At 29.9% G+C, this 44,470-nt stretch carries 32 protein-coding genes, 1 pseudogene and 1 CRISPR repeat array; of the genes and pseudogenes, 28 read left to right on the forward strand and 5 right to left on the reverse strand.

The window, feature by feature from the left end; translation table 11 throughout:
• The first annotated feature begins 56 nt into the window (after positions 1-56).
• Genes LF845_RS09695 through LF845_RS09710 form a run of 4 tightly spaced genes read left to right on the forward strand, consistent with a single transcriptional unit; the run spans position 57 to position 3,599 of the window.
• A complete protein-coding gene (locus tag LF845_RS09695) occupies positions 57-608 on the forward strand; it encodes a hypothetical protein (protein ID WP_242820817.1) in 552 nt (183 codons plus the stop codon).
• Complete coding sequence (locus LF845_RS09700; protein WP_242820818.1) at positions 601-1,239, forward strand: hypothetical protein; 639 nt, start codon at positions 601-603, stop codon at positions 1,237-1,239. The genes LF845_RS09695 and LF845_RS09700 overlap by 8 nt, the downstream gene beginning before the upstream one ends.
• On the forward strand, positions 1,232-2,098 hold the full coding sequence (locus tag LF845_RS09705; RefSeq protein WP_242820819.1) for a hypothetical protein: 867 nt from the start codon (positions 1,232-1,234) through the stop codon (positions 2,096-2,098). The genes LF845_RS09700 and LF845_RS09705 overlap by 8 nt, the downstream gene beginning before the upstream one ends.
• Positions 2,091-3,599, forward strand: coding sequence for an SAVED domain-containing protein (locus tag LF845_RS09710; protein ID WP_242820820.1), 1,509 nt, complete (start codon positions 2,091-2,093; stop codon positions 3,597-3,599). The genes LF845_RS09705 and LF845_RS09710 overlap by 8 nt, the downstream gene beginning before the upstream one ends.
• A 19-nt stretch (positions 3,600-3,618) precedes the next feature.
• Here LF845_RS09710 and LF845_RS09715 read toward each other — a convergent pair whose 3' ends face one another.
• Complete coding sequence (locus LF845_RS09715; RefSeq protein WP_242820821.1) at positions 3,619-4,194, reverse strand: outer membrane beta-barrel protein; 576 nt, start codon at positions 4,192-4,194, stop codon at positions 3,619-3,621.
• Between the two features lie 138 nt (positions 4,195-4,332).
• On the opposite strand from LF845_RS09715, the gene cas6 reads away from it, so the two are divergent.
• Genes cas6 through csx20 form a run of 11 tightly spaced genes read left to right on the forward strand, consistent with a single transcriptional unit; the run spans position 4,333 to position 16,409 of the window.
• Positions 4,333-5,247, forward strand: coding sequence for a CRISPR system precrRNA processing endoribonuclease RAMP protein Cas6 (cas6, locus tag LF845_RS09720; protein WP_242820822.1), 915 nt, complete (start codon positions 4,333-4,335; stop codon positions 5,245-5,247).
• Positions 5,247-6,416 carry a Card1-like endonuclease domain-containing protein gene (locus LF845_RS09725; protein ID WP_242820823.1) on the forward strand — a complete coding sequence of 390 codons (1,170 nt, stop codon included), beginning with the start codon at positions 5,247-5,249 and terminating at the stop codon, positions 6,414-6,416. The genes cas6 and LF845_RS09725 overlap by 1 nt, the downstream gene beginning before the upstream one ends.
• Positions 6,417-7,325 carry a type III-B CRISPR module RAMP protein Cmr1 gene (cmr1, locus tag LF845_RS09730; RefSeq protein WP_242820824.1) on the forward strand — a complete coding sequence of 303 codons (909 nt, stop codon included), beginning with the start codon at positions 6,417-6,419 and terminating at the stop codon, positions 7,323-7,325.
• Positions 7,326-10,013, forward strand: coding sequence for a type III-B CRISPR-associated protein Cas10/Cmr2 (gene cas10, locus LF845_RS09735; protein WP_242820825.1), 2,688 nt, complete (start codon positions 7,326-7,328; stop codon positions 10,011-10,013).
• Complete coding sequence (locus LF845_RS09740) at positions 10,006-10,920, forward strand: type III-B CRISPR module-associated Cmr3 family protein (RefSeq protein ID WP_242820826.1); 915 nt, start codon at positions 10,006-10,008, stop codon at positions 10,918-10,920. Before cas10 ends, LF845_RS09740 begins: the two co-directional genes overlap by 8 nt.
• A 12-nt stretch (positions 10,921-10,932) precedes the next feature.
• Positions 10,933-11,799: a type III-B CRISPR module RAMP protein Cmr4 gene (gene cmr4, locus LF845_RS09745; protein WP_242820827.1), complete on the forward strand. Its 867-nt coding sequence runs from the start codon at positions 10,933-10,935 to the stop codon at positions 11,797-11,799.
• Positions 11,799-12,170 carry a type III-B CRISPR module-associated protein Cmr5 gene (gene cmr5 / locus LF845_RS09750; RefSeq protein ID WP_242820828.1) on the forward strand — a complete coding sequence of 124 codons (372 nt, stop codon included), beginning with the start codon at positions 11,799-11,801 and terminating at the stop codon, positions 12,168-12,170. Before cmr4 ends, cmr5 begins: the two co-directional genes overlap by 1 nt.
• A 12-nt stretch (positions 12,171-12,182) precedes the next feature.
• Entirely contained in the window at positions 12,183-13,346 is a 1,164-nt protein-coding gene (gene cmr6 / locus LF845_RS09755; protein ID WP_242820829.1) for a type III-B CRISPR module RAMP protein Cmr6, read from the forward strand.
• A gap of 18 nt (positions 13,347-13,364) precedes the next feature.
• Complete coding sequence (locus LF845_RS09760; protein ID WP_242820830.1) at positions 13,365-15,443, forward strand: hypothetical protein; 2,079 nt, start codon at positions 13,365-13,367, stop codon at positions 15,441-15,443.
• Complete coding sequence (locus tag LF845_RS09765; protein WP_242820831.1) at positions 15,424-16,011, forward strand: hypothetical protein; 588 nt, start codon at positions 15,424-15,426, stop codon at positions 16,009-16,011. The genes LF845_RS09760 and LF845_RS09765 overlap by 20 nt, the downstream gene beginning before the upstream one ends.
• Entirely contained in the window at positions 16,011-16,409 is a 399-nt protein-coding gene (gene csx20, locus LF845_RS09770; protein ID WP_242820832.1) for a CRISPR-associated protein Csx20, read from the forward strand. Before LF845_RS09765 ends, csx20 begins: the two co-directional genes overlap by 1 nt.
• Before the next feature lie 300 nt (positions 16,410-16,709).
• A CRISPR array of direct repeats spans positions 16,710-19,942; the repeat unit is 36 nt; unit sequence ATTGGAATCATTGACCTGACTTGAAGGGATTACGAC.
• Between the two features lie 857 nt (positions 19,943-20,799).
• Here csx20 and LF845_RS09775 read toward each other — a convergent pair.
• The 4 genes from LF845_RS09775 to LF845_RS09790 form a co-directional block, all read right to left on the reverse strand.
• Positions 20,800-22,074 carry a tetratricopeptide repeat protein gene (locus LF845_RS09775; RefSeq protein WP_242820833.1) on the reverse strand — a complete coding sequence of 425 codons (1,275 nt, stop codon included), beginning with the start codon at positions 22,072-22,074 and terminating at the stop codon, positions 20,800-20,802.
• 303 nt (positions 22,075-22,377) lie between these two features.
• Positions 22,378-23,514 carry an ADP-ribosylglycohydrolase family protein gene (locus LF845_RS09780; RefSeq protein ID WP_242820834.1) on the reverse strand — a complete coding sequence of 379 codons (1,137 nt, stop codon included), beginning with the start codon at positions 23,512-23,514 and terminating at the stop codon, positions 22,378-22,380.
• Entirely contained in the window at positions 23,492-23,644 is a 153-nt protein-coding gene (locus LF845_RS09785) for a hypothetical protein (protein ID WP_242820835.1), read from the reverse strand. Before LF845_RS09785 ends, LF845_RS09780 begins: the two co-directional genes overlap by 23 nt.
• 381 nt (positions 23,645-24,025) lie before the next feature.
• On the reverse strand, positions 24,026-24,337 hold the full coding sequence (locus LF845_RS09790) for a hypothetical protein (protein WP_242820836.1): 312 nt from the start codon (positions 24,335-24,337) through the stop codon (positions 24,026-24,028).
• 297 nt (positions 24,338-24,634) lie between these two features.
• Here LF845_RS09790 and LF845_RS12035 point away from each other — a divergent pair, with 297 nt between their 5' ends.
• The 13 genes and pseudogenes from LF845_RS12035 to LF845_RS09855 form a co-directional block, all read left to right on the forward strand.
• The gene (locus LF845_RS12035; RefSeq protein WP_242820837.1) at positions 24,635-26,926 is read left to right on the forward strand and encodes an AAA family ATPase; all 2,292 of its coding nucleotides are present in this window, start codon (positions 24,635-24,637) and stop codon (positions 26,924-26,926) included.
• 11 nt (positions 26,927-26,937) lie between these two features.
• A complete protein-coding gene (locus LF845_RS09800; RefSeq protein WP_242820838.1) occupies positions 26,938-28,254 on the forward strand; it encodes an McrC family protein in 1,317 nt (438 codons plus the stop codon).
• 445 nt (positions 28,255-28,699) lie between these two features.
• Positions 28,700-29,269: a BrxA family protein gene (locus LF845_RS09805; RefSeq protein WP_242820839.1), complete on the forward strand. Its 570-nt coding sequence runs from the start codon at positions 28,700-28,702 to the stop codon at positions 29,267-29,269.
• A gap of 4 nt (positions 29,270-29,273) precedes the next feature.
• Positions 29,274-29,864 (forward strand): DUF1788 domain-containing protein, encoded by a 591-nt coding sequence (locus LF845_RS09810; protein ID WP_242820840.1) that lies wholly within the window; start codon positions 29,274-29,276, stop codon positions 29,862-29,864.
• Positions 29,861-33,367: a BREX system P-loop protein BrxC gene (gene brxC / locus LF845_RS09815; protein ID WP_242820841.1), complete on the forward strand. Its 3,507-nt coding sequence runs from the start codon at positions 29,861-29,863 to the stop codon at positions 33,365-33,367. Before LF845_RS09810 ends, brxC begins: the two co-directional genes overlap by 4 nt.
• Positions 33,368-33,369: 2 nt before the next feature.
• A complete protein-coding gene (pglX, locus tag LF845_RS09820) occupies positions 33,370-35,100 on the forward strand; it encodes a BREX-1 system adenine-specific DNA-methyltransferase PglX (protein WP_242820842.1) in 1,731 nt (576 codons plus the stop codon).
• Entirely contained in the window at positions 35,093-35,587 is a 495-nt protein-coding gene (locus LF845_RS09825; RefSeq protein ID WP_242820843.1) for a hypothetical protein, read from the forward strand. Before pglX (LF845_RS09820) ends, LF845_RS09825 begins: the two co-directional genes overlap by 8 nt.
• 3 nt (positions 35,588-35,590) lie before the next feature.
• Positions 35,591-37,399: a BREX-1 system adenine-specific DNA-methyltransferase PglX gene (gene pglX / locus LF845_RS09830; protein ID WP_242820844.1), complete on the forward strand. Its 1,809-nt coding sequence runs from the start codon at positions 35,591-35,593 to the stop codon at positions 37,397-37,399.
• 22 nt (positions 37,400-37,421) lie between these two features.
• Complete coding sequence (gene pglZ / locus LF845_RS09835; protein WP_242820845.1) at positions 37,422-39,923, forward strand: BREX-1 system phosphatase PglZ type A; 2,502 nt, start codon at positions 37,422-37,424, stop codon at positions 39,921-39,923.
• Between the two features lie 11 nt (positions 39,924-39,934).
• On the forward strand, positions 39,935-41,548 hold the full coding sequence (gene brxL, locus LF845_RS09840) for a BREX system Lon protease-like protein BrxL (protein ID WP_242820846.1): 1,614 nt from the start codon (positions 39,935-39,937) through the stop codon (positions 41,546-41,548).
• On the forward strand, positions 41,511-41,993 hold the full coding sequence (locus tag LF845_RS09845; RefSeq protein WP_242820847.1) for a hypothetical protein: 483 nt from the start codon (positions 41,511-41,513) through the stop codon (positions 41,991-41,993). The genes brxL and LF845_RS09845 overlap by 38 nt, the downstream gene beginning before the upstream one ends.
• A 42-nt stretch (positions 41,994-42,035) precedes the next feature.
• Positions 42,036-44,180: a DEAD/DEAH box helicase gene (locus LF845_RS09850; RefSeq protein WP_242820848.1), complete on the forward strand. Its 2,145-nt coding sequence runs from the start codon at positions 42,036-42,038 to the stop codon at positions 44,178-44,180.
• 52 nt (positions 44,181-44,232) lie between these two features.
• A pseudogene (locus tag LF845_RS09855) lies at positions 44,233-44,439 on the forward strand (integrase core domain-containing protein); the annotation flags it as partial.
• Positions 44,440-44,470 lie beyond the last annotated feature (31 nt).

Genomic DNA, 44,470 nt, shown 5'->3' on the forward strand with positions numbered 1-44,470 from the left:
CTTATTAAAAGAACATTTTTTGTGGCAATTTTCTGACAAATTTAATATAAATTGATATGCAGTTAGGAAAACTTGTTAATTTTAAAAATATTTCGAGGGAACATTTTTTAAAAAAAGGTGATTTTGTTTTAATTAATGTCTGTGTTTGGAAAGAAATATCAGGTGAGTTTTTAGCCAACGATTCCGCTTTACTTATTAACAATAAGAATAAAAGAAGGCCATTAGTAATACTGGAAGTAAAGGGAGATAGTGCGTATTATATTGCATTATCAACTGATAAAAAAGTAGATAGAAAAATTAACTTAGTTTTTGATTTAAGCAAGTGCAAGATTAATGAAAGATGCGAAGACTTTAAGTTTAAGAAAAAAGCGTATATTTTTACAAAGGAAAAAACTCTTAGAAGAAAAAAGAACACATCTGCTGTAAAAATTAAACTTACAGCTGATTTACACAAAATATTTTACCTCATTGATGATGAGGAAACCCAAAAAAGGGTATTAAGACTCTGTGGTCAAGAAATTAAGACTTGCTATGATGTATTTACCTTTTGTTCAAACTGTGACAAAACATATATGGAAGAGATTAGTATAAGGGTTAATAATGGATAGTATTATAAATTTTTTAAAATATCCTGAACAGAATAATGAGGAAGGGTATAACAAACTTTATGGATTTTTTTGTAAAGTAGCTTCAAAATTTGAGATTCAAGATATTTTGGATGAATATCATACTTTTTTATCTAAAAAAATTTTTAGCAACAACGCCTTAAAGAGGTTTATCGATAAAAATGAAAAAGAGCAAGTGGTTTATGGTTACATTAAAAGAATGATTAATAACTATTTCTATAATGAGTATCGTAACGACTTAGCAACTATACCTATAGATAACCCTATTTCTGAAGATGGCGAGCTTACAATAGGGGATACTATAAAAGATGAATTTTTGGCAGATGAAATTATTTTTGAAGCTTACAGTTTACTAAAGTTAATTGATAATGATTTTTCAGAAAAAAAGAAGAAAATATTGTGTCAGTATTTATATGCAGGTGAGTATATTTTTATTAATGATATGAAGCAAGATGCTTTTTATAAATCGGTCGAAAGGCTCAAAAAAGAGCTGACAGAGATATGTATTTCAAATAAATTTTCAGAAGAGGCTGTTACTTTTTTTATTCAAAATATTTATTTGTCAGAAATATGTGAAAAATATCGTCTAATAGGTAGAGGTCAAAATGAGTAAAAGGTTAGAGGCGCTATACACAAGGTATTTGGAAATAAAAAAAATGACAAAAAGTGATTTTGTTGAAAAGAAAGGTGATTATAAAATGTTTTTAGAAAATTTAGAAAATATTAAAAATGAACCAGATATAGTTCAGCCTGAGTATGAAATAGGCGAGTTGTTCTTGGTGGACGACTTTTTATTCTTGCTCGTAGGCGAAGTAGATGATTTTTATACAGGTTATAAAGTATCTGAGTGGGTAGATTTTGCTACCCATAAAGATTTTATTTTTGAGTATGAAGGGGATAAATACTTCGCAATATTGGAGCATGAATTATATATCCCTAAAGATAAGGTTGTGCATCATGTCGGCACAATTTCGGACAAATATATTGACGTACTTTACGAATACGAAAGCACCGGTGAGCCAATCCCTGACAGTTATACGGGGCTAACCATCCCTTATGACCCCTCATACCCTCAAATCAAATTTAGGCAAGAAGAAATGAAAGAAGTGAGACATTACATAGCTAATCAATTTTTAATCTTTGAGGAAGAATCAAATATATTGGACTTAAAAAGTTTTAAACAAAAATTTGTTGATAAGCTTAAAAAATTAAATTATCCAAAAGCGGCGTCTTCAGCCACATCCACAGCTCAAGGTGAAAATTTTATTTTAAAGTACGATAAAGCAAAAGGTATTTTAACAATATTATTGCCTATTGAAAGTAAAGATACTGGCATTATAAAGGTAATTATTGAAGACGATGAATTTTTATGTAAGGTTGAAGAAGATGTCATCAATTTTGATATTCTCGAAGATTTTATAAATATTGACTATTTAGTGGGTAGAATCAAGATAATCCTTTTAAATGACTAAGCTGGCAAAATATATTACTGATAGTGAAAAATATGATATTTTATTAAGTGCTATCAATGATGGAAATTTCTTGCCTGGCAGCAGTTTAAAAGATTATTATAACATATTTATTGATAGTAATTTTACTGAAAAGGAAGAATTAAAAGCTGCTTTATTTTTTGCAATAAAAAGGTATGAAAAGTTTCAGGATTTTTCTTTACTTTCCTCTTTACTTAACATTAGTGAAGATTCGTTAACTAATCTATTGAAATCAAATTATAAAAAAGCGACATTTCCTATTTCAGATAACAATGAAGCGGAATTAGTAAGCCTTTATTTGATAGAAGTTGAAGATGAAATACCTGTAAGCTTTCCAAATACGGAAGCTTTGAGATTAAATAGCATTCAAAATATAAAGAAAACTTTAAACAAAAACTTTTTTGTATTCTTTGATAAATGTTTTAGTGGCAGGTCATTTGGACTGGCTGTCGCTTCTTGTTTTTATGTCTCTGATGAAATAAGAGAAAGATTTATTTTTACAGGTGAAGTAAGGGCTGATGGCGGAGTATATGATGTTGATGGGTTAGAGTTAAAATTCAAAGTAGCACATCAAAATAATAAATATTTGGTGAGTAGCAGATGTATTACTCATATTTCTGAACTGAAGCATATTAATAGTAACGAGCTTAATGTACCATTTGTACAGCTTTTTGGCAAAAGTAAGAGTGAGCTTGATAAAAACTTTAAAAAATTAAAAGGGTATATTCCTGAGAGTGCTGTTCTACTTAATATTTTTGGGTTTAGTCAAGAGGATTTATCAGTTTTTACCGAAGATTATTTAAATAATGAAATTAATGATTATGCCATATTTTTGAATGAGTTTTATAAGAAGGTAAAAAAACTTTACGATACTAATATAGGTATAAATCTTCATATTACGGGCAGTCTTTCTTCGTTTGCATTTTTAATGGGGCTTGTTTTAGGTGCAAAGAAAAAATTTGCAATTTATCATTATCAGGATGGAGAGATTTACAAAATATATGATTTTATTAATCAAAGTGCTAGAAAACTTAAAGGCAAAAAAAATAACTTTTCACATATTCAGTACAAAACTAAAGTTATTAACGCAAACTCTACTGATTTGTTGGTTTCAATATATTTGGCAAGTCACAGTCCTAAAAATGATGCATCTAAATTTGCTTCTCAAACTTTAAAATGTAATATTGTTGAGATTGAGCTAAAAAATCATCAAGGCAATTTGCCCATAGATAATCAAGAATTGTGGATAGAAATTGTTAGAGAGATTTATAGTGCTTTAGATAATTTTTCCGAAGAGTTAGGCAACAATGTAGAGAGATACCATATTATTCTTAGCACTCCTGTCCCTATTGCTATTGCTTTGGGAATGGCTATAGGTGATTATAAAAAGGTATCAGTTTATAATTTTGATAAGAAAATCATTGGCTATAAAAAAGTTTTTGATTCAGATTTTGCTGAAGGTACTTTTTTAAATAGCTTTTAAAGGGAGGTTGCCCTCCCCGTTAAAATTTAAATCCAGCTTCTATATTAGTTTTATACCCCCCTAATTGAAGAGTTTCTGAAGTATATTCAATTTCTTGATTGTTCGTAAAAATTTTAAAGTTTCCACCAATATAAAAATTATTTGTAATATCAAATAATAAGCCCGCTTGTATGACTACTCCAAGAGCAGTTCCTGTATCGCTATAGACCTCATCCCCATCAAGTGATATTTTTATTTCATTAACATAAGAACCAAAACCCAACCCTACATAAGGAGTAAATCTTTGATAGGTATTTTGTAAAATAACAGATGTTTCAAAAGCTGTAGTATTTATTTCATCTTTGGCATCATATCCATAAACAGAGTAATTATATTCAGTATTATGCCCTGAAATTTCGAATCTTAATCCAAGAAAATCAGAAAACTTTCTTTGGTAATAAATGCCAAAATTAGTACCGGTATCATATTCTGATATATCACCGGCAGGGTTAAAGATTCCTAAATTGGCTCCAATATAGTTTTTTTTCAAATCGGCGCCAGATGCTGCAATAACCATTAGAAAAAGGATTAGTGTAACTAAATTCAGTTTTTTCATATTACCTCCAATTTAAATTTATTAGCTTTGCGCAAAGCATACAACAAAAAACAATAAAATTTTTAATTTCTGACATTTTTTTTAACTTTATTTGAAATTTCAAAAAAACATGATAAAATTTATACGTGCGGGGGTAGTATGGGTATGATAATTAATTATGATTCTTTTAACTTTCTTCTAAAACTTGAAAAAAATATTTTTACAAGTACTTATCCGGCTTTTGTTTTAAGGTCTATCTTAGGTAAAGAATTAAAAAGATTTGCTTGTATTTTGAGGCATAAGAAATGTGAAGAGTGCCCATTAAAGTTTCAGTGTGCATATTCTTATATTTTTGAAACACCGATTAAAAAAGATACAGAATTTTTAGTAGGAAGAGATAAAGCTTCTCATCCTTTTACATTGTATTCAAATATAGATGAAAATCAGCACACTGATAAAATAGATTTTACTATTTCATTATTTGGTAAGGGTATAGAATATTTTCCATACATATTTTTTGGATTTTTAAAAGGTGGAGAAAACGGTATATATAGAGAAAGAACAAAATATACTATCGAAAAAGTTACTTGTAATGACTTTTTAGTAAATGATGGCACTAATGATTCGATTGAATTATCTGAACCTAAAACATTTCAGTTAGATGAAGATAAAACAACTCTTATTGAAAAATCTTACAGTATAAAATTTATTACTCCTGTAAGATTAAAGGTTGGTGGCAACTACACGGCCAATATCTCATACTCAGATATAATTTTTTCTGCATTTAGAAGGTTAGAAGTACTTGGTAATATGTATGGCAAGATTAGTCCAGAGTTAAAAAATATAAATTCATTGTCAGAAAAAGAAGAGAAGAAGTGTCTAAGGTGGAAAGAGTATAACAGATATTCCGCCAGACAAAAATCAGCAATGAAGCTTGGTGGAGCTGTTGGAGTGATAGACGTCAAAGGGAAGTTTACTCCTTTTGAAATATCACTTTTGGAATTTGCGTCTATATTTGGACTTGGCAAAAACACAGGCTTTGGTTTTGGAAAAGTAGAAGTGGAGGAAGTTTGATGGGAAGAAGGGTGCTGATGTCGTTAGTGAGTGCACAGACCGTACCAAATATATTATTTATTAATGAGTTTAAAGAAAAATACGAGTTTAACTATTTTATCTTTGTGACAACAGATAAGATGGAAAAAGAGCGTAGAAGTGATGCTATTATTAATACTTGCGACTTGAATATAAAAGAATGTGAAAAACTTATCGTTAGTGAAGACCATTTTCAAGATATTATCAGTAAATTGCTTAAAATATATAATGAAAGTGATGAGTATTACTTTAATTTGACCGGTGGCACTAAAATAATGTCTTTGGGGTTGTACGAGTTTGCCAAAGAGATAAAACAAACCGATAACCTATTTTATATCCCTAATGGTAAAAATTCTGTTGCAAATATTATATTTGATAATACAGAAGAGATAAAGTATCGTCTAAACATCAAAGAGTATTTTTCTTCTTACAATGTAAACATTAAAAATTTAAATAAGCTGCCGGGGGCATTGGAATGTGCAAAAAAGAGAGAGCAATATACTTATAAGCTTTGGGAATACTTTAATGAAAATATGGACTCTTTTAAGCAGACGTCTGAAGATATAAGGGCTTACTGGAATTCTGAAAAAGTTAATACCAATGAAAAGAAAATAGAAGTGACTGAGCTAATAAACATAGGGAAAGCTTTTTTTGAAAGGCTAAATTTAGATATTAGCGGTGAATCAAAAAAACGCTTAAAGCATTGGATTAAATACTTAACGGGCGGGTGGTTTGAAGAGTTAATTTATTTTGAGACAAAGAAATTTTTATGTCTTGATGATGAATATATCTCATTGGGTATTGAAATTGACAAAGGTGGGGATAATGAGCTGGATGTTGTTTTAACTTATGATAACAGACTTTATTATTTTGAATGTAAAACAGGGCTTGGGGCTAAGGAAAGCGACGTACTAAAAGAAACCTTTTATAAATTATCCCATTTAAAAAGTCAGGAAAGTTTTGGTCTTGGGATGAATAATATCCTAATTTCTTTAGATGACCGAGTCTTATATGATAATAAAACCGGTGAACTGAAAGATAGGTATAAGTTAGCTAAAGATTATTACAGATTAATATTTTATGGTCTGAAAGATTTTAAAGAAAAAGGGATAGATGGCATTTTGAGAGAAATATTTAGAAAGGGGGCATAGATGGCGTTTTATGTAGGTAGGTATAAAAATATTGAGAAAGTAACTTATAATATTGAAGTTGTGACTCCAATGTTTATCGGCGGGGCTGATCCAAAAAGTGCTGAGTTAAGAGTACCGCCAATAAAAGGGATGTTAAGATATTGGTGGAGAGCGATAAATTATAGTAAAGTAATAAATAATGATTTTTCAACACTTTTTAAGGATGAAAGCAAACTTTTTGGAGATAGTGATAAGTTTGGCCGTAGTAAAACAATTATAGAAATTATAAGTGATAAATATGGTATAATCAGTGTTAATCCATTACCTCATAAAAATAGTAATTTTAGGTTCAATGCTGTCTCTCCTAAACACAATTTTATGGTTAAACTATGTGCACCAAAGGTTGTTCATAATTTATTTAAATTTTCATCAATTGTTGGTGGAGTTGGCAAAAGAGCAAGGAGAGGGTTTGGCGCATTTAATATTTTAAACTTACAGGAATATAATGATGATATATCAGTTTTTCTGCTAAACTTGTTAGAATCTATAGTTCCAGGCAGTTACGATATTAGCAACAGAAATATCCTTGCGAAAAACTTCACTAATGCTGAATATCCTTATCTAAAAAAAATTATTTTTGGGAAAAAGGATAAAAATGTTGATAATTTACTCGCTGAGATAGGTAAATCATCCCATAAAAATAATTCAGATGGTACTGGCTATGCGAAAAAAGTTGGCAATAAAACGTATAGATTAGCTTCACCTGTTTATACTAGTATAACAAAGTCTAGTGAAGAATACTGTATAATTGTTTCCAAATTAAATTTGGTTTCTAATATCAGAGTTGAAAATGATAATAGTAAGGAATTTATCAATGACTTGATAGATATAAAGTCTGAAGCCAATAGAACTAACTCAAGGGGGAAATAAATGGCAATAAAACTACCTAAAAACTATTGGAATAATAAATTTTGGGCTTATATGCACGACCCTTTTGATAAGGCTCTTGATGTCAAAACACATATATCAAGGGCTAATCAATTAGTTGAAATATATACAGGTCTTTCTCAGCCAAATGAAGAGTTTTGGAAAAAAGCTGATGCTATTGCGTCAGGTTTTGAGAGGGGGCAGATTACAAGTTATGATAAAAATGAAGAAAAGAGCGGTGCAGTTGATTTTCTGAAAGAGCCGATTATTACTCACCCTACCGGTGAAAGTTCACCTTTAAGAATAAATTTACCTCAGAAAATTGAAGCATCTGCGGTTTGGGAAGATTTGAAAGAGTTCATAAAAAAGGAGATAGGTACAAAAGCTGGTTCTGGTGGGTATTCAGACAATTTTAAAGGGGATGAAGATAAATTTTCTATAGCAAGGTTTTTATACACTCACCTTGTTTTAAGGTTTAGGCTTGCTGAAGAAAATGTTGGTGGGCTTGGAGCTTTATGGCATAGATTGCCTGCCGACACAAGATTTCCTGATCATTCTATATGGCAACATAACGCTCTTGTGTCAGCAATCCAATCTTGTTTTGATATTGGGGGTAAAGATGATTTAGGAATGCTTGTTTTTAGTATTACTCCTGTACAAGGTTTTATAGCAAAAGCAAGAAAATTGAGGGATTATTGGACTGGCTCTATTTTACTTTCATGGTTAGCTTTTGAAGGTATAAAATGGGTAGTAGAAAATCTCGGACCTGACCATATTTTGTATCCTTCCCTTATTGACCAATATCTGGTAAATGAATATCTGGATAAAAATTGGAGTGTTAATAAAAGTTATTTTTTAAATAATCAAGCAACTATTGCATCTTTTCCAAATAAGTTTTTACTTCTCATTCCATTTAGCAAATCAACAGAAATCGCTAACGAAATTCAAAAACATATTTTAAATGAATGGAACAATATTATTAATTTAACTCAAAGTCAAATTGCCAAAGTTTTGAACTTGGATGAGAATAAGAGTGAGTATATAAAAGAGCTTTTTAATAGGCAGACTAAAAATTTTTGGGAATTTCAATGGGCTTCGGTTAGCATGCTAAAAAAGGAAAATGAAGAAGAAATTAAAAATCTTCTAAATGGAAAAAATTACAAAAGTCAATTTGAGTTACTTAATAGTTTTATTAAAATGGTAGAAGGCAAAGGTTTTGATGAGTCTGGAATTGGAACACTATATTCAGTATCTCATGCTCTTTGTCAATCTTCTTTAGCTGCTACAAAGGCTAAAAAACAAATATTACGTCAGGAAGAACCCGGAGAAAAATGTCATCTTTGTGGGGAGTTCGAGGTGTTGCATACTGAAAAATATGATAACAATATGTCTGCTAATGAATATAATGAAAAAATTAAAAAATTTTGGAATGACTTTATATCATCTTGGAATCCAGATTCAGATTTTAAAGAAAATGAAAAGCTTTGCTCGATTTGCACAACAAAAAGAATTGCCTATAGAGTATTAAAAAATGAAAAAAAGCATATTTTAAATTCTACATTTAAGCAGTCTGAAAACTTCCCATCTACCACTTATATGGCACTTTATAACTATTATTTAAGAGAAAATATAGTTGATGAAGACAATAAAATTGAGTGTGCCAATAGAATTCATGAAAAAACAGATGATACAAAAGTAAAGGATAGATACTATGCAATATTAATGATGGATGGGGATAAAATGGGTGATTTGGTAAATGGTATTTCTATGGCTTCTACCTGGCAATCTATAATGCATCCTTCAATTTATAAAAAGCTTAATGGCGGGACTATAGAAGAAAAATATTCTAAAAATTGGCAAAATATTTTTAAAAATTTGCCTAAAAGAAATCTCACTCCTGCTATTCATGCGGCTATTTCAGAGTCATTGGGAGATTTTGCAGTGTATGGTGTTTCAAGTATAATTAAAAATTATGGAGGTAGACTGATATATGCAGGTGGGGATGATGTTTGTGCTGTGATGCCAGTAAGCACTGCGTTAGATGCAGCTGAAGAGATAAGTGAATATTATAAGTCCTATTACAAGCTTATTTATAAAGGAAGCTCTAATGATATAAAAGTAATAGATATTGAAAACAGTTTTGATATTGAAATAGGCAAGCTGTCCATTAATCTTGGTAAGGGTGAGAAAATTTCAATTTCTGCAGGTATTTTAATTTGTCACCATAAGGCGGACTTATCTTTTATGATCAAAGAAGCCCATACACTTTTGGATAAGAAAGCTAAAATTGATGGTGGCAGAGATGCTGTTGCAATTCAATTAAAAAAGAGGAGTGGTGGTGATAGATTTTTTATAAGTAAGTTTAATGATGAAAGATTGCAAGCATTTAAATATTTGTCTGCATGTATGGGAGAAGAGATGTCACGATCTCTAGCTTATAGATTAGCTAGTTTTAAAGATGGTATAGAGGCAATTTTAAATAATAAAGATATTCAAGAAGCAGAAAGATTAGAATATTTAAGAACATTTATAAAATCTCAATTGGCGAAGTCAGGAAAAAGTGGAATCAGCCATGATGATATGTCAGAAAATATAACAAAAGTTGTTTTAGATAACAAAGGATGTTTTACCAATGAAGCATTAATTATTGCTGGCTTTTTAAAACAGTATAAGGAGGTGAAAGGTGAATAGTTGGTACACATTTGAGCCTGTTGATACATTATTTTTTAGAGGATCAGAGCCTATGATTATGGGTGAAAATCACACGTCAAATTTCAATTTTCCACCACCTGCACACACTATTGAAGGGGCAATAAGGACATATTTTTATCATCTGGATAAAAAAGGGTATTCTGAAATAATTAGGTTGGGAGAAAAAAAGGGGTCTTTTAATGTAATAGGTCCTTTTTTCAAAGAGGATGGCAAGATATTTGTTCCTGCACCTTACAGCTGGTTTATAGAAAAGCAAGAAGAAAAAACAGATACTGAAAATGAAAGTAAAGTTACAAAAGTTATAAAATCTTATAAGGTTTCGACTAATCTTATTCAGACATCAAATAATGAAACTTATTGGGTTAAACCATCTGAAAAAGACGTAGAGACATTAGGAGGGAGATGGCTTTTATTGAGCGACTTAATTAGTAATAAAGAAAAAGTTGAAGTAAGAAATAGCTCTGATTTTTTTGTACAGGAGTATAGGACTGGAATTGCTCTTGAAAAAAATAGAAAGGTTAGAGAAGGCCACATATATGCGTTTGTACATGCAAGGTTAAAAGAGAAAGTTTCTATAGTATTTGGTATCGATAAAGATTTGCCGCTGGAACATAGCGTTACAATTACACTTGGTGCTGAACAGAGATTTGGGAAATTAAAAAGAATAGCTAATAATATCAATTTTGAGAATGATGGCTCTATGTACATGAATTTGTCTATTTTTGAGGCTAATGATGAGGCAAACAAACACATAGTGGCAACAGGAAAGCCTTTATACCTTGGCGGATGGGACTTAGCTAAAGGATTTCATAAGCCAATGAGAGGTTTTTTTCCGGCCGGTTCAGTTTTTACCAAAAAGTTAGATAATAATTTTATAAATATTTAAATGGAGGCTATGATGATCAAGAGAGAATTGAGTTCTATTCTTACTTTTTATGCTGTTTCACCTATCCATGCAGGTAGCGGAGCATCAGTGGCTACTGTGGACTTACCTATACAAAGGGAGCGACACACAGGTTATCCACATATTCAGGCTTCAGGGGTAAAAGGTAGCTTGAGGGATCATTTTAGAAAATTTAATGAGACGAATGATGAAAAGTTGATAAATTTTATTTTTGGATCTGACACACAGGATGGATGGAGTAAATATGATGATTCTCAACCTGGTGCGATTTCTGTTTCAGATGCCAAATTATTATTCTTTCCGATGAGGTCAAATGTAGCACCATTTGTGTGGGTTACCTGCCCTACTGTTATGAATAGGCTCAAAAGAGATCTGGAGTATGCGGGTATATCAATGGAAGAAACATTTGAGGTTAAAGATGATGGGGCACAAGTATTGAAAGGTGATTTTAAAGGAGTTGCAAAAATAGTATTGGAGGATGCATTAGTAGTTGTTTCTAAAGAAGAACCCATTGAAGTAGATTTCATAAATAATAATTTTTCTGAAGTAGATAAATTATTACTAATTTCGGATAAGATGTTTGATTATTGTGTTTCTTCCTGCACAGAAATCCAAACAAACATAAAAATTGATTCCAAAACAGGGACAGCCGAAGATGGATCTTTAAGGTATCAAGAATTTTTACCAGCTGACTCTATTTTGTATTCTATAATATATTACAGTGCATCATCTCAAGAACTTCAGGCTGTAAATATAAAAAATTATCTCCAAACAACTATAAATAGTTTTTTACAAATAGGTGGTGATGTTACTCTCGGTAAAGGTGTTTGTAAAATTAAATGGATTGACGGGGGTAAATAATGAGAACTCTTGGACAAAAAAGGGCAGAATATGCTTTAGATAAAATTCTTAAACTGGAATGTGATAGAAAAGAGTTTAAATCTTTTTCAGCTGGCGTGCCTACAATGATTTTACAAAATGGATTTGGTCAGACAATGGCTTTTTTTATAGCTAAAGGAACAGACAAAGACTTAAAAATAAACCAAAAAGACAAACATATTATTCTCTTAAATATAATAAGGGAATGGGTTAAAGATATTATTCCTTCTATAGATGAAAAAACGTTTATAAATAATTTAAACATAGCTACTCAAGAGCAATATCTTGAGGCTCAAAAAGAGGCATTAAAACTATTAGAATGGATTAAAAGATATGCAAATGCAGGTTTCTAAAAAGGGGAAGCTATGATACCTATATATAAAGAAATAAGTGATATTGTAGGAAAAAATTATAATAAAGGTAATTTCGGACTTTGGTTTAATAAGTTTGTTGATATTGATGTTACTAAATTCAAGCCTGATGATAAAAGCGTAAATAAATACAAAACAAAATATGATAATATTAAAGATGAGACTGAATCTTTTTTAGGAAAAAAACATTTACAGCAATATTGGTTTTGCAAAGCATATGAAAAAAAATACGACATATTGACAGTCCATGCTCATTTGTCTTCTCCAATGATTACTGGTATTGGTCAAACTCATCCAGGTGAGATCGGAATGACTTTTGATCATACTATTGGTGTCCCTTATATCCCTGCTTCTTCAGTAAAAGGAATTGTAAGGTTTGCACATATTCTTAATATGATAGAAGATCCAGAAAATGAAAATAGAATATTGAATAAAGAAGAAATTGATGATGAAGAAGATTGGACATTTGTGAAACATCTTTTTGGTAAAGGAGGGGATAAGGGAAATGTTGGTGATGTTATTTTTTTGGATGCCTATCCGGTCAAATCACCTGAGTTAGCCATAGATATTATTAATCCGCATTACCAAAAATATTATGATGAAAAAGGCAAAACTCCCCCGGGAGATTATTTAGAGCCAGTACCAATAAAGTTTTTGACTGTTAAAACCGGTAATCAGTTTATTTTTAGGATACTGATTAAAAGAGATATCAAACTAGAAAATGGAGTTACACTTACAGAATTAGTAAAAAAAGCCTTGGATAGAGTTTTAACTATTGAGGGAGTTGGTGCAAAAACAGCTGTTGGATATGGGAGATTTAATATAATTTCTTATAATGAGTATGAAAAAATAAAGTCTTTAGCTCAAAAAGAAATTGAGAAAACAAAAAGAGCTATAGAAGAAAAACAAATTGAGAAAAAAATGAACTCTATGTCAGAAATAGAAAAAGTAATTTTTAATTTGAAAAGCAGTAAAGATGAAAATTTTTCTATGGAAATATATCAAAATATAGATGCTTATTCAGGTGAAGATAAGAAAAAAATTGCGAACGCACTTAAAGAAAAATGGATAGAACTTAAAAAATGGGATAAAAAAGATATTAGTAAAAAACAGAAAGAAAAAGTTGAAAAAATCAAACAAATTTTAGGAGAAAACTAAAATAATAGTGATATGTTTATGCATCCTAACATACTGATTACCACGCTTGGGCATTCTTGGCAGTTAATTCCTGAACTTTTAGGGTTTACTAACCCTGATGATTTTGGGTTTTATGACGAGCACCCCGATGAAGAAAAGATAAATGCTTTAAGGCGTTTAAGCAGTATAAGGTCAATTAATGAAGTATGGGTTATTTCAACTGATAACAAAGTAGCACTTGATTCTATTAAAAAATCAAGAGATTGGCTAAATAGCCAGTTTCTTGATATTACGTTAAGAGCTTTTATCCTCAAAGGTGTTCCCGATTTGATTAGTGTTGAACATTGTAGGCAAATGAGTAATTTGATTTACTCAGTAGTTTTGGCAGGGAAAAAGTATGCGAGTAATGGGCAGCTAATTTTATCTTTAAGCGGTGGTCGTAAAACCATGAGTGCAGATATGCAAGAAGCTGGAAACATTTTTGGTTTTGATGCCATGATTCATATTATAGATGATGGTAAAATACCCACAGAGTTTAGAAATTCTAATGATATTGATGCTAAATATTGTAAACATTTTATGCCAATTGTTGCTTTTGGTAAAAAAGAAGCCAGTAAGATTGTTTATTTAGAGCCGAATATATTAAATATTAAACAATATGAGATTGATATTGATGATACTCAATTTTTAAAGCCTGATACATGTCTCTATGAAGAAATAGAGGAAAGGCGTAAAAAATCAAGAAATATAGCTTTTAATTTTTATCAAAAAATTTATCAAAGCGAGCCATCATCAAACTTTTATTCTCTTTATTTTTTAGAGCCTGATAAAATTGAGACTTTAAAAGATAAAAAAATAGATAATTTTGACTACAGTTTAATAAAAAAACTACCAAAAGCTGAACTACATTGTCACTTAGGCGGAATAGCTAATGCTGAGGAAATTATTGAAATAGCTCATTCAAATATAGAAAAAATAAATTATTTTCGAAAAACAAATACAGAATATGACAAATGGTTAGATTTGATTAAAGAATACATAGTAAGTGGCGAACTAACACCTCTTGAGGATTTGGTTAAAAATTCTAAACAAAAATTATTTAAATATTTTGACGCTATTCCAGAGCCATATAATCTGGCTGGCTTTCTTATTCAATTTAGAGGTTATGAAGATATTTTAGATAAACTTATATATGGTAAATATTTACAAAGTGAAAAATTTACAAATATTGGAATAGAAGAATATTCAAGTTTGGGAGACTTACAAGGTTCAGGCCTATTGCAAACTAAGGAATCACTGATTACTGCTTGTAATATCTTAAAAAGAAAGGCAATAGAACATAATGTAAAATATCTTGAGCTGCGATGCTCCCCAAATAATTACACTAAATGTGATTTAAGTGTTAGTGATGTAGTAAATACTCTCATTGAAAACTTAAAATCAGAAGATACGATATTTAAACTTATTTTTATTGCAACAAGACATAAAAAAATGAGTGAAATCTATCAAATTATAGAGTTTGTTTTAGAACATATTGATAATAAAAACAATGATTTTGCTGAAATGTTTGTTGGTTTTGATTTAGCCGGTAATGAAGAACTTAGAAAGCCAGTAGAGTTAAGAAATGCTTTTTTACCAATTTTAGAAAAATGTCTAAAAATTACTATACACGCAGGTGAAACTGCAGAAGCTGAAAGTATATGGGAAGCTATTTATCATTTGAGTGCCGATAGAATAGGGCATGGATTAAAATTATTAGAAAAAAAAGATTTGATAGGAAAAATAAAGGAAAGAAAAATATCTATAGAGTTGTGTCCTTCCAGTAATAAACAGATATTAGATTTTACTATAAAAGAATATCCTATAAAAAAATATTTAAACGAAGGGCTTAGAGTCACAATTAATACTGACAATATTGGTATTTCAAGGACTGATTTCACTAATGAATACATAGTTGCCTCTAATTTAATAAATAACAATTTAAACTTTTGGGAAGTTTTACAATTGATTAAAAATTCATTTATATCTGCTTTTTGCAAAGCAGATGTTAGAAAAGATTTAGTTTTGCAAGCTGAAAGAGAAGTGTTGGAGATAATTAATGAAGAATTCTTTAAATGATATACTTGTTTTTAAAAGAAAAGATATAAAGAAAAAGTATTTAAAAGAAAAAACTGTAATTGAAATAACAGAAAAACAACTTATTAAAGATTTTAAACCGGAGTCGATTAATTTTATTGAACGGGATAAATGCGAATATAATGTAGAATATAAACAAATTATCCCCTATGTACTTGTGACTTATCTTAACAAAATGGCGTGTTATCAGAGAAATGGCAGTGAGAATAGATTGCATGGAAAATATTCGGTAGGTATTGGCGGGCATGTAGAGAAACAAGATTATGTTTATCAGGCATTAATACCGACAATACATAATGCAATTTATAGAGAGCTTTCTGAAGAGTTTTTGGACTTTAATTTTTATAAGACAAGTTTAGCTTTTTTAGGAGTTATTAATGAAGAGCTTACAGAGGTAGGTCATACTCACATTGGATTTGTTTATTTATTAAATACAGCAAAACAGTTTGCTCCGGGTAAAGAATTAGATAATCTTGAATGGTTAGACATTGCAGACATTTATGAAAAAGACTTAGAGCTTTGGAGTAAACTCGCACTGGAGCTAATGTAGTGACAAAGCTATTTCTACTATTTAGCCATAAACTAACTGATAAACAAATAACGGATGCAAAAGAGAGTCTGGGTGTAGAGAAATTTGTATATTTGCCTGATGATTTACAAGTTATTTGGAGTCAGGTTTCACCATATAGTGAATTGCCATTAATTGAGCTTAACAGGATTGTAGACTGGCTAAAATTTGAAGCTAATAAAGGAGATTATATTTTAGTGCAGGGTGATTTTGGAGCTACTTTTTATGTCGTGGACTTTTGTTTAAAAAATAACTTAATACCTGTTTATTCCACAAGCAGAAGAATCTCAGTGGAAAAAAACGGCAATAATGGTAAAATAGTAAAAACTAATATTTTTGAACATGTAACCTTTAGAAAATACAGATATTTTGCGTTTTAGTTTGCAGTTTGAAAATTGAATAAGTGTCGAGTGATAAGTAAAACATGTTGCGAAAATTGTTTTATTATGGTTGCAAAATTTCAAGTTGATTTTGGATTTTTGCTGTTTTTAACGGTTATTCTTAAATACCAGTAAGTTATGAGAAAAGTTAGATTAGTAGAACACGAATTTTTTAGTTCTTATTTATCAATAATTTACAAAATAGGGTATCAAAATTTACAAAGTAGAAAAATTGATACCCCCCCTTCTTTAAATTTAACCTTGCAAGTATCTGAAAATATGGTATTAAAAAGGGGTACTATTGGAATCATTGACCTGACTTGAAGGGATTACGACTTTTTCCTTTTCTATTCTTTTTGTAAAATACAGTTTTTATTGGAATCATTGACCTGACTTGAAGGGATTACGACTATGATTTGCAACAAAGGAGTTACGGCAACTCCTTCTAATTGGAATCATTGACCTGACTTGAAGGGATTACGACATTTTATTAATAACGGTTGGCAATTAGTCCGCCAACAATTGGAATCATTGACCTGACTTGAAGGGATTACGACGGATTAGAGGTTTGTCTTTAAGACAAGTCTCTAATAATATTGGAATCATTGACCTGACTTGAAGGGATTACGACATATATTTTTTTGCCATCTGAGTTAAATATCTCTATTAGATTGGAATCATTGACCTGACTTGAAGGGATTACGACGTCCCAGTAGTTTTTCCAAACAGAGGTTGCTCTCAGCATTGGAATCATTGACCTGACTTGAAGGGATTACGACTTGCTATCAGTAAAAAAATCCCATAACTCAATCCTTGAAAATTGGAATCATTGACCTGACTTGAAGGGATTACGACCATAAGAGCCTCCTATAAATTATATTATTTGTACTAAATTGGAATCATTGACCTGACTTGAAGGGATTACGACTTTATAGCCACCAGTAACACCTATTTGCTTTCAATAAATTGGAATCATTGACCTGACTTGAAGGGATTACGACTAGACTACTCAATAATTCCTCAATTGCCTTTTTAGCCTTATTGGAATTTATGACCTGACTTGAAGGGATTACGACCTATTGCGACGTAATCACTTCTCATAAAACACCTCAATATTGGAATTTATGACCTGACTTGAAGGGATTACGACGTTAAAGGGATTCGGAGTATTAAACTCCCTTGACCAACAATTGGAATTTATGACCTGACTTGAAGGGATTACGACACTTTTTTTGACTAACATAATACACTCCTTTTATTATATTGGAATTTATGACCTGACTTGAAGGGATTACGACCTTAAAAGGGCTGTTAAAATAGCCTCAAGCTCGAGCCTTGCATTGGAATTTATGACCTGACTTGAAGGGATTACGACATTAGAGAACGTAATATCTCTTTCTTTGCGGTATTCAATATTGGAATTTATGACCTGACTTGAAGGGATTACGACCTTCAGGCGATAATGTTGCCAATAGTTCCTTTAAATTATTGGAATTTATGACCTGACTTGAAGGGATTACGACCTCTTATCCATCTTCTTAAAGTATGCCTCCATCTGTTTTATTGGAATTTATGACCTGACTTGAAGGGATTACGACCCTACTGGCTTATCAATAAAGAGCCCGTATATGTCGTCATTGGAATTTATGACCTGACTTGAAGGGATTACGACCTTAAATCTGAGTTCATTATACCAACGAGCGGCGTCATTGGAATTTATGACCTGACTTGAAGGGATTACGACTGTTTCCCAAGCCTCTTTATACGATAATGTCTTTTCTTTATTGGAATTTATGACCTGACTTGAAGGGATTACGACTCACAATACGCGAATTCAGCGCTGCTGTAATACCTCACTATTGGAATTTATGACCTGACTTGAAGGGATTACGACTACTGCTCCCAATTCAACATTTTTTCATTGGTGCTATATTGGAATTTATGACCTGACTTGAAGGGATTACGACCGTCTATCACCTTTACTTTCTGAGAGCCTAAGCCACTAAATTGGAATTTATGACCTGACTTGAAGGGATTACGACACCAACACCAATAGCACAAGGCTTTTTACCTGTCATAAATTGGAATCATTGACCTGACTTGAAGGGATTACGACCAAATACGTAACCTCTTATAGCCATCCAATGAGCAACAGATTGGAATCATTGACCTGACTTGAAGGGATTACGACTTGCACTCATAGTCCTTTTGGACTATGTTGTTGCCATATTGGAATCATTGACCTGACTTGAAGGGATTACGACAAACTCCTCCCCAACCCTGTCTCCTGTGTGGTCATTTCCCATTGGAATCATTGACCTGACTTGAAGGGATTACGACTATACTTAGCCCCCAACTTATTTCTTCTTTAGTATTTATTGGAATCATTGACCTGACTTGAAGGGATTACGACATTACTTAACATATCCTCTACATATTCCTCTTTTAGAAATATTGGAATCATTGACCTGACTTGAAGGGATTACGACTAAGCACAACCAGACATAAGCAAACTGATGCCCGTGATTGGAATCATTGACCTGACTTGAAGGGATTACGACTAAAACTCAGCGAAGGCACGGCACATTTCCTCGTAGCTATTGGAATCATTGACCTGACTTGAAGGGATTACGACATTTTATCCAATTCAACCCACGGAGTTCCTTTTTCGATTGGAATCATTGACCTGACTTGAAGGGATTACGACTACTGCTTGAATGTTTTTCACTTTCCAGTTGCCATTGTTATTGGAATCATTGACCTGACTTGAAGGGATTACGACATTCGCCGTCCGAAAGCTTGCGTTTTTAGTTAACGGTATTATTGGGATCATTGACCTGACTTGAAGGGATTACGACATTCGCCGTCCGAAAGCTTGCGTTTTTAGTTAACGGTATTATTGGAATCATTGACCTGACTTGAAGGGATTACGACGATATTATCCCTGATATGTTTACAGGTGATAATACCATATTGGAATCATTGACCTGACTTGAAGGGATTACGACATCTATTAAATATAAAATTGAAAGCAGGGCTGCCAATAGATTGGAATCATTGACCTGACTTGAAGGGATTACGACGCAGTTCTTCTTTTCTTATAAACAACACTTCCATGTTGCACATTGGAATCATTGACCTGACTTGAAGGGATTACGACTATAAAAGTATCAACAGCTACCATATTACACCTCTCCTTATTGGAATCATTGACCTGACTTGAAGGGATTACGACTTTATAATTTCTATTGTTAAATTATCCATATATAAACCCATTGGAATCATTGACCTGACTTGAAGGGATTACGACAAGTTCTGTAGACCACAATAGCCAATTTTGATAATATTATTGGAATCATTGACCTGACTTGAAGGGATTACGACTATAAACTCTGCTACTCTCATTTTATACCCTCCATTTTATTGGAATCATTGACCTGACTTGAAGGGATTACGACTTCAATAGTGAAAACTTTCATACTCTTTCCTCCTTTTTTATTGGAATCATTGACCTGACTTGAAGGGATTACGACACTACAATCTGGACATAAGTATTTGTTGTCGCTATATGATTGGAATCATTGACCTGACTTCCAGCAAGCTTGGTGCAGAAACATCGGGAGTTAACTATGCCCGATGTTTTGAAGGGATTACGACTCAATAAGCTTGAAAATTGCGATACAAGCCCTTGAATTGTATTGGAATCATTGACCTGACTTCCAGCAAGCTTGGTGCAGAAACATCGGGGGCTAACTGTGCCCGATGTTTTGAAGGGATTGATTTAAAAATTTTGAATTTTGAATTTTGAATTTTGAATTATGAATTATGAATTATTTGTTTTACATTTTTGTTGTATTTAGCTTAATACAAATACTAATTTTGAGCATTGAACATTGAACTTCTTAGTACTTAATGTTTAATTCTTAACACTATTTTCTGACCTGACTTCCAGCAAGCTTGGTGTAGAAACATCGGGAGTTAATTATGCCCGATGTTTTTTAGCAAGCTTGGAATAGAAACATCAGGATTAATATGCCTGATGTTTTGAAGGGATTTAATTTTGAATGTTGAAGTATGGATTATGAATTATGAATTTTTTTATAAAGGTTTTAGAGACATAGTACTTAACACTTAACACTTAATACTTAATACTTAAGGCTTAATTCTTAACGCTTATTTCTGACCTTACTTTGTATAAGTAACGTTAGAAAGTTGAAACGTAGAACGTAGAACCTTGAACATTGAACCTTGAACCTTGAACATTGAACATTGAACTTCTTAATACTTAACACTTAGAACTAAATTCGAACATAGAACGCTTAACTTTTTCATGACTTAAGTTGATTACATTAAAACTAAAATTGCAAATGTTTGTGAAAATATCTGTTGATTAAGCTATTTTTATTCTTACTGCATTTTTAACAGGTTTATTTTTTTTCGGGTCATAGGAATCTTCTAAATAAAAAGTTACTTTACTGCCAATGTTAAATTCTGCTTTTTTGCCAAGCATTTCTGATGTTTTAAAATAATAAGATTGCTTATCAGTTTTAATAAAACCAGCTTTATTATTTGGTAAATAGCCACTGATTACACCTTGGTATTGTGTTTTGTTAGAAAAATAGATATCACTCCAAAGATTTTTTAGTTCTTTTAAAACATCTAATTTGTTGGAGCGTAAATTTCCATACTTGTTGATTAGCTTTTGTGGCAAGTTTATATTCCAATTATTTTCATTAATTATTTCATTAGCCAAAATAAAATGCAGCTTTGCTTCATAATCCATTTGTTTAGCTTCTAAAATTTCTGCTAATAAAATTATAAGGTGTATTTTTTTGTCAATATCTCCAAAATTCATAACTGATTGTAATGCAAACGATAAGGCTTTATCAAAATTTTTAAGTATGAAATAAATTTCAGCGATTTCTTTTTGAATAAACCAATCTTTTTTTATTTTTACTATTTGTTGAAGATAATTTAATGATGAGTCGTATTTTTGCAACTCTTTATAGCAAAGAGCAATTCGCCACTTAAACCATATATCATTATTGTAATGGAAGTTATTGATGGTTTTTAAAGCTAAATTACAGGATTCGATACATTTTTCATATAATTTAATTTTGTATAAAGCTTTTGTTTTGTGCATGAAGTATTGTTCATATTCTGATGCTAATTCGACTTTCTTCCCATCTTTTTCAAAAGTGTATGAAGTTTGGTTTAATTTATTGAGTTCTAGTTTATTAAGCAACTCTAAGATATAGTTGGCATCATATGTGTTTTGTTCTTTTAATTTATTTAAGCATTTAAATACTGCTTTTTTGTAAATAATATCATCTTGTGAACTATAATTGAGAATTTTTTCTACACAAAGCAAAAATTTTTCTAAAGGCAGTAAATCACCTTTTGCTGATAAATAGTCATATAGGGACCAAACATAGATGTTTTTAATATAATCAAACTCAGGATTTTCTTTTATTATCTGTTCAGAAACTTTAATTGCGTATTCATAATTTCCTAATTTTCTAAGACAAAATGCGTACCCCCATCCATCCCACTTTTCATTTTTCCCCTCTTCCCATAGCTTTTTAAAAAGTGGCAATGCTTCAGAAAATTTTTGACTTTGTCTTAAAGAAGATGCCTGTTTTCTTATCTCTTCCAAACTTTCCATAAAATCTCCTACTTAAGAAAGTAAACAAATTAATGGACTATTTTCTGACAATATTTTTAAAACAGTTAATGGTTTAATAATTTTTATTGTTTATCTTTTACAAAATAATCGTATGCAGGTTGATTTATTTTTTCATTTCATTTTGCGTAAGGTTGTGTAAAGCGATTTACATCCATTATGTTGATAATAAGAAAGAATGGAGTAGTGTTACTATTCAATAAATTTTTTGACTAATAGTTCTTCCATTTAAAAATTGTAAAAGTTGCCAAGTTTGTTAACAATTGAGGCTTACGTAACATTATGTCAGTGATTGGTAATTTTGTCGTTAAGCCTTTCTGCTAAATTTTCTATATCTCTATATCTTGCAATTTGTCGCAGCCATTTTTTAGGAATGTTGTCAAATCCGTAGTATAGTCCTGCAAGCCCACCTGTTACTGCGCCTGTTGTGTCTGTGTCGTCACCCAAGTTCACTGCTTTCAAAACAGCTTCTTTGTAATTGTCTGTTGTCATCAAACTCCAAATACTTGCTTCAAGTGTATGCAAAACATAACCACTACTTTGAATATCGCTTTCATCAATTTTGAAAATGTTACCTTTTAACAATCTGTCAAAATTTGCAATTTCTGTTGGATTGATTCCAAGCTTTGCCAAGTAATTTGAAATTTCTGTCTGCAAGTTTTTATAAATTTCAAATATATCTTTTCCTTCTAAAATTTGCTTTGCAAATTCAAGATAGTAGAAGCAAGCAATGACTGAACGAATATGCCCGTGTGTAATTGACGAAACTTTTCTTGTAATGTCAAAACGTTCGTTGATTGGTTTATCGAGTAAATAAAAAACTAAAGGTAAAATTCGCATAAGCGAACCATTGCCGTTGTCATTTTCTTTAAATCCACCTGCTAACTCTGGTTTTTCACCTTTTGCAAGCCTTGAAATTGCTTGGCTTGTGGCAATGCCAATATCAAAAACATCTCCATGTGGTGTCCAATAATTTTCGTATGCCCATTTTACAAAATTTTGTCCTATTACATTCAAATCAAAATCTTGTGTCAAGGCTTCGGCAAGACAAAATGTTAGCGAACTGTCATCAGACCAGGTTCCAGGTGGTAAATTGTATGTTCCATAACCGATCTTATCTGTTACGGGATTTTTGCGAAGTGTCTCTCGAGTCTTAAACTCAACTGGAACACCTAAAGCATCACCAACTGCGACACCAATAAGTGCTGATTTTATTGCTTTGAAATAATCAACATTCTGAATCTTAAAAAGCATACTTCCGAAGTTGCTCCAACTTTTTATCGTGTCTGTTTCAGATTTGATATTTTTTCTTAGATAAATGTCGCGTACATCTATTTCTAAAAGGCCTCTTGCAATTAAAAATAAAAAGGTTTCAATGTCTGCATTATCTTCTTCATTATTATTTTTCTTTGTTTCTTTCAACCCAAAACTCTCTTATGATGTAGCCGTCAGTTACTTTGTCAATTTTTGCTTTATAAATTCCGTAGCCTGTCCAAGAGCGGTGAAAGTAAAGCCATTCGTTTTCATAATAAATGAACCGCTTATCCTCCATTTCTTGAGGAATAAGTCCATTTTTCAGTTTAGAAAACTGTTTATCTGTTAAAAATAAGTCTATTTCAATTTTTTGGGATTATCAATAGGAATGTTTTTCCAACTTTCTTTTGTAGCTATTTCTTTCATTTTTGCACCAACATTTATTAAATCACATTTGTTTCAATTATACCAACTTTCCTGGTATTGTTTATACATAATATTAGCTGGTTATTATTCAGTTTTCCATATATATTTAATTGGATATCATAAACTCTCAAAAGTGAGATAATGCCATGTGTATCATATTATGTTTATATCATTATTTGCTGAATATTATTTTCATAAGTACGCCTCTTTTTTGGTAAGATTATAATATAACTTAAATTAATCATAACATTCCTTAAAGAGCATTTGCTAGGGCAGTTAGCTCTTTGACGATAAGACCATAGTCTTCAGTTGGAACAATGTGCCCCCAATCTGTTTCTATTAAATCTTCTTTATTTATTTTTAGAGTGCTAAGTATTATATCATTATTTACAACTTCATCATTTTTACTGATTATAATGGTTCTTTTTGGGTTTGCCCCATCATCTTTTTTTATCAAATCTTGTAATTGTATTTCAGATTTTTTATACGATTCAAGAATGCTAAGGTCAGTTACCCCTTTTCTTTTGAGTGTATTAAATGGAGTAATAGAGGGATTTATTAACATAAAAGGGATTTTATGCTTTAATCCGAAATAAAGTGCAGGAAATGCCCCAATAATTGAAGAATCAATGAGGTTGTACTAAAAAAGGAACCGGACAATCCACCAATATTTAATTTGTCTATTGGTACAGAGTAGATTGAGTTAGAGCTTTTGGTTACACAGTAAATTTAATGAGCTATACTTTTATTAAAAAATCTTGGACAAGGTAAGGTTTTACAAGTAAATAATTTGTGCTAAAATATTGCAAGCTTAGTATGTTGATTATAAAAAATCTTTGTACAAATTTAAGGAGAGAGTGAAGTGGCCAAACTAGATTTAGATGAAATCAAAAGTTATATTTTAGAAAGAGGAAAGGAGTATAGAAAAAATATTCTACTTTATTTAAAGTGGGTATTAGAAGATTTTGAAAACAGAAAAAGCTCTTCAAACAAAATAGTTAGAGAGGCATTTAATTGTGACCCTTTTTATGTTGAAGGAATAAAAACACGAAATGAATGGGATAGAATTAATAAACGGGGAAAACATAATTATTTAATTGAACATAAAACTTTAGGTAAAAATGAATGGCTTATTGTTTCGAGATTAAATTATGATGAATTATCTAATTTTATTAATAAATTCGAACCCAAAGATATTCCAGAGAAAGTTATTACTTGGGAATATAAAATGCCAACTAAAGAAAACTTCTTACAAGCAACAAAAGAATATAAAGAATCAGAATGGGTAAAATCAAAAATAAAAATAAAAATAATTGTTGAAGAAAATGAATATCCATTAAAAGCCTTAAGTATTATTGCTATAGGAATAGCTAATGGTTTGGACGGACCTGCAAATTTTTATATGTTTACGACAGATCAATTAAAAAGATATATCAAAGATAATTTAGAAGACTTTCAAATCATTGAAACTCCTAAACAAACTGATGATGAGGAAGAAGATGAAGATGAATACTATGGAGAAGAAGTTATGTCAAATTATGCAAAACAACCCTTAAACCAAATTCTCTATGGTCCCCCTGGAACAGGAAAAACGTATAATACGATCAATAAGGCTTTGGAAATTATTTTAGAGGCAGAACGTGATGATGAAATTCAAAAGCTTTTAGAAAAAAATACTCATACAATCGAAGAACGAAAGATATTAAAAGACAAATTTGATGAATATAAACAATCTGGTCAAATAGAATTTGTAACCTTTCATCAAAGCTATGGATATGAAGAGTTTGTTGAGGGAATAAACGCTGAAGTTGAAAATGGCAATTTGATCTATAAGGTTACTGAGGGAATATTTAAAAAATTATCGAACAATGCAAAGCCAATTGAATCACAAAGCACAACTTTAAATTTTGATTGGGATAAAGGAAATATTTTTAAAATGTCTTTGGGTGGTAAAAATGAACCTGAAATATTAGACTGGTGTTTAGATAACGACTATATAAGTATGGGATGGGGAAATGATATTGATTTTACTCCAATTTCAGCAAAAGATTGGGAATCCTTTAGGGATGCGGTAAAATCACTATTTAAAGATAAAGAAATAGATCGATTTACGATTCAGGCAATTTATGCTTTTAAGGAGTGGATGAAAAAAGAAGATTTAGTATTTGTGTCATTTGGTAATTCAAAAATTGTCGCTATTGGTCAAGTTATTGGTGAATATGAGTATAAAGATTCTATAGATGAAATAAGATATTCTCAATTTAGAAAAGTTAGGTGGCTTTTTAAAGATAAAGCAGGTGGTATTCCTGCAGAAAAAATATTAAATAAAAAAATATCTCAACAAACAATTTATAAACTTGATAAATCTTATATAAAAAAAGATTTTTTAGATTCTCTTTTTAGTGTGGAAAAAAGACCTAATGATAAAAATTACATCCTCATCATAGATGAAATCAACCGTGGAAATATCTCAAAAATATTTGGAGAGCTTATAACCCTTATTGAGCCAAGCAAACGCATAGGGGCAGAAGAAGCTCTGCAAGTGAGACTTCCATATTCTAATGAGCTTTTTGGTATACCTCAAAATCTTTATATCATTGGCACTATGAACACTGCAGATAGAAGTATCGCACTTATGGACACAGCACTACGCCGGAGATTTCATTTTGAAGAGATGAGGCCTCGTCCCGATTTGTTAGAAGATGTTTCGATTGAAGGTGTCAATGTCAAATCACTTTTAGAAACAATGAACAAACGAATTGAATATCTTTATGATCGTGACCATACTATTGGACATGCTTATTTTATGAGTCTAATAGACAAAAGTGGTGATGAAGCAAAAGCGGAGTTAGATAATATATTCAGAAATAAAATCATCCCTTTACTTCAAGAGTATTTTTATGATGATTGGGAAAAAATACAAATTGTTTTAGGAGATCATCCTGAACAATTTAAAAAGAAAAACATAAAAGAAGATTTTCAAAAATATCAATTTATACAAAGTCAAGAGGTCAAAGAAAGTGATATATTAGGTTTTGATCATCCTGACATAGAAAATGAAGCTGTGGAATACAAAGTAAATAGCCACTTTTCTTTAGAAATGTACCAAAAAATATATGGTGATTACTCTTTAATAAATATGTCTGAAGAATAGGGAGATAATAATTGATTTTAAAAGAGTTTGAATATCTCCAATATAAAAGAGAAGATGCAAACAACTATATTAAACCAGAAACTTTTGAAGCTTTAGAAAAGTTTGTTTTAGATAATGAAGAAACAGCACTGTATCTGAAAATCACTACTAAAAAAGGGTACGGTAAAATTCTACAAGCCCAAAATTATGTTGGTGTCATCCAAACAAGAGATGGGACAACCATAGAAATATTACCAAAAATTTACAATGCAAGTGAAGAAGAAGCAAAAAAGATTCTCCTTCGGATGTTAAAAACTCTCAAAAATTCTCCTTTTAAAAATTTCAATATGGCACATTTGAAAAATGCAAAAATACCGCTTTTGGAAATTTTTATTACTATGTTTTTGGATGAACTTTCAAAACTTATCAAAAAAGGGATAAAAAGTGATTATATTACAAAAGAGGAAAATCTCAGATTTTTAAAAGGTAAATTGCTTATTGGGCAACAAATCAAAAAAAATACAATCCATCAAGAACGGTTTTTTGTAGAATATCAAGAGTATTTAAGCGATAGGGTGGAAAATCGTCTAATTAAAACTACACTGGAATATCTTTATAAAAAATCAAAATCAAATCGAAATCAACAACGAATACGAGAATTCTTGTTTATTTTTGATGGAATATCTCCATGTAAAGATATAAAATTAGGATTTAGCAAAGTAAAACTTGATAGACAAATGAAGGATTATGAGAAGGTTCTTTTATGGTGTAAAACATTTTTACTCGAAAATTCATTTAGTCCTTATAAGGGCAATGACGTAGCTTTTGCGTTATTATTTGATATGAATTTACTTTTTGAAAGCTATATTGGTCATTATTTTAAAATGAATTGTACAAATGTTACATTGCAAGACAAAACACATCACCTTGCATACTGTGAAGGCAATGGGGCATTTCAACTAAGACCAGATATTGTTATAGATGATGGAAAAATTATTGCTGATACTAAATGGAAACTCCTAAGTGAAGATAAAATACATCAAGGGATTTCCCAATCAGATGTGTATCAGCTTTATGCCTATGGCACTAAATATCATTCGTGTAAATCGATGTATCTAATATATCCCTATAGTGGACAAAATATATCAAATCTTTACCATTATTTCCGTGAAGGTGAGATAGGTTATAAAAAAGATGAGCAATGGTATGAAAAGGGAAACCTTGAGTTATACATAGTTTTTGCTGATGTAACTCAAGAAAGACTGAAATTTATTACTTTTAACGATAAAAACTATACACAAAATGTGTTAAAAATCCCTTGTGAAAAAAACACAGATAGAAACATATAAATATTTTATTAAAATTATTTCATTACCCTAACATAATCGAATATGATAGACTCTATTAGTCATTTTACGTCTCCCTTACGGCTTATAATATATATTGAGTCCTTTCTCAGGTTAATGTATTTGGTTCTTCTATATGTTTTTCCTGACTAATTGAGTTAGTTTAGATAAAAAATAACAAGTGAGATTTTGAGGTGAAGTAATGTAAAAAAAGTGTTAATTTTATATTGGTAATCTTGTTATTTTTTTATTGACATTAACAGTAGGTAACGTTTGTAAAAAATAGCATAAATTTTAATTTTTTCTTGACAATAAGGAGCATTATTTAAGACAGTTAAGATTATATTGAAAAGAGCTTTTTGTTAATTTTTGTATTACATAAATTTGATATAGGAGGTGTATCATTAGTACTCAAGAGAAAACTTATTGGATATCTACGGCATTATCTATGCCGGTATTAGAAACTTTAAAACTTATTGAGCTGAAAAAGAAAGGCTTATCAGATAAAGAGATCGAAACAGAGGTTTTAGTTAACAACTATCTTCAAAAAAATAGACTATCAACGGTAAAAAGAATGTTTGTAGAGTTTAAGAGAAGATTAAACTATATGGACAGCAATTTTACTGAACTAATAACTGAGCTGCCATTTGACAGTAAAAAGCATTTACTATTTGCTAATATTATGGAAACTTATCCTATGATGCTTGAATTTATGATTGAAACTGTATTACCTAAGTTACAATTGCTTGACTTTAGCTTACATGACAGTGATTTTTTTAAATTTTTGTATATTAAAGAAGAAAAAGCTACGAAGACATTAACAGATAATACTCGAAAAAAATTAAAACAAGTTACTTTTAAGATATTAGAGCAGGCAGGCTTAATAGATAATGGTAAAAATAAAAAAATAATGAAACCTATATTGAACTATGGTATAATACTCTATTATGCCAACAACACTGACATTTTAAAAGGTCTTTTGATGAGTGACAAAGAAATTATAACAAATATTAGGTGATAAAATGAATGAAAGTCTTACAAGTAAGTTAAACTGTCTTATAAATATCTTAAAAGATGAAAACTACTTTAAGCGAGAAAATATTGCTAATGAAGTTCCCTTTTATATTTTCGATTATAATCCTGAAGATGAATTAGAAGTAAGAAAAACTATAAACCAGATATCTGAATCTAAACAAATTAAGTACAATGTAGAAATATTAAATCTTTATGATATTGCAATAAATTACCTACAAGAGAATAATTTATTGGAAAAAACTTTTGAAATAGAAAAAAAGTTCACTCCTGAAAAATTTTTTACTAGATTAAAGTCTATTATAGATCCTGAATTAATTCTTAATAAAATAGTGAAAATAAGTGTAACCAAAGAACCAGATATTTTGATTTTAACAGGTATTGGAAACATTTACCCTATATTAAGAGCTCATTTAATTATTAATAAATTGCAAGAAAAAATATATAACAAAACTGTCATACTTATGTATCCGGGAACTTTTGAAATAATCGACACAGAGGGGCAACTGCTATTATTTAATAAACTTGAGAGTAAAGCTTTTTACAGAGCGTTTAAAATTTGCGGGGGTGGTGTAAGATGATTATAAAAAATATTTTTGAAAAAGATATTGAAAGACCTATAAATGGTGTAGTTAAGGTTGGTCAAGATGATTTGGGTATTCTTAAAAGTGAGATAGAAGAATATATCATAACCCATGAAGTAAAAAAATATTTAGATAATTTTTTCAGTCATTACGTTGATACTTTAGGCACACAAACTGATAAAATAGGTATTTGGATTTCAGGTTTTTTTGGTTCGGGTAAATCTCATTTATTAAAAATGCTCGCATATACTATAGAAAACCGTGCTATTGGTGATATAAGTGCTGGAGAAATAATAAGAGATAAAATTAAAACTGATGCGTTATTATCTGCCAATATTAAAAGAGCTTATCAAAACTCAGCCGATATTATCCTTTTTAATATTGATAGCATGAGTGATAGCAGCAATCTTGGAAATAAAGAAACAATTCTTAATGTTTTTCGTAGAGTATTCTATGACAAATTGGGATATTTAGGGAGGGTTCCCTTTATCGCTGAAATTGAAAGAGATTTGGACAATAATGGACTTTATGAAAAGTTTAAAAATAAATTTGAAGAATTAGCAGGGAAGAATTGGGTAGAAGAAAGACATAATTTTGCTTTTTACGAAGAAGAAATTTTTGAGGCTCTTGCCTTTTGCTACGATGTAACAGTAGAAAAAGCTGAAAATTTTTATAAATCTAAAGAAGACTATTTTAGCTCTGTAAGTATTTCTGATTTTGCTGATAATGTTAAAGAGTTTATAGATAAAAAAAATAAAGAATTAAATACAAACAATTATAGACTTTTGTTTATGGTTGATGAAGTTGGGCAGTTTATAGCCCAAGATACTAATAAGATGTTAAATCTTCAGACAATAGTTGAAGAGTTGGGTGTTAAATGTAAAGGTTCTGCTTGGGTGGTCGTTACTTCTCAGGAAGATGTGGAGTCAATAATTGGTGATTTACCAAGAACTAGTAAAAATGAATTTTCGAAAATTTTGGGAAGATTTATAAGATTCTCACTTTCTGGCTCAAACACTGATGAGGTTATTAAAAAGAGAATCTTGTCAAAAAATGTTGAAGCAGCGGATGAATTAAAAAACCTTTACGAAAATAATATAAATATCTTAAAAAATCAGTTTAGTTTTACAGCCGATACCGCTACTTTTCAGAAATATAAGGATGAAAATGACTTTATAAACTCATATCCTTTTGTACCGTACCAGTTTACATTGTTACAAAAAGTTTTTGAAGCAATTCGCACAATGGGAATTTCAGGTAAGCATTTATCACATGGTGAAAGAAGTATGTTAAATGCTTTTCAGCAAGCTTGTCTTATGATTAAAAACAAGGAAATAGGCTACATATCACCATTTTATTTATTTTACGATACAATAGAAGGTTTTATGGATTCCCATGTATTACTAACAATTAAACATGCTGAAAAAAATGAAAGCCTAGATATTTTTGATGTAAATTTGCTAAAACTATTGTTTTTGATTCGATATATTGGGCAGATAAAGCCAAATATTGATAACATTGTAATTCTAATGTTAGAGGTAATAGACCAAGATAAGCAAGCATTAAAAGATAAAGTTAAAAATAGCCTATTAAAGTTGGAACATGAAGTACTTATTAATAAAAGTGGTGACAACTATTATTTTCTAACTAACGAAGAAAGAGATATAAAGCAAGAAATCAAGAAAATAGCAGTAGATTCAGCTACTAAATCAAATTTTATTTATGAAATAATTTTTCATGAGTTATATCCAGAAACCAAACATAAATATACTAATTATAGCAATGACTATGAAATAACTAGGACTGTTGATAATATTTCGAAAGGCAACGGCAAATTAGAAATCAAAATTGCTACCCAATATGACTCTTTCGATACGAGTGACCCATATCTGACAATGCAAAGTCAGCAAAGAAAATTATTGATTAGATTAAATAACAGTAATGAGTTGGAAAAAGAATTAAAATCTTTTCTTCAAACAAATGAATATATAAGGAAACATCAAGGTTCAACTAAAGATTCATTTTCTAAAGTTATTTTAGAGATACAAAAAGAAAATGATGAAAGAAGAAAAAGGTTAAAGAAAATAATTGATGAGCTACTGGCAAATGCTGACTATTTTTCTTTGGGCACCAAGCTTCATTTCCCAAAGCCGGTAAACTATCAAAATCTTATAAAACAACAGTTAGATGAAATAATAGGGCATATATACAATAAAATGTATCTTATTGTGCCAAATACGATTAAGGCTTCAAATGAGATAAAAGAAGCATTAAGTAAAAATAGAAGTATAATTGGTGACGTTAATACAAGCGAATCAGTTGAAAATGAGATAATTAACTTTATTAGGGATATTAGCCACATAGAAAATAGTGTTACACTGAAGAAAATTTATGACAGGTTTAAAGAAGAACCCTTCGGATGGAAGCTATTAGATATACAATATATTATTGCAATTTTGGTTGCTAATGAAAAAATACATTTAGAATACCAAACTCAAAAAGTATCCAGTGCTTTTCACTCAAAACTTGAAGAATTAATTACTAAAGCATCTTACCAGTCTGTAGTTTATGTTAAATTGCCACAGGTTGCTGATGAAGGTGAAATAAATAAGGCTAAACAAATTTTTCAAGATGTAAGTGATAATATCCCTGAGGAAAAACCAGATGATTTCACTAAACAGTTTAAAAAGTTTATCACTGAGTTTATAGAGGATATTAAAAGTAACCTGCATCTTTTGTCTTCAAATTTTCGTCCAAAATTTACTGCTGAGGAATATTTAGATGGGTTGACAAGAATCGCTAAATTAAGTGAACAGGCAGATGTTATTAAAGAAATTATAAAACAAGAAGAAAAGTTACACACTTGGATAGAATATCTTGGAAAGTTTAGAAACTTTATTACTAATCAACTACCTCGACATAAAGATATAATAGAGTTTATAAATACATATAAAGATGGGATAGAGCATTATGATTACAAGCCAGGGGAAGAAGTATTGGAAAAATGCGAACAATACATGAATAGTGAATCTCCGTTTCATTTAACTATACCTTTGGCAAATGAAATAGATGATATTAGTCAGACATTAAAAGAAAAGTTAGGCTCCTTAAAAAATAAATATATAGATGAAATAACAAAAAAATATGAACATATTTTAGAAGTATCTAAAGGTGAAAACATAGATATATCAGGAAAAATAGATTCTTTAGATCAAATGGCTGACCTCATAAGAAATGAAATAAAAATTGAAAATGTTATTGCAAGACGTGCTACATTTATAAGGAAGATAAGCTCATTAGAAGAAGATATTAATAGAGAAATAAATAGAAAATATGCCGAAAATAATGAAAAACCACCGAAGAAAATTAAAATATCTAAATTAGTTTATCCTAAAATTATTAGCACTAAAGAAGATATTGATAATTTTACGGATGAATTAAAGGAAAGACTCTATCAAGAGCTACAAGATAATAAAAAAATTGAGATTTCTGGAGAGTAATTATGAATACAGGTGAAGTAAAAAAATTTGCTGTTAGGGCAAGACAGCTATTTATTGAGCAAGTAAAAGCAAAAGCTGCCTTGCTGGGCTTTAGTGAAAAAGGGGTAGCAGAACATAAAGAAGTTAAGACCGAAGTAATTGTTAACGAAAGTGTATATCCTAAAAAGCAATGGAAAGAAATCGCTAAAGTAGTAAAAAAAGGTAAAAGTGATTATTTAAGTCTAATAGATGAAGTAGCTTATACATGGTTTAACAGATTTGTAGCTCTAAAGTTTATGGAAGAGAATGGATATATAAATCATCGGTTTGTAAAGTCATCTTCAGATAAATGGTATCCTGATGTTTTAAGTGCTCCTGAAGAGACAAATTTACTTGATAAAAATGAAGTAATACAATTAAAACTAAGCAACGAATATGAAAAATTGTACAAAAAACTTTTGATTGCTCATTGTAATAATCTTCATAAAGCTATGCCTTTTATATTTGAAGAAATTGAAGATTATACAGAGTTATTGCTTCCGGATCTCCTTTTAGCAGCAAATTCAATAATAGCCTACATCGACAAAGGACTTCCATCTGATTTTTGGAAAGATGTTGAAATTATTGGGTGGCTTTATCAGTTTTATATTTCAGAAAAAAAAGATGAAGTAATTGGAAGTAAAAAAGCATATAAAAAAGAAGATATCCCAGCAGCTACACAGCTTTTTACACCGAGATGGATTGTGGATTATTTGGTGCAAAATTCGACTGGACGTATTTGGCTTGAGTCATATCCTAAATCTGTCTTGAAAGAAAGGATGAAATATTATGTAGAATCAGATGTGGATGTTGAAAAGAAGTTTTATTCAAATGTAAATCCTGAAGAGTTAAAAATAATAGACCCTGCTTGCGGATCAGGCCATATTTTGATTAGAGTATTTGACACTTTAATGAACATATACAGAGAGATGGGTTATTCTGACCTTGACGCTGTTAAAAATATAGTTGAAAAAAATCTTTATGGTTTGGATATAGATAAAAGAGCAGCACAGTTAGCTTGTTTTGCTGTAATGATGAAAGCAAGAGAATACGCCGGGTCAAGAATATTTAGACAAAAGTTAGATTTAAATATCTATGAAATACAAGAAGTAGATAAAAATCTTGTAGATTCCACCGAATTTATAAAAGGATTATCTAAAGAAGAAGATGAACAGCTACAAGAAATATTATCAGTTTTTTTAGAAGCCAAAAATATTGGTTCATTGATTACAATACCTGAAACATACTTAGATAAAATAGATTATTTCTTAGAAATATTAGAAAATCAATTAAATGATGATTTTGAGCTTACCAAGAAATATGCTTCGCAATATTATCATATTTTAAAAGTAGCTAAGGTTTTAGGTCAAAAATATGATGCTATGATTGCTAATCCACCATATATGGGAAATAAAGCTCATAATGAAATTTTGAAGCAATTTTTGCAGAAAAATTATCCTGATTCAAAATCAGATTTATTTGCTGCTTTTATTGAGCGAGGCTTTGAGTTTTTAAAAGATGGTGGATTCGAAGCTATGATTACTATGCAAAGTTGGATGTTTTTAAGTAGTTATGAAAAATTGAGAAATAAAATCTTAAAAAATTATCAGATAGTAAATATGGTTGATATGGGTTGGCATGCATTTGGCAATCCATCTTATCCAAGTACTGCTTTTGTGATAAGGAAATGTAAGCCTGGAGATACACTTGGGTAATTTTAAAGAAGTATTTGAACAAGCTAAATTAGAACTACCAGTATTTGAAGAAAACAAAAAATTAATATGTGAGGAAGTGTTACCTGTTATTTTTATCGCTCAGATAAATAATTTTGAAGTTGATAATATTAAATTAAAAGGTAAAAATTCTAATAAAAAATTTTTTAAGGAAATAGCGAACTTAGAAAAAAAACATAAAGTAAAATTTATTGTAGCTAAATCATCAGACGCAATTACTATGTCAGTAAATAATATAACAAATACAATTATTTTTACTTCTTGTAGTAATGTTAAATATCAATCATTGCTCAAAAGGTTGAGAAATGCTTTTTTTCATAACAATTTTAGTATTCAAAATAATTTTATTTACTTAAAAGATATAAATATAAGAAATAAGCGTAAACCAACGATGCTTGGAAAAATGAAATTGAACACATTTGTAGAGCTTATTGAAATTTTATTAAAATATATAAATAATCAGGAGTAACCTATGCCTACATTTATCAGATTGACATATTACAACAGCAGTGAAGAAAAAGAGAAAGGTTTTTTTGAACCTAAAAATAGGTATGTGGCAAAACAGGAAGATTTTGAGAAGATTCCAGGGAATCCTATTGCATATTGGATAAGTAATAGGATTAAAAAGATTTTTGAGAAAAGTGAAAAATTAAAAAATTTATCTGTTTTAAAAAGTGGAAAATCTACTAATGGTAAAAATGAAGAATTTTTCAGATATTGGTTTGAATGTAATTTTAATAATATTTTTTTTCATGCAACCAAATATGGTGAAAATTATATTGAAAACTTTATTCCATTAAATAAAGGTGGATCTTTTAGAAAATGGTATGGAAACAATGAATATGTAACAAATAAAAAATTTGCTTATAATGATTCTTTTCTATTTAAAAAAGGATTGACTTGGAGTGATGTAACATCAGGTAAATTTAGTGCAAGATTAAAACAACATGGGATTGTTTCTAATAATGTTGGAAAGATGTTATATGTTATTAAAGAAACACAAGAGAATAGCATATTAGGATTATTAAACACAAACATTATTAATGAATTATTAAAAATAATCATACCTACAATGCATTTCGATGTAGGATATGTATCAGAACTTCCAGTCATATTTCCAAAAGAAGAATCAGAAAAACAAATTATCGATAAATTAACCCAAGAATGCATAGACATCTCAAAAGAAGATTGGGACAGCAGAGAAACATCTTGGGACTTCCGAACCAATGAGTTGGTTCGAATTATGAATTATGAATTTTTAATGTTGAATGAAAGCAAGAAAAATAATTCAAAATCCAAGATTCAAAATTTAACATTAGAAACGATTTATAATCGTTATTGCGATTATTGGAAAGAAAAGTTTTTTAAACTTCATTCAAATGAAGAAGAGTTAAATAGACTATTTATAGAAATATATGAGCTTCAAGATGAGCTTACTCCGGATGTGCCCCTTGAAGATATTACAATTTTAAAGCAAGAAACAAAGATTGTAGATGGAAAGCTTATCTTTAACACTGATGAAATTGTTAAACAGTTTATCTCTTATGCTGTTGGCTGTATGTTTGGTAGATATTCACTGGATCACGAAGGTTTACATATCGCCGATATCGAAGTAAGCATAGAAGAAGCAAATTCAAAATTCAACATTCAACATTCAACATTTACTATAGATGATGATAACATTATACCTGCATTTGAATTTGATTTTTTTGAAGATGATATTTTTAAAAGATTTAAAGAGTTTTTAAAGATTACTTTTTCAGAAGAAACATTATATGAAAATCTATCATTTATAGCAAATGCACTTGGTAAAAAATCAAATGAATCAGATGAAGATGTTATTAGAAGATATTTCCATAAAGAATTTTATAGTGATCATGTGAGTAGGTATAATAAAAGACCTATTTACTGGATGTTTAGCTCCAATCCAAAGGGTGCCGGTGCTTTTAATGTATTAATTTATATGCATAGATATTATCCTGGTATTGTTGCTAAAATAAGGACAGATTATCTTCACCCTTACATGGAAAAACTTGAATCAGAGAAAAATAGACTTCAGCAATCAATCGATAACAATGTATTAAGCGGGCAAACATTAAAAAAAGCACAAAATACGATAGATAAGATAGAAAAATATTTAATTGAGCTAAGAGAATACGATGTAAGACTAAAACATTATGCAGACAAGATGATAAAAATTGACTTGGATGATGGTGTAAAAGTAAACTATTGTAAATTTCAAGATATATTAGTTGTGTTTGATAATAAATTATGCAAGTAACAAAAATCAGAGGGTTAGTTTAATGGATATAAGAGAGAAGCTGTTAGATAAATTTTCACGAAGTCGTATTGTTTTTTGGTTTGATGAAGAAGGTAATTTTAAAGATGATATTGAAAATTTAAATTTAGAAGATGTTAATATTTGTAAAGTAGAAAACAATGAATTTTATTTGAAATATTTAATTGAAAAAGAAAAACCTTTAGATAAATTTTTGCTTTATTATAATTCAGCTCAGCCACCTATAGAAAAAAACTGGTTAGCTGATATTTTGCTTTATTCCGATGTATTTTTTGCTGACCACAAATCTTTAATTAAAGATGAATTAAATGTTAGATTTGCAGAATTTGATTATTTATATAATGATTATAGGACATTTTTTAATAATAAAAAACGCCTTAGTAAATTAAAATCATATCTTTCTGAAGAACCTAATTATAAGGAATTATCATTAGGAATGATTGCTACTGTAATAAACGCTGCAAAAAATGATTTGGAAGCTGTATTATTTAAAATTTTTGAAAACGGATTGGATGAAGAAGACAATGAAGCATTAGAGCAGTTGGCAAAATATAATCTTGACTTAATGCTTTATAAAATTATCAAAGAGCATTTTAAAATTAAAAGTGAAGAAATAACACTTATAAAATTTGCATTATTGTTAGTTTGCTCTCATATTTTGCTTACAGCACCTCAACTTGTGAAACAAAATTTATTTAATGAGTATATTGAATCTTTTGAAGGAAAAGGTCTGCAGGTTGCCGGGCATTTTGTTGAAGAATGGCTATATAACTCTAAACATAATCACTTATATTCTGAAATTTCACAATATGTTGATAATAAAGCAAACCTATCTCAAAAACTGGTAAATTTAAATCTTGGTGATTTAGCTGATGTTTACTCTCTGGAAAATATTGAAAATATTATCTTAGATAAAATGGCAAAAGAGGATATAGAAGATAATATTGAGTATTATTTAGATATAATAGAAAAAAGAAAGCAAAGTTTTTGGTGGGAAATTTATCAAAATACTTACTTATCTATAGAGTATTATTTGAAATTTGAAAAATCTCTCATTGCTATGCATCCTGATGCTGATAAAATTGAAAATTTAGTATCGTCTTATACTACAAAGTTACATTCAATAGATATAAATTATAGAAAGTTTATTTATTACTATAAAAACGGAAACAATGATTTACTATTAGATTATTACAAGAAACTTGAAAATAAGTATTATAATTTTATTAACTTACTAAATTCAAAATGGGATAATTTATTAACATATGATTTTATAAATGATAATTCACATAATCAAGTCAGTTTTTACAAAAAATTTATAGAAGAACGAATAGAAAAAAGTGAGAGAGTTTGTGTTATAATATCTGATGCTTTAAGGTATGAAATTGGTTGTGAGCTGGTTGATGCTCTCTCCTTAAATGCAGATAGATTGAAGGTTGATTTAGACTACTTAGTTGCTAACATTCCAACAATCACAACAGTTGGTATGGCCTCTCTGCTTCCCCATAATAAAATTGAAATAAAAGACGATGGGTCTGTGTTGGTAGATGATAAACCCGCAACAAATACAAAAATGAGGAATGATTTATTAGTAACATTTAATAACAATTCATTAGCTATAACAGAAGAAGATGTAAATTCTCTTACAACATCACAACTAAAAGATTTGTTTAAAGGGAAAAATCTTATTTTTATTTATCAGAATATTATTGATAAAATTGGAGATGATAATGTTTCTGAAGGCAACGTTTTTAATGCGGTAGAGCAATGCTTAGGTTCACTGGAAAAAATCATTAAAAAACTTGGAAGCTCAAATATAACTAATATTATTATTACATCTGATCATGGATTTATTTATATAGATTCAAAGATTGAAGAACATTTAAAAATAGATTTTCCTTTTGACAAGTCAAAGATATCATTAAATCCAAGATACGTTTTAGGAGACAATATACAGCCTATAGCAAATAGTCATTATTTTGAAAAAATTGATAATGGTGAAATAAAAAGGAACAATATCTTGATTCCTAAGAATATGTTAAGATTTAAATCTACTAATGGTGCAAGTAAAAGATTTTTGCATGGTGGAGTTAGCTTACAAGAATTAATCCTACCTTTGATAAAAATAAGGCATACAAAAAAGCAGTCTAAAAGAAGTGTTGATTTTGAAATGATATCCCCTACAAAAAATATTATTACTTCAAACAACCCTAAATTTAAGTTTTTACAATCTGAACCTATAAGTAAAGATGTATTACCTTTGAAAATTAAGGTGGGTGTTTATGATAGTAATAATAATCTGTTATCAAGTGTTGGATTAGTGAACTTTGATGCAAATTCTGAAGATATAAATGATAGAACAAAAGTTTTGACTCTTAAGCTAAAGCCAATTAGCTTTGACAAAGATAAAACATATAGGTTAAAATTCTATGACGAGGATAATGAAGTTTTAATTAAAGAGTATGATTTTAAAATTAATATTCTTATATCAAATGATTTTTTTTGAAGGAGTAATTTATGGACAGACTTGACAATAAAATAATCGAGCTATTCCCAGGTAAAATTGTTAATAAAGAATTAGGGCAAAAATTAAAAACAGGATATAATGCCCCAAGCTTTGTAATAGAATATCTTGTTGGGATGTATTGTGCTACAAATGATGAAGAACAAATAAAAGATGGAATGCAAACTGTTAAAGATATATTAACGAAGCATTATGTAAGAGCAGATGAAATAGAAAAGATTAAATATCTAATGAGAGAGGAGGGTTCTTATAAAGTAATTGATAAAGCAGAAGTTTATTTAGACGAAAAAGAAGATAACTATTTTATGAAACTTCAAACATTGCAAATTGATAAAATACAATTAATACCCGATTTTATAGAAAAAAATCCACGTTTATTAACAACTGGTGTATGGGGGATAATAACACTATCTTATGTAAGATTGAAAAATCTTATAGAGGAAGAAATAGATATACAAAGACCGCTTGATGGCCAAGATTGTATGATTTGGCTTTCTGAAAAAAATGCTAAGGTTATTAAAGCTGTTCAGGATGAATACTCTGAAAATAAAAAACATAAAAGTAGAGCAGATGCTTTACCAGTACCTTATTTATTAAAAGACTTTAAGCCTATACAAGTACCGAAAGTGGATTTAGAGGAACTCTTTGAAAATAGGAAAAAATTTACATTGGAAGAATGGATAGATTTTATAATGAGAAGTTGTGGTCTTGAACCGAGCTATTTTAATGAAAGACAAAAATTTCTTTTCTTGTATAGACTTATACCTTTTGTGGAAAATAACTATAATTTAATCGAACTTGGACCAAGGGGTACAGGTAAGTCTTTTATTTATAAAGAAATTTCACCTAATGCGACTCTTATTTCCGGTGGTAAGACTACTGTAGCTCAGCTTTTTGAATGGGCTGGTGTTATAATGAGGCAGAATGTTTTGGGTTTGGTAAATTTATGGGATGTAGTTGGCTTTGATGAAATCTCATATAATGTTTTTAAAAACAAGGAAAGTATACAAATATTAAAAGATTATATGGAGTCTGGTTCTTATTCAAGAGGTAAGAATACCAGATTTGCAGATGCTTCTATGGTATTTGTCGGGAATATAGATGAGGCTATAGAGAATATAATTAAAGACAAGAATAAAAATTTATTTCAATGGATAGCTCAAGAAATGCAGGATACAGCGTTTTTAGAAAGGATTCACTGCTTTATACCTGGATGGGAGTTTCCTAAAATGAGGCCAGAATTTATTACAAAAAAATCTGGATTTATTGTTGATTACTTCGCTGAATTTATGAGAAGTATGAGAAAATATAATTATACAGATAAATATGAAAAATATTTTAAGCTTAATAATGCTACTCAGAGAGATAGTATGGCAATTAAAAGGACTTTTAGTGGGTTAGCAAAGTTACTCTTTCCTGAAAATGAAGTAACAAAAGAGGATACAAAAAAATTATTAGAGTATGCCTGCGAATGTAGAAAAAGAGTAAAGTATAATTTGCGTAGGATGTTGCCACATGAATATCCAACTGACAGTTTGGGTTATGTAGATTTAGAAACTGGGGAAGAGGTTGAAGTCTTTGCTAAAGAAGAGATACAAGGAAATTGAAACTTTAAGTGAAAAACTTGAGGTATTAGTAAATAGAGTTAAAGCAGTTGAAGAAAACGAAGAAACAGTCACTATTGATTTATTAGCTTATATTATCAAACTTACTCTTGATAGTTATCAATTTATAAGAGAAAGCTACAAGGATATCGAATTGTATAAACAATATTTAGGAGAAGTATTTATTGATAAATATATTTATATGTTTAACTCAATTGAAAAGGAAGGGAAACAGTTAATTGATGAAATGTCAGACATGGAAGAAAAATTATCGTCTGAAGATTTTATTTTATTCTGTTTAAAATGGCTGTCAGATATTGTGAAACTTTTAAAAATAAATTTAGAAATTATTCGTTTTATATATAAAATTGATTCATTTGCTAAAACTAAAATTATGGATGATATGACTTATATACTAACTTTAATTGACGATTTAGATTATGGTTAGATTTATAGTTTTAATTTTTTAAGATAAGGTGATTAAATATAAATGGTTAGACCTTTTGCATTTAAAGATGTTAGAAAATTAATAAGTGAATATAAATATATAAATTATAAACTAAAAGAAATTGTTTCTGCACTTAAAACCTATAAAGATAAAATAAAAAATGCTGTAAATGAATTAGCAGCTGTAGAGGCTCTAAGCGTACTTCAAGAAGTACCAATTCAAGAAATTAATAGACATAAAAGCGGTTTTAGGTTACGACCTCTAATTAATTGCGGATTTACTTCAATTAAGGATGTTGTTTTAGCCTCAGAATATACTCTTGCAAGTATTAGAGGGATAAGTAGTAATACAGCTCGTGAGATTAAAAATATTGCAAATAAATTGTTAATAGACACTTTAAGAGAACTAAAAATTAGTATAAGCGCAGATAATAAAACTAAAGAAGCAGCAAAACTTATAGTTGCTATTTCAAAATATAAAAATTCTGTTTCTTGTGCAAATTCTAGTTCTGAATTCTTACAACTTTTTGAAAAACAATTAGATCATGACTTAAAAGATATAAAGCCTGCCAAGAATGTTATAAGATGGTTTTTCGCGTCAAAAGATAAAAGATCAAAAGCTGTAGAAAAATACAATAAATTATATTTATTTTATGAGAATGAATTTAAGGATAATACTAAAGCGTTAATTTCAGAATATGATAAAATTAAGAATTTTACGGAGAATTATGCTTGGAGTGATTTTGAAAAAGACTCAATTAAATATTATAATATATTGGAAGAAATTGCACCTGAATTTTTTGATTCTAAAGATTCTGTATATGGCTTGCCAGAAGAAATAGCTTCAAAAATTTCTACCCAAGATTTTTCTAAAGAAGGGCTTTTATGTGAATTGCGGAGATATCAAGAATGGGGTGTCAGGTATATTTTAAACCAAAAAAGAGTTTTGCTTGGTGATGAAATGGGTTTAGGTAAAACTGTTCAAGCTATAGCTACAATGGTTGCTTTGAAAAATAAAAACTCTACTCATTTTGTTGTTGTTTGTCCTGCAAGTGTAATAGAAAATTGGTGCAGAGAAATAAATAAACATAGTAGACTCAATGTAAAAAAAGTTCACGGGAATAGTAGAAAGAGATCATTAGAAGCGTGGATAGATAACGGTGGAGTTGCCGTTACAACTTATGAAACAACAGGGTATTTTAAATTGGAAGCAATACCTAAAATTAATCTTATAGTTGTAGATGAAGCTCACTATATTAAAAATCCTAATGCAAAAAGAACTATTAATACTAAAAATCTTTGTAGTAAAGCCGAACAAATATTATTTATGACAGGTACACCACTAGAGAATAAAGTAGATGAAATGATTTCTTTGATTAGTATATTGCAACCTAGAGTAGCTAATTCCATTATGGGGATGGAATCATTGGTCCATGCTCCACATTTTAGGAAAAAAATTGCTCCCGTTTATTATAGAAGAAAAAGAGAAGATGTATTAGGAGAGTTGCCAAAACTTATAGAGACTAGAGAATGGTGTACATTAGGTATTGAAGAAAGAATCGCATATGAAAAGGCAGTTCTCAGTCGAAATTTTATGGATATTAGGCGTGTTTCATGGAGTATAGATAACTTACGTAATTCTTCTAAAGCAAAAAGAATGCTTGAGCTTATTAATGAAGCCAAAGAAAATGGGAGAAAGATATTAATATTTTCTTTTTTCTTAGATACCATAAAAAAAATTAAGTTGATGTTGGGTAATATGTGTTTAGATCCAATAAGTGGAAAAGTTTCTCCTGAAAATAGACAAAAAATAATTGATGATTTTAATGAATCTCCTGCAGGGACAGTACTAGTAGCACAAATTCAATCTGGTGGAATCGGCCTTAATATTCAGTCAGCTAGTGTCGTAATTATATGTGAGCCACAATTAAAACCCTCAATAGAAAATCAAGCTATTTCAAGAGCTTATCGTATGGGTCAGCCTCGAGATGTGTTAGTGTATAGGCTTTTATGCAAAGATACAATTGATGAAAGAATCATTGATTTGCTTGAAAATAAAGAACAAATTTTTAATGCATTTGCGGATAAATCTGAAGCTGCTTATGAAGACTTTTATATTAAAGAGGAGAAAATTAGCGAGCTAATTGATGAAGAAATTAAGCGTATAAAAAATCAAAAAAATAGGTAGTTTAAACCTACCTACTTTATAGGTAGTGTTCATAATTCCGTGTCACTTTAGTAGATCTATTGGCAACATTACAGTTAAGAGATTCTTTCGCTCCTTGAAATATTAAGATATCTACCTGAATAACTATTCTTTTATCAGTAAATTAAGAGCTGGTATTGCAAAATGTATGGACTTTTATAATTGCAATAGGTTTCATTCAGCATTGGGATATCAGAAACCTATGAATGTTTATCGGCAGGAATTAAAAATTGCAGTATAAAGGGATTAAGAATTCAGAAAAAACTGTATTG

It is taken from the genome of Deferrivibrio essentukiensis (assembly GCF_020480685.1).
Taxonomy (GTDB): Bacteria; Chrysiogenota; Deferribacteres; order Deferribacterales; family Deferrivibrionaceae; genus Deferrivibrio; species Deferrivibrio essentukiensis.

Bases quoted from the DNA above. Each gene is read 5' to 3' on its own strand.
- LF845_RS09760 (WP_242820830.1), top strand. From the start codon at position 13,365: ATGCATCCTAACATACTGATTACCACGCTTGGGCATTCTTGGCAGTTA.
- LF845_RS09775 (WP_242820833.1), bottom strand. From the start codon at position 22,074: ATGGAAAGTTTGGAAGAGATAAGAAAACAGGCATCTTCTTTAAGACAA.
- cas10 (WP_242820825.1), top strand. From the start codon at position 7,326: ATGGCAATAAAACTACCTAAAAACTATTGGAATAATAAATTTTGGGCT.
- LF845_RS09695 (WP_242820817.1), top strand. From the start codon at position 57: ATGCAGTTAGGAAAACTTGTTAATTTTAAAAATATTTCGAGGGAACAT.
- LF845_RS09785 (WP_242820835.1), bottom strand. From the start codon at position 23,644: ATGGAGGATAAGCGGTTCATTTATTATGAAAACGAATGGCTTTACTTT.
- LF845_RS09700 (WP_242820818.1), top strand. From the start codon at position 601: ATGGATAGTATTATAAATTTTTTAAAATATCCTGAACAGAATAATGAG.
- LF845_RS09805 (WP_242820839.1), top strand. From the start codon at position 28,700: ATGCCGGTATTAGAAACTTTAAAACTTATTGAGCTGAAAAAGAAAGGC.
- LF845_RS09705 (WP_242820819.1), top strand. From the start codon at position 1,232: ATGAGTAAAAGGTTAGAGGCGCTATACACAAGGTATTTGGAAATAAAA.
- brxC (WP_242820841.1), top strand. From the start codon at position 29,861: ATGATTATAAAAAATATTTTTGAAAAAGATATTGAAAGACCTATAAAT.
- LF845_RS09710 (WP_242820820.1), top strand. From the start codon at position 2,091: ATGACTAAGCTGGCAAAATATATTACTGATAGTGAAAAATATGATATT.
- LF845_RS09715 (WP_242820821.1), bottom strand. From the start codon at position 4,194: ATGAAAAAACTGAATTTAGTTACACTAATCCTTTTTCTAATGGTTATT.
- LF845_RS09765 (WP_242820831.1), top strand. From the start codon at position 15,424: ATGAAGAATTCTTTAAATGATATACTTGTTTTTAAAAGAAAAGATATA.
- LF845_RS09810 (WP_242820840.1), top strand. From the start codon at position 29,274: ATGAATGAAAGTCTTACAAGTAAGTTAAACTGTCTTATAAATATCTTA.
- LF845_RS09725 (WP_242820823.1), top strand. From the start codon at position 5,247: ATGGGAAGAAGGGTGCTGATGTCGTTAGTGAGTGCACAGACCGTACCA.
- cas6 (WP_242820822.1), top strand. From the start codon at position 4,333: ATGGGTATGATAATTAATTATGATTCTTTTAACTTTCTTCTAAAACTT.
- brxL (WP_242820846.1), top strand. From the start codon at position 39,935: ATGGACAGACTTGACAATAAAATAATCGAGCTATTCCCAGGTAAAATT.
- pglX (WP_242820844.1), top strand. From the start codon at position 35,591: ATGCCTACATTTATCAGATTGACATATTACAACAGCAGTGAAGAAAAA.
- LF845_RS09790 (WP_242820836.1), bottom strand. From the start codon at position 24,337: ATGTTAATAAATCCCTCTATTACTCCATTTAATACACTCAAAAGAAAA.
- pglZ (WP_242820845.1), top strand. From the start codon at position 37,422: ATGGATATAAGAGAGAAGCTGTTAGATAAATTTTCACGAAGTCGTATT.
- cmr4 (WP_242820827.1), top strand. From the start codon at position 10,933: ATGATCAAGAGAGAATTGAGTTCTATTCTTACTTTTTATGCTGTTTCA.
- cmr5 (WP_242820828.1), top strand. From the start codon at position 11,799: ATGAGAACTCTTGGACAAAAAAGGGCAGAATATGCTTTAGATAAAATT.
- LF845_RS09850 (WP_242820848.1), top strand. From the start codon at position 42,036: ATGGTTAGACCTTTTGCATTTAAAGATGTTAGAAAATTAATAAGTGAA.
- cmr6 (WP_242820829.1), top strand. From the start codon at position 12,183: ATGATACCTATATATAAAGAAATAAGTGATATTGTAGGAAAAAATTAT.
- pglX (WP_242820842.1), top strand. From the start codon at position 33,370: ATGAATACAGGTGAAGTAAAAAAATTTGCTGTTAGGGCAAGACAGCTA.
- cmr1 (WP_242820824.1), top strand. From the start codon at position 6,417: ATGGCGTTTTATGTAGGTAGGTATAAAAATATTGAGAAAGTAACTTAT.